This window comes from Gemella haemolysans (assembly GCF_028308085.1).
Lineage (GTDB): Bacteria > Bacillota > Bacilli > Staphylococcales > Gemellaceae > Gemella > Gemella haemolysans_D.
Genome location: NZ_JAQMFS010000112.1, coordinates 1 through 44686 on the forward strand (window position 1 = coordinate 1; position 44686 = coordinate 44686).

The 44686-nt window shown below is 29.7% G+C and carries 49 protein-coding genes, 2 riboswitches and 1 other annotated feature; of the genes, 8 read left to right on the forward strand and 41 right to left on the reverse strand.

All coding sequences use genetic code 11. The features are described 5' to 3' along the window. Nucleotides 1–222: 222 nt before the first annotated feature. Complete coding sequence (locus PNO30_RS08675) at nt 223–1509, forward strand: FtsW/RodA/SpoVE family cell cycle protein (RefSeq protein WP_271988120.1); 1287 nt, start codon at nt 223–225, stop codon at nt 1507–1509. A 38-nt stretch (nt 1510–1547) separates the two neighbouring features. Here the strand turns inward: PNO30_RS08675 and PNO30_RS08680 are convergent, their stop codons facing one another. The 16 genes from PNO30_RS08680 to PNO30_RS08755 all read right to left on the reverse strand — a co-directional run bounded on the left by PNO30_RS08680 (nt 1548) and on the right by PNO30_RS08755 (nt 15945). Next, entirely contained in the window at nt 1548–2609 is a 1062-nt protein-coding gene (locus tag PNO30_RS08680) for a M42 family metallopeptidase (RefSeq protein ID WP_271965862.1), read from the reverse strand. Nucleotides 2610–2613: 4 nt separating this feature from the next. After that, nucleotides 2614–2883 (reverse strand): hypothetical protein, encoded by a 270-nt coding sequence (locus PNO30_RS08685; protein ID WP_271988122.1) that lies wholly within the window; start codon nt 2881–2883, stop codon nt 2614–2616. Nucleotides 2884–2893: 10 nt separating this feature from the next. Next, complete coding sequence (locus PNO30_RS08690; RefSeq protein WP_003147040.1) at nt 2894–3766, reverse strand: 2-oxoacid:ferredoxin oxidoreductase subunit beta; 873 nt, start codon at nt 3764–3766, stop codon at nt 2894–2896. A 1-nt stretch (nt 3767) separates the two neighbouring features. Next, complete coding sequence (locus PNO30_RS08695) at nt 3768–5510, reverse strand: 2-oxoacid:acceptor oxidoreductase subunit alpha (protein ID WP_271965864.1); 1743 nt, start codon at nt 5508–5510, stop codon at nt 3768–3770. Nucleotides 5511–5889: 379 nt separating this feature from the next. Then, nucleotides 5890–6143 (reverse strand) — a binding site (T-box leader). A gap of 163 nt (nt 6144–6306) precedes the next feature. Further along, the gene (gene nt5e / locus PNO30_RS08700; RefSeq protein WP_271988124.1) at nt 6307–8454 is read right to left on the reverse strand and encodes a cell surface ecto-5'-nucleotidase Nt5e; all 2148 of its coding nucleotides are present in this window, start codon (nt 8452–8454) and stop codon (nt 6307–6309) included. A 196-nt stretch (nt 8455–8650) separates the two neighbouring features. Continuing rightward, nucleotides 8651–9424, reverse strand: a complete 774-nt coding sequence (locus tag PNO30_RS08705; protein ID WP_271988126.1) for an SDR family NAD(P)-dependent oxidoreductase — start codon at nt 9422–9424, stop codon at nt 8651–8653. A gap of 14 nt (nt 9425–9438) precedes the next feature. After that, nucleotides 9439–9873, reverse strand: coding sequence for a CopY/TcrY family copper transport repressor (locus tag PNO30_RS08710; protein WP_271965866.1), 435 nt, complete (start codon nt 9871–9873; stop codon nt 9439–9441). Between the two features lie 105 nt (nt 9874–9978). After that, a complete protein-coding gene (locus tag PNO30_RS08715) occupies nt 9979–10614 on the reverse strand; it encodes a GyrI-like domain-containing protein (protein ID WP_271988128.1) in 636 nt (211 codons plus the stop codon). A 1-nt stretch (nt 10615) separates the two neighbouring features. Continuing rightward, a complete protein-coding gene (locus tag PNO30_RS08720) occupies nt 10616–11335 on the reverse strand; it encodes a class I SAM-dependent DNA methyltransferase (protein ID WP_271965868.1) in 720 nt (239 codons plus the stop codon). A 1-nt stretch (nt 11336) separates the two neighbouring features. Next, nucleotides 11337–11675: a ribosome silencing factor gene (rsfS, locus tag PNO30_RS08725; RefSeq protein ID WP_204643909.1), complete on the reverse strand. Its 339-nt coding sequence runs from the start codon at nt 11673–11675 to the stop codon at nt 11337–11339. Between the two features lie 15 nt (nt 11676–11690). Further along, nucleotides 11691–12560, reverse strand: coding sequence for a bis(5'-nucleosyl)-tetraphosphatase (symmetrical) YqeK (gene yqeK / locus PNO30_RS08730; RefSeq protein WP_271965870.1), 870 nt, complete (start codon nt 12558–12560; stop codon nt 11691–11693). Then, a complete protein-coding gene (gene nadD, locus PNO30_RS08735) occupies nt 12535–13143 on the reverse strand; it encodes a nicotinate (nicotinamide) nucleotide adenylyltransferase (protein WP_271988130.1) in 609 nt (202 codons plus the stop codon). Before nadD ends, yqeK begins: the two co-directional genes overlap by 26 nt. A gap of 1 nt (nt 13144) precedes the next feature. Next, complete coding sequence (gene yhbY, locus PNO30_RS08740) at nt 13145–13444, reverse strand: ribosome assembly RNA-binding protein YhbY (protein WP_003147122.1); 300 nt, start codon at nt 13442–13444, stop codon at nt 13145–13147. A gap of 20 nt (nt 13445–13464) precedes the next feature. After that, on the reverse strand, nt 13465–14583 hold the full coding sequence (yqeH, locus tag PNO30_RS08745) for a ribosome biogenesis GTPase YqeH (protein WP_271965872.1): 1119 nt from the start codon (nt 14581–14583) through the stop codon (nt 13465–13467). After that, nucleotides 14576–15151, reverse strand: a complete 576-nt coding sequence (locus tag PNO30_RS08750; protein WP_271965873.1) for a YqeG family HAD IIIA-type phosphatase — start codon at nt 15149–15151, stop codon at nt 14576–14578. The genes yqeH and PNO30_RS08750 overlap by 8 nt, the downstream gene beginning before the upstream one ends. A 17-nt stretch (nt 15152–15168) precedes the next feature. Continuing rightward, nucleotides 15169–15945, reverse strand: coding sequence for a phosphatidylserine decarboxylase (locus tag PNO30_RS08755; protein ID WP_271965874.1), 777 nt, complete (start codon nt 15943–15945; stop codon nt 15169–15171). Nucleotides 15946–16341: 396 nt separating this feature from the next. Here PNO30_RS08755 and PNO30_RS08995 point away from each other — a divergent pair, with 396 nt between their 5' ends. Next, entirely contained in the window at nt 16342–16890 is a 549-nt protein-coding gene (locus PNO30_RS08995; protein WP_371465629.1) for a TetR/AcrR family transcriptional regulator, read from the forward strand. Nucleotides 16891–16944: 54 nt separating this feature from the next. Here the strand turns inward: PNO30_RS08995 and PNO30_RS08765 are convergent, their stop codons facing one another. The 6 genes from PNO30_RS08765 to PNO30_RS08790 all read right to left on the reverse strand — a co-directional run bounded on the left by PNO30_RS08765 (nt 16945) and on the right by PNO30_RS08790 (nt 22116). Continuing rightward, nucleotides 16945–17304: a truncated hemoglobin gene (locus PNO30_RS08765; protein WP_003147127.1), complete on the reverse strand. Its 360-nt coding sequence runs from the start codon at nt 17302–17304 to the stop codon at nt 16945–16947. A gap of 190 nt (nt 17305–17494) precedes the next feature. Further along, nucleotides 17495–18676 carry a methionine adenosyltransferase gene (gene metK / locus PNO30_RS08770; protein ID WP_271965876.1) on the reverse strand — a complete coding sequence of 394 codons (1182 nt, stop codon included), beginning with the start codon at nt 18674–18676 and terminating at the stop codon, nt 17495–17497. A 111-nt stretch (nt 18677–18787) separates the two neighbouring features. Next, a riboswitch (SAM riboswitch) is annotated at nt 18788–18890 on the reverse strand. A 72-nt stretch (nt 18891–18962) separates the two neighbouring features. Beyond that, on the reverse strand, nt 18963–19454 hold the full coding sequence (locus tag PNO30_RS08775) for a PH domain-containing protein (RefSeq protein ID WP_271965878.1): 492 nt from the start codon (nt 19452–19454) through the stop codon (nt 18963–18965). After that, complete coding sequence (locus PNO30_RS08780; protein WP_271988133.1) at nt 19447–20952, reverse strand: PH domain-containing protein; 1506 nt, start codon at nt 20950–20952, stop codon at nt 19447–19449. Before PNO30_RS08780 ends, PNO30_RS08775 begins: the two co-directional genes overlap by 8 nt. Next, the gene (locus PNO30_RS08785; protein WP_271965881.1) at nt 20945–21442 is read right to left on the reverse strand and encodes a hypothetical protein; all 498 of its coding nucleotides are present in this window, start codon (nt 21440–21442) and stop codon (nt 20945–20947) included. The genes PNO30_RS08780 and PNO30_RS08785 overlap by 8 nt, the downstream gene beginning before the upstream one ends. Before the next feature lie 44 nt (nt 21443–21486). Then, nucleotides 21487–22116, reverse strand: coding sequence for an MBL fold metallo-hydrolase (locus tag PNO30_RS08790; RefSeq protein WP_271965882.1), 630 nt, complete (start codon nt 22114–22116; stop codon nt 21487–21489). 231 nt (nt 22117–22347) lie between these two features. On the opposite strand from PNO30_RS08790, the gene PNO30_RS08795 reads away from it, so the two are divergent. Next, nucleotides 22348–23496: an MFS transporter gene (locus tag PNO30_RS08795; RefSeq protein ID WP_271965883.1), complete on the forward strand. Its 1149-nt coding sequence runs from the start codon at nt 22348–22350 to the stop codon at nt 23494–23496. A 47-nt stretch (nt 23497–23543) separates the two neighbouring features. On the opposite strand, the gene srtB is transcribed toward PNO30_RS08795, so the two are convergent. From srtB to lepB, 17 genes are all read right to left on the reverse strand, one after another. Further along, entirely contained in the window at nt 23544–24389 is an 846-nt protein-coding gene (srtB, locus tag PNO30_RS08800) for a class B sortase, LPKTxAVK-specific (RefSeq protein ID WP_271965884.1), read from the reverse strand. A 226-nt stretch (nt 24390–24615) separates the two neighbouring features. After that, nucleotides 24616–25767 (reverse strand): pyruvate kinase, encoded by a 1152-nt coding sequence (locus PNO30_RS08805; RefSeq protein ID WP_271965886.1) that lies wholly within the window; start codon nt 25765–25767, stop codon nt 24616–24618. A gap of 315 nt (nt 25768–26082) precedes the next feature. Then, entirely contained in the window at nt 26083–27090 is a 1008-nt protein-coding gene (gene dusB / locus PNO30_RS08810; RefSeq protein ID WP_271965888.1) for a tRNA dihydrouridine synthase DusB, read from the reverse strand. A gap of 16 nt (nt 27091–27106) precedes the next feature. After that, a complete protein-coding gene (gene folK, locus PNO30_RS08815; RefSeq protein WP_271965890.1) occupies nt 27107–27580 on the reverse strand; it encodes a 2-amino-4-hydroxy-6-hydroxymethyldihydropteridine diphosphokinase in 474 nt (157 codons plus the stop codon). Continuing rightward, entirely contained in the window at nt 27580–27957 is a 378-nt protein-coding gene (gene folB / locus PNO30_RS08820; protein ID WP_271988135.1) for a dihydroneopterin aldolase, read from the reverse strand. The genes folK and folB overlap by 1 nt, the downstream gene beginning before the upstream one ends. Nucleotides 27958–28153: 196 nt before the next feature. Then, nucleotides 28154–30403 carry an endonuclease/exonuclease/phosphatase family protein gene (locus tag PNO30_RS08825; protein ID WP_271965893.1) on the reverse strand — a complete coding sequence of 750 codons (2250 nt, stop codon included), beginning with the start codon at nt 30401–30403 and terminating at the stop codon, nt 28154–28156. A gap of 142 nt (nt 30404–30545) precedes the next feature. Then, nucleotides 30546–31730 carry an MFS transporter gene (locus tag PNO30_RS08830; RefSeq protein ID WP_271988136.1) on the reverse strand — a complete coding sequence of 395 codons (1185 nt, stop codon included), beginning with the start codon at nt 31728–31730 and terminating at the stop codon, nt 30546–30548. Beyond that, nucleotides 31723–31989, reverse strand: coding sequence for a DUF2087 domain-containing protein (locus PNO30_RS08835; protein ID WP_271988137.1), 267 nt, complete (start codon nt 31987–31989; stop codon nt 31723–31725). Before PNO30_RS08835 ends, PNO30_RS08830 begins: the two co-directional genes overlap by 8 nt. 135 nt (nt 31990–32124) lie before the next feature. After that, entirely contained in the window at nt 32125–32493 is a 369-nt protein-coding gene (locus tag PNO30_RS08840; protein WP_048802277.1) for a single-stranded DNA-binding protein, read from the reverse strand. 65 nt (nt 32494–32558) lie between these two features. Further along, complete coding sequence (locus tag PNO30_RS08845) at nt 32559–32843, reverse strand: cupin domain-containing protein (RefSeq protein WP_271988139.1); 285 nt, start codon at nt 32841–32843, stop codon at nt 32559–32561. Between the two features lie 54 nt (nt 32844–32897). Beyond that, nucleotides 32898–33653: a class I SAM-dependent methyltransferase gene (locus tag PNO30_RS08850; protein ID WP_271988141.1), complete on the reverse strand. Its 756-nt coding sequence runs from the start codon at nt 33651–33653 to the stop codon at nt 32898–32900. Nucleotides 33654–33776: 123 nt separating this feature from the next. Next, nucleotides 33777–34421, reverse strand: a complete 645-nt coding sequence (locus tag PNO30_RS08855) for an NAD(P)H-binding protein (protein WP_271988143.1) — start codon at nt 34419–34421, stop codon at nt 33777–33779. 12 nt (nt 34422–34433) lie between these two features. Then, nucleotides 34434–34793, reverse strand: coding sequence for a DUF1304 domain-containing protein (locus tag PNO30_RS08860; protein WP_271988145.1), 360 nt, complete (start codon nt 34791–34793; stop codon nt 34434–34436). A 15-nt stretch (nt 34794–34808) separates the two neighbouring features. Beyond that, complete coding sequence (locus PNO30_RS08865) at nt 34809–35222, reverse strand: MarR family winged helix-turn-helix transcriptional regulator (protein WP_271965901.1); 414 nt, start codon at nt 35220–35222, stop codon at nt 34809–34811. Between the two features lie 142 nt (nt 35223–35364). Continuing rightward, complete coding sequence (locus tag PNO30_RS08870; RefSeq protein ID WP_271988147.1) at nt 35365–36027, reverse strand: DNA alkylation repair protein; 663 nt, start codon at nt 36025–36027, stop codon at nt 35365–35367. A gap of 16 nt (nt 36028–36043) precedes the next feature. Beyond that, nucleotides 36044–37645 carry a CTP synthase gene (locus PNO30_RS08875; protein WP_271965904.1) on the reverse strand — a complete coding sequence of 534 codons (1602 nt, stop codon included), beginning with the start codon at nt 37643–37645 and terminating at the stop codon, nt 36044–36046. Nucleotides 37646–37808: 163 nt separating this feature from the next. Continuing rightward, a complete protein-coding gene (lepB, locus tag PNO30_RS08880; protein ID WP_048803307.1) occupies nt 37809–38360 on the reverse strand; it encodes a signal peptidase I in 552 nt (183 codons plus the stop codon). 396 nt (nt 38361–38756) lie between these two features. Next, nucleotides 38757–38861: riboswitch (TPP riboswitch) on the forward strand. A 39-nt stretch (nt 38862–38900) separates the two neighbouring features. Between lepB and PNO30_RS08885 the strand changes: the two genes are divergently transcribed. Genes PNO30_RS08885 through PNO30_RS08900 form a run of 4 tightly spaced genes read left to right on the forward strand, consistent with a single transcriptional unit; the run spans nt 38901 to nt 41637 of the window. Next, a complete protein-coding gene (locus PNO30_RS08885) occupies nt 38901–39182 on the forward strand; it encodes a thiamine-binding protein (protein WP_271988150.1) in 282 nt (93 codons plus the stop codon). After that, nucleotides 39157–39942, forward strand: coding sequence for an ABC transporter permease (locus PNO30_RS08890; protein WP_048803306.1), 786 nt, complete (start codon nt 39157–39159; stop codon nt 39940–39942). The genes PNO30_RS08885 and PNO30_RS08890 overlap by 26 nt, the downstream gene beginning before the upstream one ends. Continuing rightward, entirely contained in the window at nt 39923–40918 is a 996-nt protein-coding gene (locus PNO30_RS08895) for an ABC transporter substrate-binding protein (RefSeq protein ID WP_003147161.1), read from the forward strand. The genes PNO30_RS08890 and PNO30_RS08895 overlap by 20 nt, the downstream gene beginning before the upstream one ends. Next, a complete protein-coding gene (locus tag PNO30_RS08900; RefSeq protein ID WP_271965906.1) occupies nt 40918–41637 on the forward strand; it encodes an ABC transporter ATP-binding protein in 720 nt (239 codons plus the stop codon). The genes PNO30_RS08895 and PNO30_RS08900 overlap by 1 nt, the downstream gene beginning before the upstream one ends. Before the next feature lie 51 nt (nt 41638–41688). On the opposite strand, the gene PNO30_RS08905 is transcribed toward PNO30_RS08900, so the two are convergent. Continuing rightward, entirely contained in the window at nt 41689–42912 is a 1224-nt protein-coding gene (locus tag PNO30_RS08905) for a chloride channel protein (protein ID WP_271988152.1), read from the reverse strand. Between the two features lie 40 nt (nt 42913–42952). Beyond that, nucleotides 42953–43861, reverse strand: a complete 909-nt coding sequence (locus PNO30_RS08910; protein WP_271965908.1) for a YitT family protein — start codon at nt 43859–43861, stop codon at nt 42953–42955. 175 nt (nt 43862–44036) lie between these two features. On the opposite strand from PNO30_RS08910, the gene pssA reads away from it, so the two are divergent. Continuing rightward, nucleotides 44037–44555 (forward strand): CDP-diacylglycerol--serine O-phosphatidyltransferase, encoded by a 519-nt coding sequence (gene pssA, locus PNO30_RS08915; protein WP_271988154.1) that lies wholly within the window; start codon nt 44037–44039, stop codon nt 44553–44555. The last annotated feature ends 131 nt before the right edge of the window (nt 44556–44686 follow it).

A 44686-nucleotide genomic window follows, 5' to 3' on the forward strand; every position in this document is an offset into this window, starting at 1 on the left:
TATTACGAATAATTTATACTACGACTACTATAATTTCTACGAACGTAGTGAGTTAAGAAATTATTAGTAAAGTCAGTGCAAACGGCTCTCTCTTTTATACTTTCATTCTAACATAAATAAATTTAGAATGCAATATTTTTGATAAACAGTAAATATACATATAAACTATTTATTTTTAAGATAAGTAGTTTCATTGTATAATTACATCAAAGGAGTTGACTTATGTTAAATTTCATAAAAAATAAAACAAATTTATCAATATTGATATTTTATTTTATATTTAGCTTTTCTAGTTTACTATTTATACTATTAGCTGAATATAACAACAATAAAACACCAACACTATTTCTAAAACAATTTGTTTTTTACGCTGTTGGTTTTGGAATAATATATCTATTGCAAAAGATACCAATAACTTATATCGAAAAATTTTCAATAGCATTTTATTTATTTGCTTTGGTTCTTTTAGTTGGAATATTTTTAGTTCCACCTACTCTTGCCCCAATTGTTAATGGTGCTCGTAGTTGGTATAACTTTAGAATATTTACCTTACAACCTTCAGAATTTGGTAAAATAGCTACTGTAGCAATGGTTAGTATGCTTATTAAAGAAAAGAGTTTTAAAGACAATACTGATACAATTAAACTCTTAAAGTTAGCCTTAGTAATCTCTATACCATTTATTCTAGTTGCTAAAGAAAATGACTTAGGAAATGGATTGTTTTTCATCTTTTTATTTCTAGGTTTAGTATTCTTAGTTTGCAACAAAGGTAAAACACTTTTTAGGATTTATTCAGTAGTTATTGCTGGATTAGCAATCATTATTCTAGCTGCTTTATACTTCCCGAGGTTACTTAGCTTAGTTGGTTTAAAATCTTATCAGCTAAATCGTATTCTATCATGGCTAAATCCTGAAGCATATAAATTAGATTATTCTTACCAGATTACTCAAGTTCTTAATGAGGTGAAATTAGGTGGTTTAACTGGTACATTCGTTAAAAATAAAAACTATATAGATGAACAATTTAATGATTTTATTTTCTCTATAATCGCAAAGAACTTTGGATTTATAGGTGCAGCAATATTCTTATTTATCTTCTTCATCTTTATTCTAAGATTATTTAACATAGTGAAAAAATGCGAACAAGGTAACTATAGTTATTACTTTATTCTTCTTAGTATTTGTAGTTTTTGTTTCTCATTTTTCATCAATATATTCTCAACACTAAGCATTATTCCAGTTATCGGTATTAGTATGCCGTTTATTAGTTACGGTGGAAGTTCACTTATTGCAAATAGTATTCTATTCGGAATAATAGTAAAAATTCATGCGACAATACAAGAAGAATATATGGAAGATGAATACTACTATGATAACTACGAAGAAGATTATGATACGGTTCAATATGAAGAAGATTATGATCCTTTAGAACCTGTATACGAGAATAACAACAATAGATATTATGAGGAAGAACCTCAACAATTTCGTCGAAGTAAAAGAAAAAGATAAAAAAATATGGATAGAAAAAAATTTCTATCCACATTTTTTTATTTTCTTACATCTTCAATGAATTTATCATCGATAGTCTCAATTAGTTTCCCTAATATTGCTTTAGCAGCATAATAATCACGAATATCAAATACCGCATTATGAGTATGAATATAACGAGCACAAATCCCAATTACAGTAGTTGGAACTCCGTTTAAAGCTTGGTGAATATTACCAGCATCTGTTCCACCTGGTGAAGTGAAGTATTGATATTTAATTCCATTTTCTTCTGCAAGAGCTACGATTTTTTCTCTCATATTTGCACGAAGAACCATAGTTCTATCTACTAATCTCACTAAGAAGCCTTGTCCTAAACGACCATTACTAGTTTCTTTACCGTCCATATCGTTTGCTGGACTACAGTCTACAACAAAACATACATCTGGTTTAATCATATTAGCAGCAATAGTTGCACCACGTAGACCTACTTCTTCTTGAACAGTAGCACATACTACTAAATTAAAATCTAACTCTTTTTCTGCAAATTCTTCTAAGATTTCTGTAATAATTACACATCCATAACGATTATCTACAGCCTTACTCATAAATCTGTGTTCAGTAAGTTGTTCAAAAGTTGTTTTTGGAGTAACAAAAGCACCTTCACGAATTCCCATCGCTAACGCTTCTTCTCTTGATGCAGCACCAACATCAATAGTCATATCACTAATTTTTACATTTTGTGCTACACCTGCAGTAAAGTGTTTAGGAATAGATCCAATTACACCTGTGAATTTTTTTCCTTCATATGAAGTTACTGTATATGTTTGAGCTAAAAGAACATCTTCTCTAAAACCACCAAGCGTTTCAAACTTAAGCATACCATTTGGCAATACCTTAGTCACAATGAACCCAACTTCATCCATATGCGCTGAAATCATAACAGTTTTGGCATCTTCTTTTTTTGATTTCTTAATAGCATAGATTCCACCAAGATTATCATACTTAATCTCATCAGCATATTTAGATAGATTTTCTTCTAAATATTTTGAAATTTCACTTTCAAATCCTGATGTCCCGTCTAACATTGTTAATTCTCTGAATCTTTCTATTGATTTACTCATTTTCTTATACCTCTTTTATATACTCTATTATTTCCGTTTCTTTATCATATCGAACTTCGTACTTGATATTTTCGTTATCAAAATAAAACATTAAATATGAATTTTCTTTTAGATTCAATGTATAACTATCAATTACATCATAACCTAATGCGATTAGTTTATTTCTACATCTATCTATATGATCATTATCTAACTCTTGTTCCTCTGTTTTTTGATAAATACGATATCCAGCATAAGCTGCTGCTAATGGAACTAGTATTTTTCTAAATTTCATATTTTACCTCTTATCTGAACTCATCACATAACGAGTTAAATAATTCCTCACTAAATTCTAAATTCTGATGAGCAATTGGTTCATCTCGTTTATAATTACGTAAAGTATCTTCGTAATGAGGTTTTTTATCATTTTTATAAATTACCCCTGTTACAAGGTCATTGTACTCTTCTAATACTCTGTACGCTTCTAATTTATTAGTATTGTCATAACCTTCGATATCAGAAAGTTTAGTTAAGTTTTCCTTATACCAAGCCGGTGTATTTTTGTAGTTATAAGTTTTACATGGACTAAATACGTTAACTAGTGAGAAGCCATCGTGATTAACAGCTTCTTCGAAAATCTGCATCATCTCTTTCATATCACCAGTAAAGGCTTGTGCTAGGAATGTTACTTCACAAGATAATGCAATTTTCATCGCTGATAATGGTTTTTCCATTACCCCTTCTAAAGTTGTAGTCGTTACTAAACCTTCATCAGACTTAGGAGACATTTGCCCTTTAGTTAAGGCGTAAAGTTGGTTATCCATTACTACGTAAGTCATATTAACATTACGTTTCATAGCGTGAACAGCATGACCTATACCGATGGCATATCCATCACCATCTCCACCCATTGCAAAAACTGTTAAATCTTGGTTCGCCAATTTAATACCTTGTGCAATTGGTAATGAACGTCCGTGTAATCCTTGTACACCATACGCTTTTGTGTATCCACTAATTTTACCAGAACATCCAATTCCAGCAGAGATTACAACGTTCTCTGGTTTAATCCCTAAGTTAACAACAGCTCTATTTATACCCGCAAGTACCGAGAAGTCTCCACAACCGGCACACCAATCGGGCTTAACATCATTTTTATAATCTTTTAATGTTACTTTCAAACTATTTCTCCTCCTCTAGTAATTGTTCAACAAGTTGATGAGTATAGTAAATATCTCCATCATATTTTAGTAAACTACTAATTTTTTCTGAATTATGGTACTTACTAGCAATTACCGTACGTAATTGTTTATTATGGTTATGTTCAACAATATATATTTTTCTATATTTATCAAATGTATCACGAACAGCTTGAGCAACTGGATAAATTTGACGAATATGCATTGTATCAATTTTTAATCCTTGTTCTTTTAGTTGTTTAGCAGCTTTATTCAGTACTCCATAAGTTGAGTTAACACCAACTAATAAGATATCTTTTTCATCATTGTATTCATTTAATACAAATGGTCTTTCAACTAAAGCTGATTCAATCTTGTTAGCACGTTTTTCTTTTTGACGTTTTGTATTACGTTTCACCTCTGAAGGTAATCCAACTACTGAGTGTTCATAACTGTTCGCATTATGAATCCCACCTTTTTGACCAGGGATAGTTCTATTTGAAACTAACACATCAGTTGCATAACGTTTGAAGTAGATAATATCTTCTTCTGTAATTTCTTCTTGTTTTAATAAGTTACCACGATCGATTTGAACTTTACTAAAGTCAAAGTTAGGAACTGTTTCTTTGTTCATACCTAATTGTAGATCCATTAAAACAATAACTGGTGTTTGATATTTTTCTGCCATATTAAATGCATCTATCATAGTGTAGAAACAATCTTCTACAGATGTTGGAGCTAGTACGATACGAGACGCATCTCCAGTTCCACCGTAGACAGCGTGGAAAATATCAGATTGTTCTGTTTTTGTTGGAAGCCCTGAAGAAGGACCACCCCTTTGAACATCTACAATAACAACTGGTTGTTCTGCCATTGCAGCCATTCCTAAGAACTCAGTCATAAGTGAAATACCAGGCCCAGATGTGGCTGTCATAGCACGTACTCCCGCGAAGTTAGCTCCAATAGCAACACCTAATGCCGCAATTTCATCTTCAGTTTGAATATATGCTCCATTTACTAACGGAAGCTTATCAAATAAATATTCCATGATTTCTGTAGCTGGTGTAATAGGATATCCAGCATACATTCTACATCCCGCTGCTAAAGCACCAAGACCAGCTGCATGGTTACCGATTAACCACATATTTCTATGAGTTGGATTTAATTTTTTAAGATAATACTTATCTTTAATACCATTTTCATCCATGAACTCAGTCATGATTTCACGACCTTTATCAAAGGCTTGGATATTAATATTTACTACTTCTTCACCTTTACTAGAAAATTTTGTTTCAATCATATCGTAGAATAGTTTTGAATCTATATCTAATAATGAAGAACAAATTCCAAGTGTAATTATGTTTTTAATAATAGGATTAGCAATTTCTTTAGCTAATTCTGTAATTGGGAATACCGCAACTAAACCTTTAATTTCTTCTGAAATTTCCGGTTTAATTTTAGCATCCGCAATGATAATACTATTTTCATCTAATTCTGGAATATAGCTATCCAGTGTAGCTTGGTCGAATGCTATAAGAATATCTGTCTTATAATCAATTACATTTATTTTTTCTTCTGAAATACAAATTTTACTGTTACTGTGACCACCTTTAATTCTACTCGCAAAGTCTCTTGTAGAATACATGTGGTATCCAAGTGTATTTACTACAGTAGAGAATATTTCGGCTGTACTTTCAATACCTTCACCTTGTTCTCCACCAATTTTCCATCCTAATTTATTAATCATATAATCTCCTTTAATCTCTTTCATTAGAAATTTACTCGTTGATTTCTCAATACTTTATTCTATCATATTTAAGAAAATTTTTCCATCTAATAATATCTATTATCACTATGAAAAAACTAATAAAAATATTATTATTTCATTATTTTTCGTTATTTTTTAAGTGAACTTCATTTTTAAAAACTTGTATAATATTTAGGAAGAAATAAATCTTTTAATGTTTATTGTTTTTGAATAATTCACTAACCACTTTTTATTATAATTTTTCCTTTATATTTTTTCTCTAATTAATACTAACAACATCAAAATTTACTAAAATAATAAAATCCTACAATACAAATATTACACAAAGAAAAAAGTCCTTGTAGAAGTTATTCGCTTCTACAAGGACGTATCTATTGACGTGTTACCACCTTGATTTATAGTATTCTCACAAATACTAACTCATAAAGTACTAAAACAAAATTTAAATCTTATTTTTATACCATTAGCTATATCGGGCTATCCCGTAATAGTTTAATTATTCAACTACTAACACGAAAAGACCATCTTCATAGTATCATCTTTGATCTCCTTTCACCTACCGAGACTCTCTAAGCAAACATCAACTACTACTCTTCTTTTCAAAGTGTAATTTTTTATTGTGTTTTAAGTATATCAAGTTAAGAAATCCTTGTCAATATTTTTTTACCATACACTTTTAATAATTATTATAGACATATACTATAGAACATCAAAAATTAAAGAGTACAGAAAATGTCCATACTCTTTAAATTTTTTTATAATCTAATTAACTTAATTATTCAGAAAGTTTACGTCTAACAGCAGCTCCAACTAAAGCAATTAAGCTTAATCCTAGCGCAGTTGTGCTAGTTGTATTCATACCAGTGTTAGGTAGTTTATTTTCTTTACTATTTTCTACAACTTGTTTGCTAGTTGCATTAGTTGGTAATTTAACACCAGTTTCTTTAGATTCTGATTTAGCTTCTTCACCTTTGTTTTCAACATTTTCAACTTTACGTTGTTCATTATTACCATTTTGTTCTACTTTCCCTGAAGTTACTCCTTCTTCTTTAGTTACTTGTTCTCCTTGATCAGCTCCTGAACCTCCATTTCCAGTATATGAATTATCTTCTTTATATTGTTCTGCTTTTTCTTCTTCGAATTTGTAAGTTTTTGAATCTACAGAAATTGTACGTGAATTTGGATTTACTACAGCATATTTAGTTAAATCTGCTTTTTCTAAATAATTTTTGAACGCCTCATCCATAGATGGCCCTTCTTCACGTGCTCCACCTAACATAGTATATCCATCTCCTCCTGCTGCTAAGAAATCATTTGTAGTTAGGTAGTATGTTTTAGCTAGATCTAATTTATCGTAGGCACCTGTATCATGATTTTTAACTTCTACACGTAATATACGTTTACCTGAAGGTAAGTTTGTATCGTAGTATACTTTAGCTCCTGATACATGTAAGAAACCTCCACTTGGTTCTAATAACGGTTGTCCATTTTCATCTAAAACAGTTTTACCATCTTTGTCAACTTGTAAAATAGATCCTAAAGATTTTTCAAACATAGCTAATACGTCTTTACCAGTAACACTAATTTGAGAAATTGTATTACCAAATGGAAGAACTGCAATTACGCTACCTTTTGTAATAGGTTTGTCTTTAGCGATAGTTTCACGTAAACCACCACCGTTTGTTACTGCGATATCTGCTTTATTTTTAAATCCTGTTTGACCATACTCATAAAGTGAATCAGCTACTACGTTTCCTAAGTTGGTTTCACGAACACGAACATTTTCACGAGTACCACTTAATTCAACTGGACTATTTTTCACTACTACAACAGCATTTTCTGCATCGTATTTCGCTTTAATTTTATCAACTAACTCTTTAACTTCAGCATTTGGAGTCACATTAGTAGTTTCTGAAGATTTAATTAGACTTGGTGTTCCTAGTAAACTATTTGGTTTCAATGTAACTTTACCAATGTTGTTTAAGTAGCTTCCTGTTTGGTTATAAGTAACATTATCTCCATATGTTTTTGATTCTACAGTATGAGAGTGTCCATCAATTACCACTACACGTTTTCCTTTTAATAACGGACTCTTAGAAAGTTCATCAGCAAGAGTAGAACCTCTCCATTCGCTTGGAGTTGTTGTATCTACTCCAAGGTGGGCTAAAACAACATACGTTTTATAATCATCACCAGTAGCTTTTGCTTTAGCTTGAATTTCTTTAACTACATTTAGCACCTCTGGAATAGGGTCTTTAAATGTTACCCCTTGTACATTTTTAGGGTGTGTTTTTGTAGCAGTTTCTGGTGTTGTTACCCCAATAACAACAACCTCGTCACCTTTAACTGTTTTATCTTTATCAACAATTGTTGAAGCTTCGAATAAACGTGCTCCATTTACATAAGTGTTTGAGCTAAGTAATGGGAATTTTAAAATTTGTTTATACTTTTTAGCTTCATCTAAACCAAAGTCAAATTCGTGGTTACCTACAGCCATAGCGTCGTAATTCATTTTGTTTAGAATTTCTGCACGAGCTTCCCCTTTAGTTGAGTTAGAAATAGGTAACCCTTGGAATGCATCTCCTGCATCTACTACTACTGTTGTTTGATCTTTTTTAGCACGTTCATTTTCAATTACTGTAGCTAATTTTGCATCCCCAACAACTGATGTAATTTTATCACGACCTTTTTCTTCTACGATACGCCCATGAACATCATTAGTATGAACTAATACTAAATCTTTTTCAGCTGCTGCTTTTGGCGCTGAAGTTGTTGAATTAGTTGATTCTGGTGCTGTTGGCTGTGTAGTTGTTGCTGACGATGGAGTTGTATCATCTGAATTTGCTAAAGCAGCTCCTCCTGAAGTTGCAATTGCTAATCCTACTATTGTAGCTGATGCTAAAGTGTAATTTTTTTTCTTCATAATAACTTTTTTTCTCACTTTCATATTTGTAATTTATAATTTACATAATATCATAAATATACGAGTTTTTCAATATAAAATTCAGAAAGAAACGATGATAACGATTAAAAAACGTATTTTTCCAAAATTGAAACATTAGAGTAAAATTAAAAATCAAGATTAGATTCTTCTAACCTTGATTTTCATTTATTCTTTGTTATTTAAACATATTCGCTAAAATTCGATCACTTAACCTTGGGAATAACTGACTAATTTTAACACCTACAACTAATTTAAACGGTAAGTTTACCTCACGTTTTTTTGTTTCTATTCCTTTTATTATTTTTGTAACAACAAGTTTAGGTGTTAATGTTTTACCACCCATCGCCTTCTGATAACTCTTATCTTCGTCAGCTATATTAAAAAAATTAGTTGCTACAGGCCCTGGATTCACAGTCATAACATGAACATTATCTTTCTTCAGTTCTAAACGTAAAGAATTGAAGTATCCAATTAAAGCAAATTTAGTCGCTGAATATACAGAACTTTTTGGCGTAGCAATCTTACCAGCTAATGAAGCAATAGTAACTATTGTTCCTGATTTTTTTTCTCTCATTCTCTTAGCTATTTCTGTAGTTAATTGAATAGTTCCGATTACATTTGTATCAAACATATTAACTACTTCAGCATCACTAAATTCACTAAAGTCTTTCATAATACCATACCCAGCACCATTGATGAGAATATCAATATCATTTATAGACGAAAGTAATTTTTCTACTTGATCTTGTGAACCTATATCAACACTATAAACTCTAGTTTTAACATTTTCAAACGAACTACATTTTTTAGCGACTTTTTCTAATGCTTCTTTTCTACGGGCAACTAATATCAACTCCACATTTCCTTTTTGTGCGAATTGATGAGCTAATTCACGACCTAAGCCACTTGAAGCTCCTGTGATTAGTATTTTTTGTTTACCAGTTTCCATTTTACATCCCTCTTTTAACCATGTTTTGCAGCACAACTACATTGTCCTTTTAGACATTTACAGGTAATAACTTCAGCTGCAGTTTTTCTTTTTTCTTGTAGTAATTCTATAATTTCATCAATATTACTTTTACTTAAATTATCTGTTTCGATTATATTCTTAACGATAATATGTGTTCTTCTTTCACAAATTCTTTCTAAAAAGTTCTGTGTTAATATCTCTAAACACTCATCCTCTACACATTTTGCTGAATATAGAAATTTGTTGCCTTGTTTTCTTGTTTCTAAAAATCCTTTTTCTACTAACCTTGAGAGTAAAGTTTTAATAGTTGAAGGAGTCCAAGACTTTTTTTCACCTAGAGTATCTATTACAAATTTACTTGTAGTTTCTTTATTGTTCCAAACTACTCGCATTACTTCCCATTCAGCTTCTGAAATATTAATATCCATTTCTATTCATCCTTTTTTCTCAGTTACATCTGTAACTATAATACTATGTTAAACATATAATGTCAATTCATAAAAAACTTGATCTTAGCATTGCTAAAATCAAGTTTAAGATTTTTTCTTAATTGGATGTCTTATTACTGTTTTAAGTTTCTCCGGCACTGTTTTCCTCACATCTGAAATATAAATTTCATGATGATATCTGGTCTCATTTATATCTAACTCATAACCTTCAGAAATCATATATTCATGCATCTTAGTAACAGTCTCTGGCTCTGAATCATATGGTCCTATATGCATACATTGAACACAAGTTCCTTCATCATAGCTAAAAAATTTAACCTTTGAGAAATCTTCTTTTTTCTTTTCCGTTACTTGCTTAATAGCCCACTCAAATACTTCTTTTGTAACAAAATCTGGCATACGTATTAACGAAATAAACTTAAAATTTCGTTTATTACTATAATCAACACCATCTATTCCTTCCTGCCACCAAAACCCTTCTAATGGTGGTACCACAAAATCAAAGTAATTAGGGATTTCATATTCTCCTTTTTTACTCATCTTTATAGTATACGCTACAGGATACAATAGACTTATTGATTGCTTATACTCACTATCCCCATCATTGGGATCCCCACTCCCTCTAACTGCTATATAATTAGCCTTATCCACATTTACTATACAAGGTTTATTTTTAGGTGCATATAAATGCTTAAGTGTTTTTTTGAAATCTACTGCCATTTTATTTCTTCAAAATAAAGATTATTCGATCTGATTCAGAATAATTTTTATTATTCTTATCAAAATCACAGAAATAATCTTTCACTTTAAATCCAGTATTTTGAATTTCTCCAAGGACATCATTTATTTCATAAGTTCTTTGTGAATGAAACTGTTCAAGCTTTCTATATAAACCATTCTTTTCTTTAATAAAGAATGACAGCTCACTTTCCACCTCTAACGAATTTTCTGTTTCATATGTAAACCATAGATAACTTATATCTTCATCTTCATAACCAAAAACTTGTTTTTCCAACATATCAGTAATTTTTTTAGGTGTATGAATATCAAAAATAAATTTTCCACCTTCTTTTAGAGATGAATATACTTCTTTTAATCCTAATTTAAATTCCTCAAAATCTGATAAATAATTAAATACATCAAATGCACTTAAAATAAAATCAAATTCTATATTTAACGATGAAATTTCTAATAAATCCATCGCAAAATAATTACATCCAGAAACTTTTTCACTCGCTATCGCTAACATTTGTTCACTATTATCTACTGCGAATATTTCTCCATATTTTTTCAGCGTTGGTAGCATTGTTCCACTACCACAACCTAAATCAAGAACTAGAAGATTTTTTCTATCTTCTAATTCTTGATTAATAATATTTTTATAAGCATCGTAGTCGACATCCATTAGTTTATCATAAACAATACTTAAATTCTCATACATATTAGACACCTTTGATAGGGTATTTTTCAAATAATGAATCTAATTCATAGTATTCTCTGTCATCTCGTGTCATAATATTAACTACAACATCTCCTAAGTCCATAAGAACCCATTTAGCTTCTCTTAGACCTTCTGTGCTATGAATTTCTCCACCATTTTCTAATACTTGTTCTCTAACTTCTTGTGCAATTGCTTCTACTTGTCTATTTGTAGGTGCATGACAGATTACAGAATAATCATATAATACTCCTGCTTGTGTTAAATCATAAGCAACAATATCATATCCGTGCTTATCGTCACATGCATCTACAACAATTTTTAATAAGTTTTCTACTTCCATTTTCATCCTCTTTCTTTATTTCTTTATAATATGGAACATTACTACATACAATACGTCATCTTCTGGATATCTTTTCGCAAGTTTTTCGATTAACTCATCTAGAGTAACTCCATAATATTTAGCGTAACGCTCTGTTAATGTTTCTCTTGTCACAGGTTTAACTAAATCAACTTCTAATGTAGCAAAAACTGTATCTGGATCTTCATAAGTTGTAGCTTCTAATAAATCACCTTTCTTGAAATGAGCTTCACTTTTATTTCTGATAGTGATTGTTTTTTCATCTGTTAAGATTTTGTCTTTATTTTTTTCTTTAAATCCAACACGATAATTTTTAATATTATAGTAGTTATAACATTCTAATAATGAAGGATAAATTCTTTCATCATTGTCAATTAAGTAAACCAATGTGTATTTTGCCGCAAGTCTAACCGCTTCATCAAGATCATATTGAGATACTTCAGTCACCTCAGCTAAATGCGGGTGTTTTCTTTGTGGATCTGTATAATCAGAGATAAAGATTATTTTTTCTAATAACGTCATGTGCTTTCTACCGAAAGTATGGTTTGCAACAGCAAGCTTAACCTCCTCATCTGCAACACCAAATTCTTCTTCGATATATGCACTTGCTACTGGTCCATGAAGAACCTCTACAGGATAATCTAATAAATTAACATCTAAATTATGTAAAATTACATATTTTTTCATTAATACTTCATCCATAGGTTTACAAACATCATGAACTAAAGCTGCTAATGCTGCTCTTTCTACACTTGCTCCATGAATCTCTGCTAAATGTTTCGCCACTTCCACAACTCTTAAAGTGTGTTCGTATCTTTTTTCTGGTAATATTTCTTTTACTCTATTTTGAATTTCTTGATATTCCATATAAACTCAACTCCTCTATATATGACCTACATTCATCAGTGATCATATATTTAATACTTTTCTTATTTTTTAAATTATCTCTAATCAAACTAGAACTTATCTCTATTATTGGAGACTTCATTATCTCATAACTTATAGATTTATAAAATACATCTCCATTTACTACCTCATACAAATCCTCTTCGTCTCGTGCTACGAAAATAAATGTTACAAGTTTAGATAGTTCTTTTATATTATACCATCTTTTTAAATCTTTCGCTCTATCTGTTCCAATAATAAAATAGATTTTTTCATTTTTATATAATTCACTAAAATACTTAACAGTATTATAACTATAACTTACACCTTCATTTGAGATTTCATAATCACTAACTTCAAACTTGAAATTATCTTTTGTACTTAGTTTCGTCATCTCAAATCTATTCTTATCACTAGCCTCTAATTCTCGGCCTTTTAAAGGTGTAATATACGATGGTATAAAGATAATTTTTTCTAAATTATAAGTTTCTAATGCATTTTCGGCCGTAATTAAATGCCCAATATGTATTGGATCAAAACTACCTCCATAAAGTGCAATTGACATTTTACTTCACCAACTCTATTTTTCTATACTTTTCCTTAGAGCTTTGTTTGTATAATACAATTGTGTGTCCAATCACTTGAACTAATTCAGATGAAGTACGTTCAGATAAAATTTTTGCTACTTCATCTTTATCTTCTTCACAGTTTTGTAAAATACTAACTTTTAATAATTCACGTTTTTCTAACGCATCTCTAATTCCTTGGATCATATCACTATTCACACCTGATTTTCCAACTTGGAAAATCGGTGATAAGTGATGTGCTAATGCTCTTAATTGTCTTTTTTGTTTTCCTTTTAACATCTTATCCTCTTTTCTTAATATTATATTATAGATTCACGTACGAATACTTCGATTTCTTCTGGTACATGTATATCTATCTTACAACCACTATCACTATTAACCGTAATCCAACCTAATCCAGAAATTACAATGTCCATCTTTCTACTATCAATAGTGAAACTTTTCTTAACTTGATTATTGAATATTGAAATATTATCTTCAAATGGTGGTTTCAATAACGTTCCTAAATGTTTTTCAAATAATGCATCTGCATTACTAAGTTTTGTACGATGAATTTCTACTAAATTAGACGCATATAAAGTGAAACTTTGACGCTCACCTTCTACAAAGTCCATTCTAGCCATACCACCGAAGAATAGACTTTGCTCAGCATTCAATTGAAATACACGAGCTTTAATCTCCTTTTTAGGCATTACTAATTTTAAACTTTGAGCATCTAGATAATGAGCAATATCGTAATCTAATATGATACCAGGTGTATCATAAATACTAGTAGCTCTATCTAAAGGTATCTCAATCATTCCAAGTGTTGTTCCAGGGAAGTGAGATGTTGTAATAACATTTTTATCCCCAGTTGTAAGTTCAATAAGTTTGTTAATAAATGTAGATTTACCAACATTTGTCGCACCTACGATATATACGTCCTTACCATTACGAAGCTCATCTATACGACTAGCAGCTTCTTCAACACCTTGATTTTTTATTGCACTAATTAGAAGAATATCTTTTACTTTAATCCCTTTCGCCTTAAGCATCTTAAACAACCATTGTTTCACCTTGTTTTGTTTAACTGATTTCGGCAATAAGTCTAGTTTATTAGCTACTAGGACAATATCTTTATTATTTCCTACAATATCAACCACATCTTCAATCCAGCTTCCAGAAAAATCAAAGATATCTACAACTTTTACTATTAATGCATCTTTTTTCGATAATGTTTTGATAAGTTGATAGAAATCCTCAGCTCCTAGTTGAACATCAGATACTTCATTATAATTTTTCAATCTGAAACATCTTTTACAAACAAGATTACCATCAACGCTTTTTTCTACAACACTTTTTGGTAAATATCCTTGTTTATTTTGATCTTCACTTTGAATTTCAACACCACAACCTATACAATAAACTTTATTACTCAATATGGCCTCCATTTTTTTCTTTCTTATGTTTTAATCTATAGCCCACTTTTTTCATTTTAGGGAATGCTTTTCTTCTAGTTAAATTATGGATAATCAATGCTTCAAAAAATCTATTAATTCTAGTTTTAAAAGCATCTGTCTTTGAAATTGGCTTAACTAGTACACTCATAGCTCCAAAACTTTTTGCTCCTAATACGTCAGTTAAAACTTGATCCCCTAAAATAATCGCTTCTTCTGGTTTTCTATTTAATTTTTTAAGTGCTCTTTTAAAACCTATAGTTAAAGGTTTCTTTGCACCTGCAACATATTGAAGATTTAATTTTTTACAAAACTCTTCAACTCGTTCTTCAGTATTATTAGATACAACAATAATATCGAAACCAGCTTTTTTCATCTTCTTTAGCCATTTATTCAATTCTTTAGTATCTTTCTTACTATCCCATGATATTAAGGTATTATCTAAATCTGAAATAATAACTTTTTTGCTGTGCATATTCATATACTCAACATCAATAAACTCATACTTTTCTACAAAATCATCAGGTGAAAAATATCTTTTTAGTACCATTTTTTCTACACAATAGCCTATAAAATAGTTGCTATTTTCTCTCCCATCTTGATTTCTTTATTCTCTAAGTTTTCCTCTAAGATTATGTTATCTTTTTCAAACAGTAATACTACCGTTGAACCAAACTCAAAGTAACCTAACTCTTCACCTTTTTTCACATAAATACTCTCATATGTAGGAATAATTGAGTTAACATTTTGAGCTCCTACAGGTATTAGTGTGTAATTGATTTTCCCACTTAACTTATACACTTGTCTGTAGTTATAACTTAGTATATTATCTCCTAATTCTAGTCCAAGATTATTAACTGGATATGAATATTTACCAAGACTATAAGCATCCTTTACTTGGCAATTCATCGGGAAATGAATACGGTGATAATTCTTCGGACTAAGATATATTATCATGTATGTACCATCTTTATATTTATCAGCTAACTCACTATCTCCAACCAATGTTTGAACGTTATAGACTTGATTCTTCACAACAAATGTGCTGTCTTCAGAAATAACACCTACTTCAGAAATAACACCATCCGTTGGACTTACAAGTGAATTTTCATCTTGATTGATTGGTCGAGCATCTGGGCGTAACTTTCTAATAAAAAATTCATTTAAATTTTTAAAATCATCAATTTCATCTAAAATTTCATCAGTATTAATATCATATACCTTAGCAAAAGGTTGAATCATTAATCGACTTAGATTAGATTTTGTTAATTTTTTCAGAGCTTTAGAACTCATATTTCCATTAGTTAATTCAACACAAAGTTGAAACATTTTCTTTTTTAACATACCCGTCTCCTTATTGAATATCATTCTATATTTTACTATAAAAGTTGTTTAAATACAAATATTGCAAAGAAAAAAGCTAAAAATATATCAAAATTATCTCTTAAAATTTATTTTTTTAAATAATAATTATTATTACATCATATTCTTATATTTTCATAAATTTAAAATCATAAACTATTTCGAATGTTACACGTTAACACTGCTTTTAATTCAGTATCTATATATTCAGGTTAAGTAGAAAATTTTTATTATATATTATTGATTTTAACAACATAAAATTGTATAATAAAATTATAATAATAAAACAAGGGAGTGAATGACATGACGTTAAACAATAAAGTTAAAGAAAACATTATTTTAACAACTGTCCAAAACGTTTGAACTAAGGGCTATTCTCTGACAAGTGTTCAGGATATAATTAAAAAAGCTAAAGCCCCTAAGGGAAGCGTATACTACTATTTTCCAAAAGGAAAAGATGAAATTTATCTAGAAGCATTAGATAAAATCAACAGTAATGTAAAAAAAGAATTTAAAACAATTTCTCCAAAATTAGGGACTTTAGAGGAGTATTTAACAGCTGTTTTTGATCTTTTTATATCAAAAGGTAAAGCTTGTAAACGTAGTGGTTTTTCACTTACATTATTAGCGATGGAGACTGCAGAACTTTCTCCAATAATCGCTGAAAAATGTAGTGATATTCTTGAAAATTGGCGTTTACTACTTGCTGACGGTTTATTTGATAGAAATCTACCGGAAGATGTTTGTAACCCTGTTAGCGAATGGTTATTCACTAGTATTCAAGGAGCACTAACTGCTAATAGAATTCATAAAGATGAAGCATTCCTATTCAATATAAAATCATCAATAAAATTTGTTTCTACCTCTTCTCCTGAAACACTTAGAGAAATATTCTCTAGATCAGATGAAGACGAAGTTGTCGCATAACAAAAAACCTTCTTTATTGAATTAAATTATCAATAAAGAAGGTTCTTTAGTTTATTAAATTGTATTAATCATCTGCATCGTTAATGAGTTAATCTTTTGACTTACAAATTTCTTTATAGCTGGATCTATGTCTAATCTATCCAAAGCTAATTCAAAATCTTCCAACCAATATTTTGCTTCTTTTATTGAAATTGGTAGTTTCATATGTTTTTTTCTAAGATCCGGTGTTGCAAACACTGAATGACCTGGTTCACCTAAAAATAATCTAAAGAATTTTTTTTGTTCCACTTTTATTTTCTCAAATCCATCATTAAACAAAATATTTATTCTATCATCATTAGGAATAATATCGTCATACATGTGTATAACTAACTCATCAATTTTTTCTTCTCCTATTTTTTCGTATAGGTTCATAATTACCTCCACAATTTGTACATATTTTTTTCACTTTTTGTCCTTATTTATATTAAACTACATATAAGAAATTTTTTCAATTAAAATGATAATTGAGCTAGATTTTTTTGAATACGACAGATATATCTATATACTTATTTCACAAAATAATATAAAGCGTAGAATAGGAACTTCCATTCTACGCTTTATATTATTTTAATAATTTTTTAAATGCATCAACTTTGTCTGTTCTTTCCCAAGTGAATTCTACATCTTCACGCCCGAAGTGACCATAAGCTGCTGTTTTCTTGAAGATTGGTTTTCTTAAGTCTAAAGTTTCGATGATTCCGTTTGGCGTTAAACGGAATTCTTCTTTGATTGTTTTAACAATTTCACCTTCATCAACTTTTGAAGTACCAAATGTTTCAACAAAAATAGATACTGGATGCGCTACTCCAATTGCGTAAGCTAATTGTACTTCTACTTTATCACAGATACCACTAGCTACAATGTTTTTAGCGATATATCTAGCCATATATGCTCCTGATCTATCTACCTTAGTCGCATCTTTACCACTAAATGCTCCACCACCGTGACGTGAGAACCCACCGTATGTATCTACGATAATTTTACGTCCTGTAAGCCCAGCATCTCCAACTGGTCCTCCGATTACGAATCTTCCTGTAGGATTGATAAAGTATTTAGTATTTTCATCTAATAATTCTTTATCTAAACATGGCTCTATTACGTATTTTTTAATATCCGCATGGATTTGTTCTTGAGTTACATCTGCGTCGTGTTGAGTCGATACTACGATTGTGTCGATTCTATTTACTTTATGATTCACATCATATTCTATTGTAACCTGAACCTTTCCATCTGGTCCTAAGTATGTTAGAGTTCCATTTTTTCTAACTTCTGCTAATTGTTTTGAAAGTTTTTGGCTTAGGTAAATTGGTAGTGGCATAAATGTTGGTGTTTCGTTAGTTGCAAATCCAAACATAAGACCTTGGTCCCCAGCACCTACTTCATTCTCTTCTTTTTGTTGTTTTGTTTCTAATGAGTTATCCACTCCTAAAGCGATGTCTGGAGATTGTTTATCTAAACCTACAAGAACTGAAATGTGATCTCCTGAATATCCTTTGTTAGGATCATTATATCCAATTTCATTAATTGTATTACGTACGATTTGTTGGAAGTCTACATTTGCTGTTGTTGAAACTTCTCCTACAAGTACTGCTAATCCTGTGTTCACACATGTTTCACAAGCTACACGTCCGTATGGATCTTGTTCTAAAATCGCATCTAAAATCGCATCTGACACTTGGTCAGCAATTTTATCTGGGTGTCCCTCTGTAACTGATTCTGATGTAAATAAATATGTTTTGCTCATTTTTCTCTCCTAAAATATTTTTGTCTGATATTAATACAAATCTTTCTAAGTCCTTAATATCTTTAAATTAAAATTAAAAGACCTTATCTTATAGACAAGGTCTTTATGTATACCTCATCGTTCAAAGTAAACTTTGCTAAGGAAAGCACCTTAATCAATCGATTAGGTTGCTGGAGTTCATAGGGCCTTATCCCTCACTCACTCTTGATAAGTATTTATATTTCTTTTATCAGCATATTCGATTTTAATATACTTTCAGTCATTTGTCAATTGATAAAGTATAAAATTAATATTCAATATTATACTTACTTCTCTCTTTAAGAATTTTTTCTTTTAATTTCTCCGCTTTCTCTATTGGAAGATAGTTAATAGTAAGCTTACTGTATATTCCAGTCACTTGTATATTAGCTAATTTATACTTATTTAAGATAGGTCCCGTATTTATAGTAACATCTTGAATGGTGTTAAATGGTAAGGTTTTTTTACTCTTGAAAAACACTCCTTCAACTTCCGACACACCCATCTGGTCTACTTCATAGGAATAATTTCTAATTACTAAAGGAGGAACAGCTAAAGCAACTATAGCGTATATTGTTAATATCACTAATATACCTAGACCTAAAAATCTATAATTTATTTCAGTTTTAAAATAATCATATACACTTTTACCAATAACTGGTGATAAGAGAACTAGAGCATATATCCCAAAATGTATTCTCACATATTGTATGGATCTTTGTGGTAAATTACTCGATTTTTTTTCAAATATTCTATTCATAATCTACCTCCGAAATTATAAAATCTCTCTCTAATTTTTCTTTATATCCTTTATCATAATATTTCAACTTAATATCTGAGTTTACTCCAATAGAATTTATTGATAAATGAGCAAGATCTCTTTTATTCATAAAATAGTTCGTCCTACTATTAATTGTTCCTACTTTTTTCACTTTAATAAATTCTGTTATTATTGTCAATTGTCTCATAAACGTATTTTTAAAGAAATGTTTATCGTAAGAAAGCTCATTATATTTCAACATATAGTTTTTCACTAAAATACTATATAAAACTAAGACAATATAAAAGGCAATCAAACTTAAAACCTTATACTCGAACTTAAAATCAACATTAACAAGATACAATATTGCAAATAATATTATCGGTAAAAAACTACAATTAAATAAACTCCAACGATACATCGCAATTCTTGCTCTTCGTTGTATTTTTTCACTCTCTAAATTATCATAATGTTCTAAATCTATTCCTAGATTATTTTTTACAAAATTCTGTGCAAAATCTTTTTTGACTAAAGGTAAGACATCTATCGTAGATTTTTGCTCACTTAAATCTTCTGATACGTTATTAGTCAAGGTTTCAACAGATAATTTCACAAGTCCGAAGAAACGGTAACGCAAAGGATATATCAATTTTACACTTTGAATTCTATCAATATCAATAACTAGTGACTTTTTATTTAACAATCCATATTTACACAGCAAATTATGTTCTTTAGTCGTCAGGATAAAGTTATAATATTTTACAATCGTATGAATAATTGACGCAATTACTACTAAAATCATAAAAATCCCAATTATTATAAATATTGCTGTTATGTTCCCCGCGACTGACTTAGCATTTTTTTGAAGAAGTTCATCAAAATAAGCTTCATTGTCGAAAAGATATTTGAATACATCTCGAATCTTACCATTTAATGCTAATATTAACCCTAAAGCTGCAAAGAACCTAACCCTAAGCAGTCCATAAAATGCAAGTTCTTTAACAGATAATCTTAGTATTTCTTTTTGAGACTCCCGCATTTTTTCTTCTTGATCTAAAGCTATATCTTCAGATGCATCTTGTTTTAATTCTCTTAGTATATCAATTAAATTTAATGCGACTTCCTTCTTTAGAGGTTTTATCCTAATTTTACCTCCAACAAGATTAATATCTACCGAAAGTAGATTAAATGCTTGATACAATACGTTAGAACTCATATCTATTGATTGTATATTTTCTAGGTTTATGTTTTTTACTTCTTTATTTATTATTCCTTTTGTATAAATTAGGGCTCCATCGCGAACTTCATAACTTTTTAAGAAATAATCAAATATACCTATTACTATTAGCAGAAGAAATCCCGCCAAAACTAGTAAATAGTATTTCCAATTTTGCTCTTTTAATGCCAGCACCATAAAAATACCGAACAATCTAAATCCAGTTATTATAGTATCCATAATAACCATAGGATGTACTCGACTTTTTTTAATATTATTCATCTTTATACCTCCTATAGTTAAGATTATTTTCTAGTATTATTAACAATTGGTTTTCTAATTGTTCTACATCCTTTCTAAAAACATAGAATCCTAATTTTTCCGAACCAGTGTTTATACTAACCTTATAAATATTGAACTTTTTAGATAATACATTTTGTTTAATTGTGTAATCTAGTATATTCCTAAGTGGTGCTACTTTCTCCAATTTAAAAAATGTATACATTGATGTTGAAGCTAGTTTAAAATGTTCATCTGTAATTTCAAAAAATGTATTGTACTCATATTTATCTCTTAACATTACAACTATAACATGATTCAAAAATACTAACCCTAATATTATCCATAAGATAATATACACATCTATACCAAAAACTTCTTCAAAACCAGTAAATTTAAAGATTACTGAAGCTAATACGACAAATGTTAAACTAATCACCCAAATATTAAAGAAAAAATAATCAACATATAATCTTCCTATATATTTTCTCATAAAATCCCTCCCTATTTTAAAAATTAATAATATAACTTTTAAAATTAGAAACCTATAAGATTTAGATCTCTTTCTCTTTCAATTGTAGTCTCATCACCATGTCCTGGGTAGACTATTTTGGCACCATCAAGCTTGAATAATACATTTCCTAATGAATTTTTCAAGGCATCATAATCTGATCCATATAAATCATAACGACCAAAACCGCTTCTAAATAATGCATCACCTACAACAATAAATTTTCCAAAGTCGAATGATACTCCCCCTGGAGAATGCCCTGGTGTTGGTAGAACTGTAAAACTTAAACCAGCAATTTCGTATTTTTTATTTTCTTCAAACTCAAATTCCGCTGGGTTTGTCATAGGCGGTCTTCTTAAACGGAACAATGTTGAACCGTTAAAATCCGGATTTTGTAACCAATCTCGTTCATGTCCTGAAATATATACAGGCACTCCGTAGTGTTTTCTACATTCATCTAATGACATAATGTGATCGAAGTGAGCATGAGTTAATAAAATTGCTTCAATTTTTACATTTAATTCTTCTACAGCTTTTTGTATTCTATCAAAACCTTCACCTGGATCTACAATAACCCCGCGTCCATCTTTATAAACTATATAGCAGTTTTCATCTACCATATCCATTACTATTCTTCTAATTTCTGCTTTTGCCATTTTCTCAAAACCTTTCCATAATTATTATTATCTTTATTTTATCCTATTATTATGTTATTAACAAGTCTTGGTTAGTAGTTTTTTTACTTTACTTATATAACCTCTCTTCACTTGACCTTATTTAATATTTTTTTTATACTTGAATAGTATGGTTTTCATAAGAAACTTAGTTTTTTCCTAACTTTTTCATGAAAAGTCGGGTTTAAATATCTAAGAAAAGGAGATACAAAAATGAAATTAAATTCATTCGCTAAGTTTTCATTACTTAGTATTTCAATATTATTAATGTCACACCTTGCTATTTCTCCAGTAATTCCAAACCTGTATAATTTTTATCATACTAATAACCCAAACATAGGTCTGGCTTCTGTAGAGAGTTTAGCTACAATACCAGCTATGATGATTACAATTTTCGTTCTTCTTAGCAATGGTGTTATTAAATTAATCGGAAAGAAAAACACAGTTCTTCTTGGGCTTATACTTATCTTTATCTTTGGTATAGTACCAGCCTTTACAACTAACTTCAAAGTTGTCTTAATCAGTAGATTACTTCTTGGTGCTGGTATCGGATTATTCAACTCACTTTCAATCAGTATGATTAGTGATTTCTTTGATGAAGAACACCGTGGTACTATGATCGGATTAAGAACTGCATTTTTAAATATAGGTAAAGCTTTAACTACCTTTATTTCAGGATACTTATTAATCTACGGTATTCAATATACATTTTTAGTTTATGCTTTAGCACTTCCTATATTTATAATATTCCTATTATTCGTACCTAATGCTGAAAATGTAAATAATAAAAAAGTAAGTATTAAGTTTCATAAAGAAACTATCGTTCTAACTCTTCTAACATTTCTAGTAGGAATTTCTTACATGGGAGCAACTATTAAAATCCCTACACTACTAGCAGAAAAATATCATTATCAACCAGATGTAGCTAGAAATCTACTTACAATCTTAGCTTTAAGTGGTATACTTTCTGGAGTTATTTTTGGTATTCTAGTTAAAAGGTTTAAAAATCTAACTTTACCTATTATGCTAAGTTTCATGACTGTTGGAAGTGTATTATTTGCTTTAACAAATAATATTATTATCTTCTACATCGCAGCTATTTTTATTGGAATAAGCTTCGTAGGAACTATGTCATTTAACTTCTTCTATATTTCAAACAAGTTAGATAATAAATTTATCAACTTTGCAACAAGTGTAATTTTAGTTGGTGGAAATATTGGTGTTATCCTTACTCCTGTAGTGCTGACAAAAATACCGGAAGCCCTACACTTAGAAAAATATACAACACCATTTTTCATTACTACTGCTCTAATGCTAATTTCTACATTAGTTAGTTATACAGTATTAAGAAATAAAAAATAAAAGGAGAACATCTTTGATACTAATATCTTAGATGTTCTCCTTTTTTATTAACTATTAAGTAGCTCTTTATTTTTCTCTAAAAATTCTTTTAATTCATTATCTGGTACTTGTCTTGCTAATACTAATGTTCGTAATGCAACATCGTCTATTCTACAAGTACAGAAAACAGTCATATTATCCTCTCCAGAAATTTTACTATTTTCTAACCAATTTCTAGCGCCTTCTTTAAACAGCTTGATAAATTCTCCTTTTTTATCTGAAGTAGTAGGAATTTGATATAAATTCGTAAATTCATTTACAACTTTTACACCAGTTACTTCATAATAATACTTTCTTTCAGGAGTTTCCATAACAATAACTCTATGACTATCAAAATAATCTTTTTTTGCAAACCAGTTCATATTATTAAACACTCTAGTGTCTAATGTTATTTTTTTCTCCTCAAGTCCTGCTCTTGCGTGTCCAAATACCCACTTCACATCACCTTTATCTAAACCAGGTTGATTCTCATAGTCCATAAAAACTGCCCCAATATATGGAGCTGGCTTATTATCTAAACCATACTCTAGGTATTTAGAATTATTAGTTGTTTGTAACATCGGTTCTTTTAAGGAATCTTTCCCATCTCCGGGAACATACATATAACCAATAACTTCGCTATTTATCGATTTCAATTCTTTAAATTTATTTTCTAAATATTCTTTCTCCGCTTTATCTACAACATATTTTTCTTCTTGTTTTACATTTTCTTTTTTCTCAACTTGAGTATAAGATTCACTTGAACCCGTATTCGAATTAAAGTATGAGTAAGCTCCAAATGAACCACCAATTAAAATAAGAACTAATAGTAGATATTTTACTATATTTCTGAATATTGATTTACTATTTTTCATTAAATCTTTCCTTTCTAAAAATTATCTCTTTTTTCTAAATCACAAATTAGATTATATCATATTTACATAAATTTCTTCAAAAGATTGTGTTGCTAGTTTGAAAATTAATTTTGATTTATGTATTATTTAATTTTTATCTAGAATTATTCTTTTAGTATTCAAAAAAAGAGTGATTTAAAATCAGTTGATATTTTAAATCACCCTTATTATGGTTTATTTTATTATTTTAAACTTGTCTAATATTTACAAAGTCAGTAGGTGGAACATTGTCTTTTCCTAAATCTGGTTGTCCTGCTGTAATTAGAATTAAATCTCCTTCTTTTGCTAAACCAGACTCTTTAGAAAAATTCGGTGCACAATTTAGCATTTCTTCCATTGATAGTGTTTTTTCTTCTATGAATGTAGTAACACCTCGTGTTAATGCTAATTTTCTAGCTTTTTGTTTTGTTGGCACTACTGCTAATATTGGAACTTTTGGTCGATATCTTGCGATAAACTTCGCAGTACTTCCCGATTTAGTATAAGTTACTATATTATTAACATCAACAGAATCAAGAAGATATTTAGTTGATAAGGAGATTGCATGCGCAATATTCATTTTGTGATGTTTATATTCTTCCGAATCATCATCTTTTACTCTATCTTGATTTTCGATGTAGGTAATTATTCTATCAACTGTTTCTAATGCTTCTTTAGGATAATTCCCTATTGCTGTTTCTTCGATTAACATGATTGCATCAACACCATCTATAATTGCATTAGCTACGTCAGATACTTCCGCACGTGTCGGTCTTGGATTATAGATCATTGAATGAAGCATCTGCGTTGTTAATATTACTTCTTTTGTTGAATCATTAGCTTTTCTAATAATTTCTTTTTGGATACTAGGTAAATTTTGGTAAGGTAATTCCATACCTAGCTCATCCCTATTAATCATTATTGAATCTGCAAATTGAATAATCTCATCGATATTTTCATATGCTTCTTTACAATCTATTTTTACAATTAATCCAATATCTTTCTTCTCATTAGCTTGAAGTATACTTTTTACTTTTCTAATTTCATCCAAATTACTAACAAATGGGCAGGCAACAAAATCAACATCATTTTGACAAGCAAAATGAACATTGTTCTCTTCAATTTTTATAAGTTTATATTTACTTTCTGCATATATATGATCTAAATCATAAATTATTGCAGTATTTTTATTTAATTTTTCTCTTAACTCTTTTATTTTATTAATTCTAAAATCGCACTCTTCTGTGCATCCATAATAATTATCTATTAAGATAGCATCTGCCCCATTTTCTATAATATATTCTAATAGTTCTTCTGTACTGTTTCCTAAAGTTGCGATAATTTTTGCCTTTCTAGTCATAATATACCTACCTTATCTTTAAAACGTTTTCTTTTAAAATTATTATAACACATCAAATTATTATTTTCTAGATAATTTTCTAAAATAATAATCCTTGATTATTATAATTTTCTTAAACATTTTTCATTAACAATTCTAATCTATACTCTACTGACATTCATAAAGTGCTTATTTTAATAAGCTTTACAGTTGTATTTGAATATTATAATATTAATAATTATTCAAAATATAAAAATAAAAAAGAAACCGTACCTAATTGACTACAGTTTCTTTTTTGCTATATTTCATATAATAATTAATCAATAATTCAACACATTAAATTATGATTTCTTTTTTAGGTGCTGCTACTCCTGATTCAAGATAATCTAAGAATTCACCAAATAAGTTCTCCATTTCTGCATATGAATTTAAGGTATTTAATTCTTTTTTAACTTTTGCTCCACCTTTAATACCTTTCATGTAGTATGCAGCATGTTTTCTCATTTCATGAACTGCAACTTTCTCAGGCTTAATTTCCATAAGTCTTCTTAGGTGCAATAAACATACATCAATTTTTTCTCTTGGTGTTGGTTCTTCTGTTAATTCACCAGTTTCTAAATATTTAACTGTACGATATAACATCCATGGATTTCCTAAAGCTGCACGTCCAATCATGACTGCATCACAGTTAGTATCATCTAACATCTTCTTAGCTAATTCTGGAGTAGTTACATCACCGTTTCCGATAACTGGAATTTTAAGCTCTTTTTTAACATCTTTAATAACATCCCAGTTAGCTTTTCCACTATACATTTGAACTTTTGTTCTACCATGAATAGCTATTGCACTAGCTCCAGCGCGCTCTGCATTTCTTGCATTATCCATTATATAAATATGTTCATCATCCCATCCCATACGCATTTTTACAGTTACAGGCTTGGATACTGAATCTACTAGACGCGCAATTACCTCGTATACCTTATCTGGATCAAGTAGTAATTTACTTCCGGCATCTACTTTTGTAATTTTTGGAACTGGACATCCCATATTTAAGTCGATAATGTCAGCTTCTGTATTTTTATCAACATACTTCGCAGCTTCTACCAAAGTATCGATTTCTCCACCAAATATTTGTAAACTTAATGGACGCTCCCTTGGATCAATATATAACATATTCATCGTCTTTTTATTATTGAATAAAATTGCTTTATCACTAACCATTTCAGCACAAACTAATCCAGCACCAAACTCCTTAGCTGTTAAACGAAACGCAGCATTACATACACCTGCCATCGGTGCTAAAACTACTCTGTTCGGTATTTCAATTTCTCTAATTTTAAACATCTTCTATCCTTTCATTTTACAATTTTTCTTTATACAAACTAATTTTTTCTGTTATTTTGTCTAATGATTGCTTTATACTCTTACCATCAACATCTATATCTCCATACATTTCTACTAATGGAGCTAGTACGAAATTTCTTTCATGAATATATTTATGAGGTACAATCAATCTATCATCATTAAGAACTAAATTATTATATGTGATTATATCGATATCTATCGTTCTATTTCCCCAGTGCTCTTTTCTAATGCGACCAAGTTCTAACTCTATCTTTTGAATAGTATCTAGTAGTTCATATGCTTCTAACGAAGTTTCTATTTCTATACACATATTTAGAAAGTTTTGATCAGCTACTCCACCCCATGCAGGTGTTTCGTAAATACTGCTTAGTTTTGTAATTTTAAGATTACTCGCTTCTATTTTTCTTAAAGCATCTTTTAAATATTGCTCTCGTGGCTCTATATTGGTTCCTAATGCTAGTATAATCATTATAATCCAAACTCCTGACGTGTTGTTTCTATAACTACTCCACATTGTTCAAAATGATATTTTATAGGTGCAGATGGTTTATTAATTTCTAGCTTAACATTTTCAATTTGAGGAAACTTTTCAAAAATATTTTTTAAAATTTCTCCAGCTAGGCGTTCTAATAAATTATACGTATTTAAAGTTGCAGTCTCTACTACTACATCTGCAATATCAGCATAACTTATGCTGTCTGTCATCTCATCACTAAACAACGCCTTCTTATAATCAAGCTCATACTCAATACTAAAAATAAATTTTTGACCTAATCTATTTTCTTCTTCAAATAATCCATGATTAGCAAATACTTCAAGATTATTTATAAATAATTTCGTCTTCATGATTAATATACCTCTCAATCATTATTTTGCTTAACTATAAAATTTTAACATATTTCGCCTTATTTCTCTAATGATTATACTTACATATCAATAAAAAACGACTTAAAATTATGATTTAATAAAATCTCTTTTTAAGCCGTTTAAGTAAAAATCAATGTTTCTTAGTATTTTTACTGTGAAATTTAAATATTTTTAATTAGTTTTTATTTCTTTTTCTTCCTAAAATGAATGCAGCAACTGCACTTAATCCAGCAAATAGAAGTGAACTAGAAGAATTTAATCCAGTTTTAGGAAGAACATTTTTTCCAAAGAAGTTTTCTCCTTTGTTTGTTTTCTCTTTTTCAGATTTAACTTGTTCAGTTGTAGCTTTGCTACCTTGTTCAGTTCTTTCTTCCTTAACTTCTTTTGAATTAGCTGCTTCTTGATTTGGATTAGAAGCTACATTTTCTGAAGGTTTATTTTCTGAAACTGGTTTTACTTCTGTAGTTGGATTAGATGCTGGGCTTGGTTCAGGTGTAGTTGATACTTCTTTCTTACTGAAGTCAATTTGCACAACTACTGGATCATGGTCAGAAGCACGTCCATGTTCTTCCATGAATGAAGCATTAATATGAACTGGAGAGAAGACTACTTTATCTTTAATGTTTTTAGAAATTAAAATATTGTCTAAACTTTGGTTACTTCCTCGGTAGAAGTATGAGTATCTATCTCCTTGTTCATGTTCAGCCATTAAGTTAACTAGTTCATTTCCTACGATTGTTTTCACACTATCTGAAAATTCAAAGTCATTGAAGTCTCCTGTAAGAACAAATTTTAAGTTTGGATTTTGACGTAATCCTTCTTTAATAAAGGCATTTAAAATTTTAGCCTCTTCAATACGTTTTGCTTTTGTATTTTCTACTGATGGTTGGTTAGAACCATAGATTGCATCATCACCTAATTTTGATTTTAAGTGGTTTGCAATTACTACTATTCTTTCACCTTTAAATTCAAATTCAGCAGCTAATGATTTTCTAACTTTTTCAAAGTGAACACTTGTAGGATCAACTCTTGATGGATTTTTTTCAAGATGCCCATTAACGAAACGAGCAGCTTCCTCGCTTCCACCTTTTTCTTTACCAATTAGAGTTACTCTCTTAGGATTATATAAATAAGCTACCCTAATGTTCGCGCCCGGTTTACCACCATCTTTTCCGTCAACTGGAGCTATCTCAGTATATTTATAATCAGGTCCACCAAGACTCTTAATTCTTTGAGCTAATTTTTCCCCACTCTTAACTCCATCAACAGTTCCATCATTTACTCCACCATTGTTATCTTGAACCTCAATAAGAGTTATGATATCAGGACTGTGAACTTCTTTTATAAATGAATTAGCAATTTTATCAACTTTTTCCTCTGGTGTTTCATCATGACCCTTGTTGTTTGCTGAGAAGTTTTCAATATTGTAAGAAGCAATTGTTAATTTATCTTCTGAAGGATAAATTTTAGATACTTCACGTTTTAATCCTCCATCTTGAATTGCTGGTACGCTAGATGGATCAATTTTATATGTTTTATTTTTATAAGTAACTACCCCTGTAATATTTTCATTAAAGTAGTCTTTTGCTTTTGCTACAAATTTATTCCCTACTGTAATAGGTAGTACTTCTGTGTTTTGTACACCAGGGCGAAGATTTACTCCACCGATGTTATTAAGTTTTTGACCTTTGTAGTCACCTGGTAATACATAAATATCACCTTTATATTGCGGCCCAGTAACTTTTGGTTTAGTCACCTCTACACGCATTCCCTCTAGACTTTCCCAATAATCTAAAGCTTCTGTTTCTGGATTATATTTAGTTGGCGTATTATCAACTATGTCTTTAGGCATTTTTTCAGAAATGTTTAATGCTTTTGGTAAATCTGCTTTCCCTAATTTTGTTATAGTTGCGTTAATAATTTGAGTAACTGTTAGGCTTCCAGCTGGTTTTTTAAAAGTTTGACCTGGTTTTACAGAATATTCTTCCATATAACCTTCTTTAACAGTTCCTTGAACTTTTAATAAGTCACCTGATTCTACTTTATCTTTTGAAGCGACATATACTGCATCAGAGGTTTTTGGATTATTATCTGACACTTTATCTTGAACATAGAAACCAGTTTGATCAGTTTTAGTTACAACAACATTGTTTATTACTACTTCTTTCCCAACTAAAGGACTTTCATGGCTTTCACCTTGTACTTCCCCTATGTTTTTTACTTCTTTTGGAGCAGTAGCTTGAGGACTTGTTGTAGTCGCTCCAGCAGGTTTTACTTCATTTTTTCCTGTTGTAGTAGTCGGTGTAACTACTTCTGTTTTTACCTCAGCCGCAGAAACTTCATTAGCTTCAGCTGATAAATAAGTTGCCCCTACTCCTCCTAATACTGCACTTGCTAATAATATTGATAATTTGTATTTTTTCACAATATGAACTCCTTGTATATAAGTTTATACTAATTATTTTACTATTAATCTAACTAATAAGCAACATCAATTGTTTACCTTTACAAAAAAATCCTCAATATAGACTTTTCTATATTGAAGATTCTTAAAATCAATAATTAAACTATTTAATTCTTCTTTTTTTTAACTTTACCAACATAAATGATAAAATAATTACTCCTACCAATGCCATAAATGCTAACCATGTATTTTCTATTCCTACTTTATCAGTTAATACTCCATTTACAGATAGTAATATTGCTACAATAATAGATTCAAAAGTATAAAATATAGAAACTGTAGTTGTTCTATTTTCATCACTTTTTACTAGATATTTATGCATAAATACACTAACCTGTATACTCATTAAAGTGAAAAATACAATATATATCATGAATAGTACAAATTTAGCATATACATTTTGAATAAAAACAAACATTAATAGCATTCCAATATTTACAACTACAAAGAAATACAAAATGCGTAGCTTTGATAATTTATTTGATAATTTTTCATATATTACACTTCCTAACATTCCACTAACTGATATACCAATCCAAATATAACCGATAATATCAACATCTAACTTTTCAAACACAGCTTGCCACTGGTTTGATGGCCCAAGATCTAGGATAGAAGGAATAACAAAAAGTATCATAAGAAATATACTACTTTTAACATATAGTGTTTCTTTTAACGAGTTTTTTACTGTTACAAATGAATCTTTTATTTTCTCAACTGATATTTTTTGAGTCTTTTCTAAGTTTTTCATAAATAAAAGTGTAATAAACAACGAAATAATAAAAACTATCATACTTAATATTACTGACAAACTTTTATGATATACATACACATATTTAGCACTTATAAAACCTACAATTGCTGAGAAAAATAATGCATACAGTGAACTTCTTGAAAGAACTTTATCTATATCTATTTCTTCATTGTTTTTATTGTTTACATTGACTAACCAACTTGTTAGTGTTCCAGATTGAAACGATTCTGCAACTGCAGATAAAATTGCAGAAATGTACAGTAAAATTAAACTATTACTAAGCAATAAGATTAAACCTATAACCCTAAAAACTGAACTAAGAAGAATACTATTTTTTGCTCCGATGTTATCAGTGATTGCCCCACAAGGAAGCTCAGTCATAAAAGAAACTAACCAAAAAATTGATAAATAAAGCCCTACTTCAGCAAAAGAAAAATCTTTTGACAACAAATAAATATATAAAATTGGATTAAAAAATGATAATGCTACCGTAACTAATATATTATACAAATAATAAAATTTAGTATTATTCATCTTTTTCCCCTACAATCTTATACATCCTACCGTAATTATCTCTTTCTAAAAACTTATAATCAACAAGATATCTTCTAATTAGAGAATAATCTGGATAAATCTCCTTAATTGCTTCGTTTAATTCTTTCTCAGTAAACTCTAATGATTTTTCCTTCAACATCTCTAAAACTATTTGAAGAACGAGAAGCTTATTTTTTTCTTTTTTTGGTATCATCATCAATTTATTATTTTTAAAATATTTTATTTTTACTTCTTCCATATTACACTTTCCTTTCAAATTTAACTTTTTTATATACTATTATATATCATATAAAATAAAAAACAAGTATAAAAATAACCTCTAACAAAGTTTATACCATGTTAGAGGTTTTGCAATCTAGTTTACTTTTTATTTCTATTGCCCTAAGACAAAAACATCTTCAGCTTCTTTTTCTTCTTTTTTAGATCCTTTAGTTAAAAATGAAATTTTATTAGCTATGATTTTAATTCTATAGTGGGTTACTCCGTCTTTATCTTTATAAACATTATTGTTTAAAGTACCTACTATATTAAGCAAACTTCCTTTTTCACAGTATCTAGCTGTATTTTCTGCAATTTTACCAAAAGCAGTAAATTCGAAAAATTCAGTATCATAGTTCCCTTCTTTATTCTTAAAATCAGACTGAACTGCAATAGTAGCTTTAATATAACTTACTTTCTTATCACTTTCTTTTAATTCCGGTTTTTTTACTAATCTTCCTATTAAAATTACTTGATTTAACATAATTTATCCTCCCTTAAAATAGTAATCTAGATTGCTATGAAAACATTAGGAAGATTATCTTAGTCTTATTTATTAATTAAAGTAACAAAAACTTCGCCATCCTTCAAAAATTCTGCATTAATATAATTATCACCATCAAAATGTAATAACTTACCTGGTTCTACGATATGAATTTCTTCATCATTTAAAAATACTTTAACTTCACCTTTGACACAAGTGAATACTACTAAAGCTTCTGGATGATTGTGTTTAGGAATTACATCACCCTGTTTTCCTACTTTTTTTACTAATTTAAATCTATCATGTTTTTTTAATAAACCTGCTTCTTCAAAAATTATTCCTACGCTCATATTAATTCTCCTTTATTTAAAAACTATTTTATATTTATTACGCTTACACTCTTATTATAGAACTTTTTTGTTAACAAAACAAATAAAATTCATATCTTTTTCCAATTTTTTAAAAACTACTCCCATCTTAATAAACTGTGATCTATTTTCTCTCTTAAATCCATTTTTTATTATTTTTAACGTATTTAAAATACCTTCATCATCTACAAGTCCAGATACAGTGAGTAATGTAAGTTTATCATAAAGACTATTAACCGTCTTAAAGCCCGCTTCTTCAAATAATAATAGCCAATTTTCTTTCGGTAACGGAGAAACATTCATATTAATTGCATCAGACAATGTCTTTTTCGTTTCTTCATAATTATTTAACAACAGTATGTCATGAGTCAGAAGTAATCCGCCTGGTTTTAATACTCTATAATATTCATTTAAGGCTTTAGATTTACTCTTATCACTAAACATAGTTAGCATAGCTTCATTTATAATATAATCAAAACTATTATCGGAGAATATTAAATGAAATGCATCCGCCCTCATAAACTCTATATTCTTTAGATTATTCCTTACAACTTCAAGTTGTGCTTCTAAAATAGATTCTTTATCTACATCTATTCCTATAAAGGTAGTCTTAGGATATCGTTTTGCTAAAGATATTAGATTTATTCCTCTGTTACATGCAACTTCTAAGACACGATTCCCAGCTTCAAACTTTATATGTGCAAGTAGAAAATCAGTTCCTTTCACCCCTCCAGGTCTTAATCTAGTTTTACCTAATTTTTTTAAAAATTTATGCCCCATTTCTTTTTTCATAATAACCCTCAACGTTTTATATTATACTTTTATTGTACAATAAGCTAAAATAAAAATCCAGAAATAATTGATAATAACTATCGATTATTTCTGGATCTTAAATTATATATTCATATATTCCTTCTAAAAATCCTTATATGTATAAGTTCCTTGTTCCTTATTCTCTATTGCAAAGCGAACAATTTCTCTACCTAGTACACTAACTTCGATTGGACTATATTTTTTAGCTTTTCCTTTTAATACAAGTTGAAAAACTGACGATACTTTCATAAATAATTCTTCTAAAAATCTCTTATCATTACGTTTACTTATAAGAAGGGATGGCTGAAATATTCTAAGAACTCCTAGATTCAATACTTTTAATTTATCTTCTAACTCTCCTTTTAATGAATTATAGAAGTTTTTCGATTTACTATTAGCACCAATTGCAGAAACTACATTAAAACTTCTTACTTTACCTTCACATAGTTTAGCAAAACTAACTGTATAATCTACATCTATCTTTCTTTGATTTTCTTTTGATCCTGCAATTTTTATCGTTGTTCCAAGACTTGCAAATACATCTGCATCTTCTAGGATACTTGTATCAAAATTTAAGTTTTCAAAATCAACTATTATTTTAGTCAACCTCTCTTCATCGCCTAACTTACCTATTGACTGCCGTCCAAGAATATACACTTTATTATAAAATTTATCGGCTAAGATTTCTTTTAATATCTCTTTACCTACAGCTCCTGTAGCCCCAATAATTACCGCTGTTTTCTCCATTTTATCTCACCTCTAGAAAAATAATGATATTAAAGCTAGAATAGGTAATCCGCCTTGCTTTAATATTATTTTTTTATCACTTGTTAAACCACCATATATAGCAACAAGTATAATATAAACCAACAACATTCCTACAATCTCTTTTGGATTCTTTGAGAAGAATGTTCCATATAAAAGTCCAACTCCTATTAATCCATTATATACACCTTGATTTTTAAATAATGTGTTTAAATTCGGTCTTTTCAATTCTTCTTTTGAAATATTAAATACTCTACTTGTACTATCTGAATCTGTTACAAAAGTTTCTAAGTACATTATATAGAAAAATAGTACTGCTACTAACACTGTTAGAATAATTGATATTATATTCATTTTTATACCTCTTTCTTAAATTAAACTTTTATTAAATTTATCTAATAATTTAGTCAGATTTTTTAGATCATCATCTGTAAAATCCTCACTGATAATATTTCTGATATCAGTATCTTTAGTACAACTATCAATTTTGTTTTTTGAAGCTTCAGTTATTTCTATATAGATTTCTCTATTATTTTCTTTATTACGACGCTTATTAATATATCCTGCTTCTTCTAGTTTTTTTAAATGTCTAGTTATAGCAGCTGCGTCTATTTCTAAAATCTTAGATAGCTGTTTAGGTGTTGCTACATCAACCTCATATAAGTATTTTATAATTTGAAATCTTGTTAGACTTATTCCTAATCTTTTCTCAAATATATGAGCAATCTTTCTCTCTAGCACTTTCAAATCATGCAATAGATTTACATATTCTCTTATGTCCATTCACATAACCCTCTCTTTTATTGACTAGTCAATTATTGATAATTTCATTATAACTTAATTATAGTTGACTCGTCAATTATAATGCAAAAAAAAAAAAAATAAAAAAGAAGAAGAGCAATTAAAAATCACTCTTCCTTTTTTATTAATTTAAGTACTTACTAGCTTCTCTTAAACTAAGATTCGCCATTTTACTTCTATTTTTTTCTATGAATTTCCTAACCCATTCTGGATTAACTTTTGAATAATCTCGAAGTGCCCATCCTATAGCTTTGTTAATGAAGAATTCACTCTCACACAAATTATCTTCTAGTATTGTCTCTAATAGAAGTTTGTCTACATTCTCTTTAAATGATAACTGATGCAATATTGCAACTCTTCTTAACCAAATGTTATTTTCTTTTTTAGACCATTCTAACATCAAAGTTTTTAATTCCTTGCTACGGTTCACAACATCACCAATAATCTTAGATAGTAAATCAACTGTATCCCACCAAGATTTAGTAACTACAAGATACTTCAACTTAGAAATATCACCTTTATTTAAAAACTTTTGCATCGTTTTTAAATAATATACTACGGCATATTGAAATTCTCTTTCTTCTTTATTCCAACAGGTTTCAATAAAATTCCAATCTATTACTTTTGTTTTTCTAGCTGTAGGAAAATACTTCTTATATAATTCTGTTCTTTTAGGTCCTCTTATACCAAGAAATCTAAATTTATCCTGCATGTACTTTTCCATAGATTCAGCTAAAAGTTCATTACGATTCTCTTCAAGTTCTGTTATTAAACCTGATAATTCCATATTAAATCTCTATTTCTTATCTTTTATTTTCTAAACTTGCTTTAATGAATCCAGCAAATAATGGGTGTGCTTTTTCTGGACGTGATTTGAATTCTGGGTGGAATTGACCAGCAACAAACCATGGGTGTTCAGGGATTTCAACGATTTCAACTAATTTTCCATCTGGGCTCACACCTGATAACACCATTCCTTTATCAGTTAGACGATCACGATAGAAGTTGTTGAATTCATATCTGTGACGGTGGCGCTCAGTAATATTGATTTCTCCATATTCTTTGTGTGCCACAGATCCTTCTGCCAATGTACATGGGTAACTTCCTAAACGTAAAGTTCCTCCCATTTCAACAACATTTTCTTGATCTGCTAATAAGTTAATAATTGGGTATGGTGTATTTGGGTCTAATTCAGATGAATGTGCTCCAGTTAACCCACATACATTACGTGCAAACTCAACAGCAGCAAGTTGCATACCTAAGCAAATTCCAAAGAATGGAACATTGTTTTCACGTGCATATTTAATAGTAGTAATTTTACCTTCTACTCCACGATCACCAAATCCACCTGGAACTAAAATTCCATCTGCATCTTTTAGATATTCATGTACATTTTCTTCCGTAATATCTTCAGATTGAATCCAATCAATTTTCACTTTAGCATTGTGTTTGTAACCAGCATGTTTAAGTGATTCTACTACTGAAATATAAGCATCATGAAGTTCTACGTATTTACCTACTAATGCGATTCTTACATTTTCTTTTAGGTTATCTACTCTATCTACTAATGATAACCACTCTGTCATGTCAGCTTCTGGCGCTGTTAAACCAAAGTGTTTTAATACGATATCATCAATTTTTTGAGCTTTAAGATTTACTGGTAATTGGTATAAATTACTTACATCGCGACTTTCAATAACGTTTTGTTTTGGAATATCACAGAATAATGAGATTTTAGCACGTAGTTCATCATTTAGAGCAAGCTCGTTTCTAACTACGATAATATCTGGTTGAATACCTAATCCACGTAACTCTTTTACTGATTGTTGAGTTGGTTTAGTTTTCATTTCTCCAGCAGCTTTAATGTATGGTAATAATGTACAGTGAATGAAACATACATTTTCACGCCCTAAATCACTACGGATTTGACGGATAGCTTCTAAGAATGGTAAAGATTCGATATCTCCTGTTGTTCCACCGATTTCAGTGATAACTACATCCGCATCACTAGATTCTCCTGCTAATAATACACGTGATTTAATTTCGTTTGTTACGTGAGGAATTACTTGAACTGTTCCTCCTAAGTAGTCTCCACGACGTTCTTTTTCAATAATTGAAGAATAAACACGTCCTGCAGTTACGTTAGAATATTGTCCTAAGTTAACATCGATAAATCTCTCATAGTGCCCTAAGTCTAAGTCTGTTTCTGCTCCATCTTCTGTAACGAAAACTTCTCCGTGTTGATATGGACTCATTGTTCCTGGGTCAACGTTTAAATATGGATCAAACTTTTGTAAAGTTACTTTTAATCCCCTATTTTTTAATACACGACCTACTGATGCCGCTACAATCCCTTTTCCTAATGATGAAACTACTCCACCTGTTACAAAAATATACTTTGTCATTGTGTTCTCCTTCTATTAAAAATAATAAACCCCCTACGAAATTATCGCAGGGGGTGGTTTCTTAAATCACTCTTTAAGAGTGCCCGTATATTATTCTAGCATAACGCAATATTTTTAGCAACTAAAATAATCCGATATATATAATTTTCTTTATGATTGAATATTAAAAGAATTTGAACGAACTAAATGGATAGTATCTTAAACTTACTTTTCCAATCATCGCTTCTTTTTTAACAAATCCAAATACACGACTGTCCGTACTATGTTGTCTGTTATCTCCAAGTACAAAGTATGTTCCTTCAGGTACAGTCTTAGATTTTGTACTACTTAAAAATTCAATATTAAAGTCCGGTGTAAATGGTGCTGTTCCTGAAGCCTTAGCTTCTTTTATTTTCTGAGCTAAGTATGGCTCATCTACTTTTTGACCATTTACATATAATACGTCGTTTCTGTACTCAATAGTATCTCCAGGAACTCCAATTATACGTTTAATATAATCATCAGTTTCATTAGCGTGGAAAACAACTTCATCTCCACGTTCAAAGTTTTTACTAAATTTATTAACGAAAACTTTATCGTTATCAGCGAATGTATAATCCATTGAGTGACCTTTTACTGTGAAAGGTGCAATAACATATGTGCTTAGAACAAGATAAATAGCTATCGAAACTACAACAACTACTACCCATTCCATAATTTCTCTTAAAATTTTCACTGGTATATCCCTCTTTTATTTTATTTATGATTAATAATTCTATCATATATCAAAAGAAAAATCAAAAATTATTCTTTTATACTATTGTTATTATAATTATTAACATTACTGTGATTTTAGATCTCTATACTAAGAATAAAGTATTTAATCTACTCATCTCACCTAATTTAAAAACTTACTTATTTGGGACTGATTCAAAAGTCCTAAAATTTAACAAAGTTCATATGAGAACTCATAGACGCATTGGTTAATCGCGATCTAAATTCAACAAAAGCTTTTTTCGTATCTAATAAACTTTGCGGGGATAGCTCGATAAAATCTTGTTTCTCCGAAATCGCACTCTTTGAGTCAGTCCCTTGAAAGCACTATTATTGAATTATTTTACCGTTATGCTATAATTATTTATACGGGAGTCTGTGAACAGTCTGAGAGGAAATATCAATATTTCGACCGCACCTGATCTGGATAATGCCAGCGTAGGTAGACTTAGCTTAAAGACAAAACTTAGACCCCCCTTATATTGTAAGGAGGTTTTTTATTTTGATAAATTGCAGTATTGCATTACAAATTCTTCCACTTGATAACCATGATGGTAGAATAGAAATTATAGATAAAATTATCTATTTTCTACAAAATAAATATTCTAATATTAAGATAACTCCATTTGAAACGGTCATTGAAGGAGAATTCAATGATTTAATGGATACATTAAAAGAATGTTTAGTCCTAGCGGGTGAGGACAGCAAAAATATTTTTGCAAATGTGAAAATTAACTACGGAGATGTTTTAACAATTGATGAGAAAATTAGCAAATTTAATTAACAAATACGCTGCAACTATTTCTATGTTGTGTTTAATCATAATTTGGCAAGGTGCTGGAAATCTTGGTTTATTGCCTAAATACATTATTCCAACACCCATTGAAATAGTAAAAGCATTTATAAAAAACTATCAACTATTAATTTTTCACAGCAAAATCACCCTACTCGAAGCTATAATAGGATTATTCCTAGGAATAGTCATAGCTTGGCTTCTTGCTTTAATTATGGATAGTATACCAATATTTAATAAGACCATTTATCCACTTTTAGTACTAACTCAAACTATTCCAACTATAGCCATAGCCCCTATCCTTGTTCTTTGGCTTGGATACGGACTAACTCCAAAGATTGTATTAATTGTTTTAACAACAACATTCCCAATAGTTGTTAGTATTCTAGATGGATTTAGAAACTGTGATAAAGATATGATTACTCTATTACGTCTTATGAATGCGAGTAAATTCCAAATACTTTGGCATGTTAAAATTCCTACTAGTCTTAGTTATTTCTATGCAGGGCTTAGAGTCAGCGTCTCTTATGCATTTATCGCTGCAGTGGTAGCTGAATGGCTTGGAGGATTTGAAGGACTTGGAGTATACATGATTAAAGCAAAAAAACTTTTTGAATATGATACCATGTTTGCAATTATCATATTAGTATCAGTTATTAGTTTATTAAGTATTGAACTTGTTAAACTAAGTGAGAAAAAATTTATTAAATGGAAATATATAGGAGAAAATCATGAAAAAGATATTAACTAGCATTTTTGCATTTATCTTAGCAATTTCATTAACTGCATGTAGCACAGTTAATAAAAATGCAGAGAAAAAAGAACTTAAAAAAGTCGACTTCGTTCTTGACTGGGCGATTAATACTAACCATACGGGTCTATATGTAGCGAAGGAAAAAGGATACTTTGCTGAAGAAGGTATCGATCTTGATATTAAACCAGCACCTGAAGATAGTACTTCTGATTTAATTATTAACAATAAGGCACCTTTTGGAATTTATTACCAAGACTCAATGGCTAACAAACTTTCTAAAGGAGCAGGAATCACTGCTGTAGCTGCCATTATCGAACACAACACATCTGGTATTATTTCACTTAAGAAAAACAATATTAAAGAACCTAAAGACCTTGAAGGTAAAAAATATGGAACTTGGAATGATCCAGTAGAATTAGCAATGGTTAAATCACTAATTCAAAAACAAGGAGGGGACGCTAATAAATTAAACTTAGCTCCAAACACAGATACTAATTCTGTTACTCCATTAGAAAATGGTCTTTTCGATGCTGCTTGGATCTACTATGCTTGGGATGGTAAATTAGCAGAAAGTATGAAATTAGATATTAACTACTTCTACTTAAAAGATTTCAATAAAGACTTAGACTACTATTCTCCAGTAATTATTGCAAATAATGATTACTTAAAAGAAAATAAAGAAGAAGCTAAAAAAGTTCTTAAAGCTATTAAGAAAGGATATGTCTACGCTATAGAACATCCTGAAGAAGCTGCAGAGATTTTAATTAAAAACGCTCCAGAATTAAAAGATAAAAAAGATTTCATCGTTGAATCTCAAAAATATTTATCTAAACAATATGCATCAAACAAAGATCACTGGGGTGAATTCGACGCTAACAGATGGAATGCATTCTACCGTTGGGTTAACGACAACAAAATCACTGAAAAACCTCTTGCAGAAAATACTGGATTCAGCAATGACTTTATAAAATAATGAACATATTATCAATAAAAAACTTATCTTTCAATTATCCGAACAATAAAATATTACACGATATAAATATATACGTCGACAAAGGCGAAGTCGTATCAATACTTGGTGGTAGTGGTGTTGGTAAAACTACACTTTTCAATATTATCGCAGGTATCAATCCTCTACAAAGTGGAGAAATATCAATAAAAGGTAACACAGACTACAAAGGTCGTGTAAGTTATATGCTTCAAAAAGATTTACTACTAGAGCATAAGACTATTATTCAAAATATAACACTTCCACTTCTAATAAGAAAAGTCAGTAAAAAAGAAGCTGAAGAAGAAGCTATAAACAGTCTAAAATTATTTAACCTTTACGAATATAAAGATAAATATCCTAGCGAGTTAAGTGGAGGTATGCGTCAAAGAATCGCGTTACTTCGTACATATATGTTTAAAGAAGAACTATTCTTACTAGATGAGCCATTTAGTGCACTCGATGCAATTACTAAAATTTCGCTGCACTCTTGGTATTTAGAAATTAAGAATAAACTTGACCTAACTACTCTACTTATTACCCACGATATCGATGAAGCCATCGATCTTAGTGATAGAATTTATATCATAAAAAACAAACCTGGTGAAATAGTATCAGAAATTAAAATAAATCTTGATAAAGAAAATCAAGATGAACAAAAATTAAAATATAAAAAAGAAATACTTAATATACTTGGACTCTAAAAACTAAACCCTAGTGCGAATAATCACACTAGGGTTTCTTCTATATCTTTACTACTTATATATACTATACTTTTTATTTATTAAGTAAATTAGAAATGCAGGTACAATTGCAAAAAACATAAGCTTATAACCAAATACTTCTAAAGCAAGAAGTATAGGAGCAATGTACGTTTTAGTAGCTGCTGAGAATACAAGGCAATATCCTAGGGCTGCAGTTACTAAAATAGGTAAACCTAAATACGTTCCCAGAATTACTCCACATGTAGCTCCTATTGCAAATAGTGGCGTAACTTCTCCACCACTAAAACCAATACCGGTACAAATCGCTGTTAAAATAATCTTCAGTATAAAATCATAAATTTGAATTTGTTCAAAGTTGGTGAAAGAAAGACCAATTAAATTTGTTCCTAACGAAGCGTATCTATATTCAAAAATAAAACTAACTAGAATAAATACAATCAAAAGGATCCAACTAATTTTATTATTTGATGCTACTATTTCTTTAATTTTTCTTTGAATAACAACAAAGAAAATTCCTACAAATACGAAAACTATACCGATTAAAATTATCTTTAATAAAAATTCTATATTTATATTCACCTTACTTATGTCTATTCTTACAAAGAACTTCTCTAAACCTAATTTATGTGAAACAAAGGCGCTAATATATGCTCCGATGATATATGTTATATACTCATATACCTTATTCACTGTAAAATTAAATCTTTCACTAATAACTTCTAAAATAAATACTACCGCAGCAAGTGGCGTCTGAAACAATCCAGCAAAACCACAAATCATTCCTAATTTAACAAAAAATTGTTTCTTCTCCTTACTGAAATCTCTGCCAGCAAGATTACCTCCGATAGCTCCGCCTAACTGAACAGCAACCCCTTCACGTCCGACACTTACTCCAAATCCATGTGCCAATAAAGTATTTAACGTTAATATCAATGGAAAACTCCATGATACCTTATCTTTTTTATCAGTTGCAGCTTCAATAAAATATTTCATTCCTATCGTATTAGTTTTTAAATACTTATTACTAAATTTTGTAAAAAGTAATATTATAGGTGTCAACACTATCAAATACTTGTAATAATCACTTGTTACCTCTATGAGTTTTAATAATATCTGTCCAAATACTGAACAACAAACAGCTATTAATAATATTAAACTTACTAATCTTATATAATAATTCTTAAACATACTTTTTTTGATTTTTTCCTCCTTGTATTGAATAATAACAGGAGCGACTTTAGACTTATGATTCATAAAAAATCATCTTTATAAAGTCACTCTCATACATCCTTTTTTATAATTTATTCTTAAACGATAATCTCGTTTTCTTCGGTTGATCAAAACTGAATCCTTCACCAATAATGTCATGCACTTCGGTGATTGTTACAAAAGCCCGTGGATCAATATTATAAACGATGGATTTTACTTTCCCTATTTCATTTCTTGAAACTACACAATATCCTATATTTAAATCTTTCTTAGAATAACTTCCCTGACCTTTAATATATGTCAAGCCTCGATTCATATCTTCTTGTATTCTTTTGGTGATTAATTCTATCTCTGATGAAACAATCATTACACCCTTTCCTGGAACACCGCCTTCAACAACATAGTCAATCATTTTAGTACAAATAAATATATATATCAAAGTATATAATATCGCAGGAAAACTTTTAACTACTACAAATGTTAAAGCTATAATTACTCCATCAAGAACTTGAATTATTCTACCAATTGAACTTCCTGTATAAAGCTGAATAATCTTAGCTACAATATCGACTCCCCCGGTTGTTCCACCTGCTAAAAAGACTATTCCAAGTCCAATTCCAGCAAGAATTCCTCCAAAAACAGAAGCAAGTAATCTATCTCCACCTATATCAATCGCAATATTGTATTTTTCAAATACACCTATCCAAAAAGTCAGCATAAAAATACCATAAACAGTATATAACATAGTTTTCTTATCTAACATTTTATAACCAATTACCAATAAAGGTATATTCACCAAAATTGTACCAACAGAAACAGGTAGTCCAATTGCATATAATAATAACAGAGCTATCCCTGTTCCCCCACCTTCTGCAAGTTTATTTGGAACATTAAAATGCATAATAGCAAAAGAATAAATTGCACATCCCAGAGAAATAATAAATAACTCTTTAATAATTTTTTTAAAATTTAAATTTTTAAAATTCTTTTCCATAGTACACCTCCCAAAATTCGACTGTACCCTAATTATAACAGTTTATTTCGGGATAAACAACACCGTACTTATATAAATTTTCTAACTTTAATTATTATAAATTTTATATTTTCTTAGACATTATTTCAAATTTGTACTATAATTATAATATCAATATTGGAGGTTGACTTTTAAGATGAATAAAAACTTCATACCAAATTATCTTACCTTATGTAATATATTTTGTGGATTCATGTCAATTTTGACTACATCACACGGATATTTCATTTGGGGAACTGTCTTTATTATATTAGCTATGCTTGCAGATAGATACGATGGTATCGTTGCAAGAAAACTTGGTGTTGTTTCTGAAATTGGTCACGATTTAGATTCATTATGTGACGTAGTTAGTTTTGGAGTTGCACCAGCTATGCTTGTTTTTGAAATATTTGTCGCTACTGAAAAACCATCAGCTATTCTAACAACAATAGTTGCAATAATTTGCGGAGTATACGTATGTTGCGGGGCTTATCGTTTAGCCAGATTCAACGTTACAAAAATGAAAAATGGATACTACCAAGGTGTTCCTATCACAACTTGTGGAACGGTTCTTGCGATTATTGCACCTATAAAATTACCAAGCATTGCTACGTTAATCTTAGTAATATTATGTTCTTATCTAATGGTAAGTAATTTAAAAATCAAGAAAATATAAAAGGAATCGGGTTACATGCCCAATTCCTTTTTTTATGAGTCTATAATAAATACGGTTGATAATAAATATCAGCCGTATTTAAATTTATAAAAAAATAGAAAAGAATGTAAAATTCCTCTATAATTTAAGTA

What these genes read in the sequence shown, in the direction of transcription:
- PNO30_RS08675 (WP_271988120.1), top strand. Translation starts at nt 223, where the DNA reads ATGTTAAATTTCATAAAAAATAAAACAAATTTATCAATATTGATATTT.
- PNO30_RS08680 (WP_271965862.1), bottom strand. Translation starts at nt 2,609, where the DNA reads ATGAGTAAATCAATAGAAAGATTCAGAGAATTAACAATGTTAGACGGG.
- PNO30_RS08685 (WP_271988122.1), bottom strand. Translation starts at nt 2,883, where the DNA reads ATGAAATTTAGAAAAATACTAGTTCCATTAGCAGCAGCTTATGCTGGA.
- PNO30_RS08695 (WP_271965864.1), bottom strand. Translation starts at nt 5,510, where the DNA reads ATGATTAATAAATTAGGATGGAAAATTGGTGGAGAACAAGGTGAAGGT.
- nt5e (WP_271988124.1), bottom strand. Translation starts at nt 8,454, where the DNA reads ATGAAGAAAAAAAATTACACTTTAGCATCAGCTACAATAGTAGGATTA.
- PNO30_RS08705 (WP_271988126.1), bottom strand. Translation starts at nt 9,424, where the DNA reads ATGGAAACTGGTAAACAAAAAATACTAATCACAGGAGCTTCAAGTGGC.
- PNO30_RS08710 (WP_271965866.1), bottom strand. Translation starts at nt 9,873, where the DNA reads ATGGATATTAATATTTCAGAAGCTGAATGGGAAGTAATGCGAGTAGTT.
- PNO30_RS08715 (WP_271988128.1), bottom strand. Translation starts at nt 10,614, where the DNA reads ATGGCAGTAGATTTCAAAAAAACACTTAAGCATTTATATGCACCTAAA.
- PNO30_RS08720 (WP_271965868.1), bottom strand. Translation starts at nt 11,335, where the DNA reads ATGTATGAGAATTTAAGTATTGTTTATGATAAACTAATGGATGTCGAC.
- rsfS (WP_204643909.1), bottom strand. Translation starts at nt 11,675, where the DNA reads ATGGAAGTAGAAAACTTATTAAAAATTGTTGTAGATGCATGTGACGAT.
- yqeK (WP_271965870.1), bottom strand. Translation starts at nt 12,560, where the DNA reads ATGGAATATCAAGAAATTCAAAATAGAGTAAAAGAAATATTACCAGAA.
- nadD (WP_271988130.1), bottom strand. Translation starts at nt 13,143, where the DNA reads ATGTCAATTGCACTTTATGGAGGTAGTTTTGATCCAATACATATTGGG.
- yhbY (WP_003147122.1), bottom strand. Translation starts at nt 13,444, where the DNA reads ATGTTAAAAGGAAAACAAAAAAGACAATTAAGAGCATTAGCACATCAC.
- PNO30_RS08750 (WP_271965873.1), bottom strand. Translation starts at nt 15,151, where the DNA reads ATGGTACTAAAAAGATATTTTTCACCTGATGATTTTGTAGAAAAGTAT.
- PNO30_RS08755 (WP_271965874.1), bottom strand. Translation starts at nt 15,945, where the DNA reads ATGTTAAAAAAGAAAATGTTTCAACTTTGTGTTGAATTAACTAATGGA.
- PNO30_RS08765 (WP_003147127.1), bottom strand. Translation starts at nt 17,304, where the DNA reads ATGAACCTATACGAAAAAATAGGAGAAGAAAAAATTGATGAGTTAGTT.
- metK (WP_271965876.1), bottom strand. Translation starts at nt 18,676, where the DNA reads ATGAGCAAAACATATTTATTTACATCAGAATCAGTTACAGAGGGACAC.
- PNO30_RS08775 (WP_271965878.1), bottom strand. Translation starts at nt 19,454, where the DNA reads ATGAATAGAATATTTGAAAAAAAATCGAGTAATTTACCACAAAGATCC.
- PNO30_RS08780 (WP_271988133.1), bottom strand. Translation starts at nt 20,952, where the DNA reads ATGAATAATATTAAAAAAAGTCGAGTACATCCTATGGTTATTATGGAT.
- PNO30_RS08785 (WP_271965881.1), bottom strand. Translation starts at nt 21,442, where the DNA reads ATGAGAAAATATATAGGAAGATTATATGTTGATTATTTTTTCTTTAAT.
- PNO30_RS08790 (WP_271965882.1), bottom strand. Translation starts at nt 22,116, where the DNA reads ATGGCAAAAGCAGAAATTAGAAGAATAGTAATGGATATGGTAGATGAA.
- PNO30_RS08795 (WP_271965883.1), top strand. Translation starts at nt 22,348, where the DNA reads ATGAAATTAAATTCATTCGCTAAGTTTTCATTACTTAGTATTTCAATA.
- srtB (WP_271965884.1), bottom strand. Translation starts at nt 24,389, where the DNA reads ATGAAAAATAGTAAATCAATATTCAGAAATATAGTAAAATATCTACTA.
- PNO30_RS08805 (WP_271965886.1), bottom strand. Translation starts at nt 25,767, where the DNA reads ATGACTAGAAAGGCAAAAATTATCGCAACTTTAGGAAACAGTACAGAA.
- dusB (WP_271965888.1), bottom strand. Translation starts at nt 27,090, where the DNA reads ATGTTTAAAATTAGAGAAATTGAAATACCGAACAGAGTAGTTTTAGCA.
- folK (WP_271965890.1), bottom strand. Translation starts at nt 27,580, where the DNA reads ATGATTATACTAGCATTAGGAACCAATATAGAGCCACGAGAGCAATAT.
- folB (WP_271988135.1), bottom strand. Translation starts at nt 27,957, where the DNA reads ATGAAGACGAAATTATTTATAAATAATCTTGAAGTATTTGCTAATCAT.
- PNO30_RS08830 (WP_271988136.1), bottom strand. Translation starts at nt 31,730, where the DNA reads ATGAATAATACTAAATTTTATTATTTGTATAATATATTAGTTACGGTA.
- PNO30_RS08835 (WP_271988137.1), bottom strand. Translation starts at nt 31,989, where the DNA reads ATGGAAGAAGTAAAAATAAAATATTTTAAAAATAATAAATTGATGATG.
- PNO30_RS08840 (WP_048802277.1), bottom strand. Translation starts at nt 32,493, where the DNA reads ATGTTAAATCAAGTAATTTTAATAGGAAGATTAGTAAAAAAACCGGAA.
- PNO30_RS08845 (WP_271988139.1), bottom strand. Translation starts at nt 32,843, where the DNA reads ATGAGCGTAGGAATAATTTTTGAAGAAGCAGGTTTATTAAAAAAACAT.
- PNO30_RS08850 (WP_271988141.1), bottom strand. Translation starts at nt 33,653, where the DNA reads ATGAAAAAAGAAATGGGGCATAAATTTTTAAAAAAATTAGGTAAAACT.
- PNO30_RS08855 (WP_271988143.1), bottom strand. Translation starts at nt 34,421, where the DNA reads ATGGAGAAAACAGCGGTAATTATTGGGGCTACAGGAGCTGTAGGTAAA.
- PNO30_RS08860 (WP_271988145.1), bottom strand. Translation starts at nt 34,793, where the DNA reads ATGAATATAATATCAATTATTCTAACAGTGTTAGTAGCAGTACTATTT.
- PNO30_RS08865 (WP_271965901.1), bottom strand. Translation starts at nt 35,222, where the DNA reads ATGGACATAAGAGAATATGTAAATCTATTGCATGATTTGAAAGTGCTA.
- PNO30_RS08870 (WP_271988147.1), bottom strand. Translation starts at nt 36,027, where the DNA reads ATGGAATTATCAGGTTTAATAACAGAACTTGAAGAGAATCGTAATGAA.
- PNO30_RS08875 (WP_271965904.1), bottom strand. Translation starts at nt 37,645, where the DNA reads ATGACAAAGTATATTTTTGTAACAGGTGGAGTAGTTTCATCATTAGGA.
- PNO30_RS08890 (WP_048803306.1), top strand. Translation starts at nt 39,157, where the DNA reads ATGAGAAAATTAGCAAATTTAATTAACAAATACGCTGCAACTATTTCT.
- PNO30_RS08895 (WP_003147161.1), top strand. Translation starts at nt 39,923, where the DNA reads ATGAAAAAGATATTAACTAGCATTTTTGCATTTATCTTAGCAATTTCA.
- PNO30_RS08900 (WP_271965906.1), top strand. Translation starts at nt 40,918, where the DNA reads ATGAACATATTATCAATAAAAAACTTATCTTTCAATTATCCGAACAAT.
- PNO30_RS08905 (WP_271988152.1), bottom strand. Translation starts at nt 42,912, where the DNA reads ATGAATCATAAGTCTAAAGTCGCTCCTGTTATTATTCAATACAAGGAG.
- PNO30_RS08910 (WP_271965908.1), bottom strand. Translation starts at nt 43,861, where the DNA reads ATGGAAAAGAATTTTAAAAATTTAAATTTTAAAAAAATTATTAAAGAG.
- pssA (WP_271988154.1), top strand. Translation starts at nt 44,037, where the DNA reads ATGAATAAAAACTTCATACCAAATTATCTTACCTTATGTAATATATTT.